The organism is Vibrio sp. SCSIO 43137 (assembly GCF_028201475.1).
In the GTDB taxonomy this organism is placed as follows: domain Bacteria; phylum Pseudomonadota; class Gammaproteobacteria; order Enterobacterales; family Vibrionaceae; genus Vibrio.
Genome location: NZ_CP116383.1, coordinates 1 through 57,671, shown reverse-complemented (window position 1 = coordinate 57,671; position 57,671 = coordinate 1). Strand labels below are relative to the sequence as shown.

The window sequence follows — 57,671 nt, the reverse complement described above, 5'->3', positions numbered from 1 at the left end:
ATATCACCGGCATTAGCCTGATCCGTTTCATGACGCTCAAGGCCAAGGTAGCCCAGTACGGTACCAACTTTACCATTACGGCTTGAACCGTCAGCGCTTACTACTGTGACCTGCTGGTTAGGCTTAACGGTACCGCGGGTTACACGCGCCACACCGATAACACCCACATATGAGCTGTAATCCAGCTGAGAGATCTGCATCTGCAGGGCACCATCAACGTCAACGTCAGGCGCTTCTACATTGTCGACGATAGCCTGGAAAAGCGGTTCCATGTTTTCGCCGGTAGTGCCTTCTTCCATTGATGCCCAGCCGTTTAGTGCTGATGCGTAAACCACCTGAAAATCAAGTTGCTCATCGGTCGCGCCAAGGTTATCAAACAGGTCAAATACCTGATCCATTACCCAGTCAGGACGTGCGCCTGGACGGTCAATTTTGTTGATAACAACGATAGGCTTCAGGCCGTGAGCGAACGCTTTCTGAGTTACAAAGCGGGTCTGAGGCATTGGACCGTCTACAGCATCAACAATCAGCAGAACAGAATCTACCATAGACATAATACGCTCTACTTCACCACCGAAGTCGGCGTGTCCCGGAGTATCTACGATATTAATACGGTAATCGTTCCAGTTAATTGCTGTGTTTTTAGCAAGAATGGTAATGCCACGCTCTTTCTCGATATCGTTCGAGTCCATTACGCGCTCTTCTGCTTCCCCACGAGATTCAAGAGTACCAGACTGCTGAAGCAGCTTATCTACCAATGTTGTCTTACCGTGGTCAACGTGCGCGATGATCGCGATATTTCTTAATTTTTCAATCTGTGGAGTCGCCATGAATTTTGAGTCACTCAATTATCGGGCAGCGTCATTGCTGCTCTGGTTTAAAAATCGGCGCTAATGTAGCAGATTTTTACCTAAACAGCTAAGAAATGTGATCTTATACAGCAAAAATTGTTTAAATTATTATCAGTAGCTCACTTATTTGCTGCGAAATTGATTTACAGCAACTCTCTAAGCAAATGCTTTGCTTTCCGTTTAGCAACTGCTGCCATTTCATGCTTAACTGAATCAGGTAACAAAAACCAAATATTGCACCACACTAGTGCAAACAAAGATCATTTTGGTGCACCAGCTTGGTTCACCATAAAGGAAAGCAGTCTAAGCAACTGAATTTAAATGATTTAAATAAATGGCACGATTCTGGCTTTATTGAAACCGTCATCGGTTAATGCAAGTACCGAAAAGACATTAATCAATGACGATTAACCAAATCGAATCTGAAAGTATTAATAACACCGGAGGTTATCCAAGATGTCAGTAGAAAATGTTCTATCGCTGATCCAAGAAAACGAAGTTAAGTTTATCGACCTGCGCTTTACCGATACCAAAGGTAAAGAACAGCATATCTCTATCCCTGCTCACCAGATTGATGCGGACTTCTTCGAAGAAGGTAAGATGTTCGACGGTTCATCTGTTGCAGGCTGGAAAGGCATCAACGAATCAGACATGGTAATGATGCCGGATGCATCAAGTGCCGTTCTTGACCCGTTTACAGAAGATGCAACTCTAAACATCCGCTGTGACATTCTTGAACCAGCGACGATGCAGGGCTACGACCGTGACCCTCGTTCTATCGCTAAGCGTGCAGAAGACTATATGCGTGCTTCCGGTGTTGCTGACACAGTTCTTGTTGGTCCTGAGCCGGAATTCTTCCTGTTTGATGATGTTAAGTTCAGCACAGACATGTCAGGCTCTTTCTACAAAATTGATGATGTAGAAGCGTCCTGGAACACAGGTACTGATTTCGAAGAAGGCAACAAAGGCCACCGTCCTGGTGTTAAAGGCGGTTACTTCCCGGTTGCTCCGGTTGACTCTTCTCAGGATATCCGTAGCGCTATGTGTCTGGTTATGGAAGAGATGGGACTGGTTGTTGAAGCACACCACCACGAAGTGGCTACAGCAGGTCAGAACGAAATCGCTACCCGTTTCAACACTCTGACTACTAAAGCTGATGAAATTCAGATCTATAAGTATGTTGTGCATAACGTTGCTCACGCTTACGGCAAAACAGCCACCTTTATGCCTAAGCCACTTGTAGGTGATAACGGTAGCGGCATGCACGTTCACCAGTCTCTGGCTAAAGATGGTGTCAACCTGTTTGCCGGTGACAAGTACGGCGGTCTGTCTGAAATGGCGCTTTACTACATCGGTGGTATCATCAAACACGCTCGTGCGATCAACGCCTTTGCTAACGCATCGACTAACTCATACAAGCGTCTTGTACCTGGATTTGAAGCACCAGTTATGCTGGCTTACTCTGCCCGTAACCGTTCTGCATCTATCCGTATCCCTGTGGTACCAAGCCCTAAAGCACGTCGTATCGAAATCCGCTTTGGTGATCCGACAGCTAACCCATATCTTGCATTTGCTGCCATGCTGATGGCCGGCCTTGACGGAATCAAGAACAAGATTCACCCGGGTGAAGCAATGGATAAAGACCTGTACGACCTGCCTGCAGAAGAAGCAGCAGAGATCCCGACAGTAGCTGAGTCACTGCAGCAAGCGCTTGCTTGTCTTGATGAAGACCGTGAGTTCCTGACTGCCGGCGGCGTATTCTCTGACGACTTTATCGATTCTTATATCGCGCTTAAGTCTGAAGACGTTGAGAAAATCAACATGGCAACTCACCCACTTGAGTTTGAACTGTACTACTCTGTGTAACAGGCAGATGACAACAGTCAGATAGAGAGCTCGCCGCAAGGCGGGCTTTTTTTTACCTTTAATTTATCTACTTGAAAATTAAATAAAAACAGACTGAAAAACGGCAAGCTAATTGCATTATTTACCCTAGTAGCGGACAGAAATGAAACCAGTTGGAATGCCCCGTCCTTAAAGGGCTTTGTTTTATCATCTTGCACCGCAGAGACAGGGAAACTTTACTTCTGCACAATTTTGGTGCAACGTTCAAACAAAGAGCATAAACAAGGAAGAGATTGTGAGTAAAGAGCTATCAACAGCCATTTTAGACAATGTTGTTACCGCCACTTTGTTGCTGGATGAAGAGCTGGTCATCCGCTATGCCAACCCGGCGGCAGAACAACTTTTCTCACAAAGTACAAAGCGACTGCTCGATTCTCCGCTATCGAAGCTGATCCAGCACGCTTCTATGGATCTCGCCCTGCTCACCCAGCCTATGCAGAGCGGACAGAGTATTACCGATAGCGATGTTACCTTTGTTGTTGACGGAAAACCCCTGATGCTCGAAGTAACCGCCAGCCCGTTAACCTGGAATAAGCAGGTTATGTTGCTGATAGAGATGAGAAAAATCGGCCAGCAACGCCGGCTGAGTCAGGAGCTGAATCAACACGCACAACAGCAGGCCGCTAAACTTCTGGTTCGCGGACTTGCTCACGAGATAAAAAACCCTCTGGGCGGACTGCGCGGAGCCGCTCAGTTGCTGGAGAAGATGCTGTCAGACCCGTCCCTGAAAGAGTACACCCAAATCATTATTGAGCAGGCTGACCGGCTCAGGGCATTGGTTGATCGCCTGCTCGGCCCGCAGAAACCGGGTAAGAAACAATCGGAAAACCTGCATATTGTGCTGGAGAAGGTACGTCAGTTAGTGGAGCTGGAAGCGGGACCTTCCATTGTTATTAAGCGCGATTATGACCCGAGCCTGCCGGAAATTCTGATGGATTCCGATCAGATAGAGCAGGCATTGCTCAATATTGTCAGCAATGCGGCTCAGATTCTTCAGGGGCAGGAGAACGGCGAAATTACCCTTAAGACCCGCACCGTTCATCAGGCCAATATCCATGGACAGAGATATAAGCTCTCTGCCCGTATTGAAATTATTGATAACGGCCCGGGGATATCTGCCAGCCTGCAGGACACCCTGTTTTACCCTATGGTAAGCGGCAGAGAGGGCGGGACAGGGCTCGGGCTTTCTATCTCTCAGAACCTTATCGACCAGCATAAGGGGAAGATTGATGTTGAAAGCTGGCCGGGACAAACCACATTCACCATTTATCTGCCTATTTAGCAGGTTAAAGCAGAGACAGAACAGAAAGGATAGTTATGAGTAAAGGCTATGTATGGGTTGTAGACGATGACAACTCTATCCGCTGGGTGATGGAAAAGACGCTCTCATCGGCAGACATTCGCTGTGAAACTTTCGCAGACGCAGAAAGTGTACTTCTTGCTCTTGAAAGAGAGTGTCCGGACGTACTGGTTTCTGATATCCGCATGCCGGGTATCGATGGATTAGATCTGCTGGATCAAGTTCATGGCAAGTACCCGGATCTGCCGATCATCATTATGACCGCCCACTCTGATCTGGACGCAGCCGTTAATGCTTATCAGCTTGGTGCATTTGAGTACCTGCCAAAGCCTTTTGATATTGATGAAACCCTGACTCTGGTTGAGAGAGCCATTACTCATAGCTACGAACAGAAGCGCGGTAGTGAAACAGAAGAGAACTTTACCAGCGATACTCCGGAAATTATTGGTGAAGCGCCGGCCATGCAGGAGGTATTCCGTGCTATTGGCAGGCTGTCCCGCTCATCTATCTCTGTACTTATTAACGGCGAATCCGGTACGGGTAAAGAACTTGTTGCGCAGGCGCTGCATCGTCACAGCCCGCGCGCGCAAAAGCCCTTTATTGCCTTAAATATGGCGGCCATCCCTAAGGATTTGATTGAGTCAGAACTGTTTGGCCATGAAAAGGGCGCCTTTACCGGCGCTAACAGCGTCAGGCAGGGTCGCTTTGAGCAGGCCAATGGCGGCACCCTGTTTCTTGACGAAATAGGCGATATGCCACTGGATATCCAGACCCGCTTGTTACGGGTGCTGTCAGACGGCCAGTTTTACCGGGTCGGCGGACACTCTGCCATTAAGGTAGACGTAAGAATCGTTGCGGCAACCCACCAGAACCTTGAACAACTGGTGCACGAAGGTGAGTTCCGTGAAGACCTGTTCCACCGGCTGAATGTTATCAGGGTGCAGATCCCGGCACTGAGAAACCGCAAACAGGACATAGAGAAGCTGGCACAGCACTTTTTAGTCAGGGCGGCTGATGAGCTAGGGGTTGAAGTAAAAACCCTGCACAGCAACACCACAGAGACGCTGAAGCGGCTTCACTGGCCAGGTAACGTTCGTCAGTTAGAGAATATCTGTCGCTGGCTGACGGTGATGGCCAGCGGTAGCGAAGTGCTTCCTGCAGACCTTCCGCCTGAACTGGTGGAAGAAAAACCGGTCATCAACGCGTCTGCCGGAAACAACTGGCAGAGTGAACTTGAGAGCTGGGCACGTTCGGCACTCTCTTCCGGTGAAACAGAACTGCTCACTTACGCCCTGCCTGAATTTGAACGAATTCTGCTGAAAACCGCCCTTAATCATACTAATGGTCATAAACAGGAAGCGGCAAAAGTCCTTGGCTGGGGAAGAAATACCCTGACCCGCAAGCTAAAAGAGTTAAATATCGATTAAGGACAAAAAATCCGAATTTTAACGGTATCGATTACGTCATAAAAAGCACCAACAGCTATGGTTAACAAGTTTGAAAAACAGCGTATTTCGCTGTTTTTCTTCATTTTGGCTACAGACAAATACCCTAAGATCTTCTTATACTTATCTAAACCTGTATCTCGATAATGTAAATAATTCAGATTCCTGTTTAACAGGTTTTTCTATCATATCTATTTTAATTACAGAGCCAAGGACAATGACAATGATTAATAAAGACCTGCCGTTGACTGATATTCACCGTCATCTGGATGGAAATGTTCGTATTGAAACCATTTTAGATCTGGGTCAGAAGTTTGGCATCGCACTGCCTGCCAATGATATTGAATCCTTGCGTCCGCACGTACAAATTATCGAAGCTGAACCGACTTTGGTGGCCTTCTTGTCCAAACTGGACTGGGGTTGTGCTGTTCTGGGTGATCTGGATGCCTGCCGTAGAATCGCTTACGAGAATGTCGAAGATGCCCTTAAGGCGCAGATCGATTACGCTGAGCTACGTTTCTCGCCTTACTATATGGCCATGAAGCATAAACTTCCTGTCGCCGGTGTTGTTGAAGCGGTTGTTGATGGAGTTCAGGCCGGTGTACGTGATTTTGGTATTCAAGCCAACCTGATTGGTATCATGAGCCGCTCCTTCGGTGTAGACGCCTGTCAGCAGGAACTGGACGGTCTTCTGACTCAAAAAGAGAACCTTGTTGCTATCGATCTGGCCGGTGATGAACTGGGCCAGCCGGGTGAGCTGTTTGTTCCGCACTTTAAACAAGTTCGCGATGCCGGCCTGCGGGTAACGGTACACGCAGGTGAAGCTGCTGGTGCACCAAGCATGTGGCAGGCCATTCAGGAGTTAGGTGCTGAACGTATCGGCCACGGTGTTAAAGCTATCGATGACCCTAAACTGATGGACTATCTGGTTGAGCACAGAGTTGGCATCGAATCGTGCCTGACGTCTAACATTCAGACCAGTACTGTTGATTCTCTGGCAAACCATCCGTTGAAGCAGTTCCTTGAGCACGGTGTTCTTGCTTCCCTGAACACAGACGATCCTGCCGTTGAAGGTATTGAACTTCCTCATGAGTATGAAGTTGCCGCACCTCAGGCCGGACTGAGTGCTGAACAGATTCGTCAGGCGCAAATCAATGGTCTGGAAATCTCATTCCTGTCGGATGCAGAGAAAGCTGAACTGAAAGCAAAAGTTGCAGCAAGATAAGCGACGTTAAGCAGATAAAACAAAGCCCGGTTATTACCGGGCTTTCTGTTTAGAGCTTTATATCACCGCCTATGGCGGTGGCGATTATTAGATAACTCTTGAGAACTGCTGCTGACGTGCTTTGTCCCGCAGGTATTTATCAAAACACATACAGATATTACGGATCAGCAGGCGGCCACGCTTAGTCACCTGAATAGAAGTGTCATCCACTTCCACCAGCTCATCATTAACAAAGGTCTGAAGCAGTTTTAAATCTTCAGCAAAATAGTTTTCGAAGGTCAGGCCAAACTCAGACTCAATAGCGGTCTTGTCCAGCTTAAAGTTACAGATCAGCGCCTTAATCACTTCACGGCGGATCAGGTCATCTTTATCAAGCGTCACGCCTTTCCATAAAGCGTGGTTCATCTCTTCTACCTGACCATAGTACTTTTTAAGCTCTTTCTGGTTCTGAGCGTAGCAGTCGCCAATCATAGAGATAGCAGATACCCCGAAGCCGACTAAATCACAGTCGCCCTGAGTGGTGTAACCCTGAAAGTTTCTGTGCAGCACACCTTCACGCTGGGCAACGGCCAGCTCATCATCCGGCAGAGCAAAGTGGTCCATACCGATAAACTGATAACCGGCACCTGTCAGCGTTGCGATACTCTGCTGCAGAATGGCCATTTTGACTTCTGCTTTTGGCAGGTCATCGTCTTTAATCTTACGCTGGGCTGCAAACAACTGCGGCATATGAGCATAGTTAAACACTGACAGTCTGCCCGGCTTCATGGTCAGAACCTGAGACAGAGTTTCGGCAAAAGAGTCTTCGGTCTGCAAAGGCAGGCCGTAAATTAAATCCAGGTTGGTAGAACGGAACCCTAGCTCTTTAGCGCGCTCAACCATAGCAAAGATAAACTCTTCATCCTGCTCACGGTTAACTACCTTCTGAACCTCTTTATTGAAGTCCTGAACACCAACGCTCAGGCGGTTAAAACCTTCAGCTCTCAGGTGATCCAGCATATCCAGCTCGATTTCACGCGGATCTACTTCAATACTGATCTCTGCATCAGGCTCAAACTGGAACTCACCTCGCAAGATCGCCATTAAGCGGCTCATCTGCTCTTTTGACAGGAAGGTCGGAGTACCGCCACCAAAATGAAGCTGAGTGACCTTTCTTCCGTCCAGCAAAAAGGCTCTCTGACGAATCTCATGCTCAATGGCATCAAGATACTCGTCTGCCTTATGGGAGTGACGGGTAATCACCTTATTACAGCCACAGTAGTAACAAAGCTTGTGACAGAAAGGGATATGAATATAAAGAGACAGCGGACGGTCAGGGTACTGCTGGCACGCCATATCAAACTCAGACACGGTAAACGCTTCGTGGAACTCCAACGCAGTTGGGTAAGAAGTGTATCTCGGGCCTGAATAGTTGTATTTATCTAAAATAGCCTGATCCCAGACTATCTGCTCACTAGACATAATATTGCGTTCCGTAAAGTTCTTAATGCTTTGGTGGTACATTTTGCCATATCACATAGACTGACGATGCACGACCAGCATGATTTGTCGAAGAAATATTCAGAAGTGCTATAAGGATCACTCACCCTTCAGGGGTAGATCCTTATCTTGTAGCAGAAAGCGTCTCTTCGGGTGGCTTGCTAAGTGGCTGAATCTGCTGCTGAAGCTGTTTTAGTTCTTCAATAATGGCATCGTTCAGCCTTGCCTCTGCTTTCTGGCGGTCAAGGGTCTGCCTCATGCGATCTTTCTTCACCAGTTGCTGACGAGCCTCTCCCCGGGCCATATCTTTCACAATCAGATAGAGTTCGTATAAGGCGGGAAAGCTCTTTTCAACCTCAATCCGGTGATCACCCTGAACATAATCCAGAATACCGTTAATACGGATAGAGAGCTCAGACAGGTCGCACTGCCCCTGAATACCGGCCAGACAAAGGGTATTCACACTTTCAAAGATATTGGTGTTACGCTTGGCAACGGCAATATCCATCGCTTGCTGCTGAAGCTGTTTTTGCTGACGAACCTTTAGCAGTAAGTAACCCGCATAGGATGCCAGCCCCAGTATAATAATTGCGCCAACAACAGCCATTAAGGTTACGTACATACTTAGTTTCCTTTAAAGTCGTTCAGATCTAGGTCTTCAAACTGTGACAAAAGCTCATCATCGCTGGATGGTACTTTAGCGGCTTTTTTCACAACAACCGGCTCTTCAACGTCACCGGACTCTTCTTCCGCTTCAACCTCTTCAATCAGGCCAAGCTGGTTCATAAGAATTTCTATTCTGTCCAGTTTCTCATCAACATATTTCTGCAGACCGGCACCTAACTTCTCACCGTTTTCAATTCTGTCTAACAGAACATTCAGTTGTGCATCGTTTTCCAGCATTTCCAGCTCTTTCTCAGCCGAAAGACGACGCTCTTGTTTGCTCGGCTTCTTCTTCGCCTCAACAATCAGAGGGATCTTCTTTTTGCTTCCCAAACGCGGATCACGCTGTTTGCCGTGCGCTTTTTGAGCATTCTCAGCAGATTCAGAGTGACGGCTGCCTGTTTTTAATCCTTTACGCTTTTTCAGCCTTTTACGTAAACGCCCTTCAACATCCGCTTCAGTGCGGTTGCGGGTTACGATCAGATCTACATCTCCGGTAGATCCCGGTTTTCTCGATTTCTTTTTTCGACTCATTACTGGGGTTTCCTCAGTAAAATTACATCATTTCCAATAAATTCTAGTTCAAGCTTATCGCGCCCGGCCAGGTAGCGAAATGTCGCCTGACTATAGAAGCAAACATGGGTCTGGTCATTTTTATAATGCCAGCCTGAAAATGCTTCTACATCTTTAACCAGCTTGGTCATTATGCCCAGCCAGCCACCCGGTTTAACTAAATTTAACCATTGTTGCCACACTCTGTCCGGCGTATAGAGATGCTCTATAACCTCTGTGGCGGTAACAAAATCATATCGACTTTCTAATACCCCATTATCTGGGTAGTAGAACAGATCGTATAACTCTGTCCTGTGCCCCGCTTCCTCTAACATCAATGATAGCGTCGGTCCCGGGCCACATCCAAAATCCAGCCCTGTCGATTCAGGCTCCAGCCTCTCAAGCAGAGGAGAAGCAAACCGCGATAAAAACCGACGGTAGCCCTGATCATTCGGGTCGTTTTCATGTTGGTCGTAAATGGCTTTTTCCGCCTCTGCTGCTAAGCGCTCATCCTCAGGCACAAACACTAGTTCACAACGGGAACACTGCAGATAGTGCCTTCGTTTATCCTGATGGTATGGCCGGATATGGGAGTGCTTACATAAAGGGCAGACAAGCATAAATACATCCTCTAATAGGGATGCGAAACATACCAGAAAGCGGAATTGGAGTAAAACTGAACTCTCATATTCAGTGGTTACTAGTGCTGTATTAAAGGGGGAATTGAACAAATAAAAAAAGCGACAGAATATCTATCGCTTCCAATTTGCCATGAATGGCGAAAAAATTGTGTTGCTAATTATGAACAGTCACAAATTTCCGTATGTTTTTACTGCTTTCCGTGCCGGTTCTCGTTAGCCATCATCCTGATGAGTTTTGGCTATCCATTTCTAACATCCAGTTACAAAGCTCTCCCTGAGCCCGGTTCCTTTTCATGTCTCTTCCGCAAGACCAGACAACCATCCATGTTCAGCAAGCTCCCAGCTTACTCAAATTTTGTTACTTAAGGCATCCTGCCTTGAGACAATAATCTACACCTGTCAGATGAATCATCAACCAGCGCAGATCACACATTGCCAAATTTTCAGAGCAATTTTTTACTCTAGTTACAATTCATACAGTTAGGAAGATGGTTTGGTAGAAGAAATGGGCGATCTCTTACAAACGCAGAGGCAAAACAGACAGAGGTAGGAAATGCAGGCAGGTAATCAGACAGCAAAAATCACCGCAAAGTAGCATACTCTGCGGTGATAAGACTTAATCAGATAGGGGCTAGCTTAGTGCAGACCGCCAACGTACTTAGAAAGTGTATCGATCTCTTCTTCAGTAAGAAGTGCAGCGATATCTCGCATCATTGCATTCAAGTCATTATTTCTGCTGCCAGACTTAAATTTATCAAGCTGTATCTTGATGTAGTCTGCGTGCTGGCCGGAGATTTTCGGGAAACCAGATAATTCAGTACCGTTTCCGCGTGGGCCGTGACAAGCAACACATGCTGTAAGGCCTCTCTCAGCATCACCAGAGAGATAAAGCACTTTGCCTTGCTCTACAACATCTTCCGGTGTTGAGTTATCGGAAATCGGCAGAGAGGCGTAATATGCACCCAAATCTTTCATATCCTGCTCAGTAAGAGCCACAGCCATCGGGCTCATAACTGGGTCATAGCGACCTTTCTTACCACCAGAAGTGGCGCCCAGCTTCAGATCTTTAAGCTGTTTAGCCAGATAAGTAGCGTGCTGACCTGCAATTTTTGGATACTGTGTGATTAAACTGTTGCCTGTCGCTGTATGACATGCTGCACAGGTGATGGACTTCGCTTTACCAGCTTCAATATTACCTTGGGCCCAAACAGAGAAGCTGGCGAACAGCCCCAAGATTAGCGCTAATTTTTTCATGACATTCCATTATAATTATGAGGGTTTGAATCATATCTAAACCGGCTAAAATAGCCCGGCATAAATAAATAAACCTTTAAGCTTCCAGAACCACGTATTCTTGTTATAGCGTGATACAATAGGTGACTTTATTACCTTCCACGGTTATTTTACACAATTTAACAAAAAAGCAATCAACTGACTACATAAAGTCAGATGGAGTTAACATTGAGCGTCAAAATACATTATCAAAATACGCATTTCATCACCAGTGCACCAGATATTCGTCACTTACCAGAAGACCAAGGAATCGAAATTGCGTTTGCAGGACGCTCAAATGCGGGAAAATCCAGCGCACTTAACCGACTGACTAATCAGAGAAGTTTAGCCAAAACCAGTAAAACGCCCGGGCGTACTCAGCTTATCAACCTGTTCAAAGTTGATGAGAACTGTCACATAGTGGATCTACCGGGATACGGCTTTGCTCAGGTTCCTCTGGAGATGAAAAAGAAGTGGCAGAAATCTCTGGGAGAGTACCTGCAAAAACGCGAATGTCTGAAAGGTTTAGTGGTACTGATGGATATCCGTCACCCAATGAAAGATCTCGATCAGCAGCTTATTTACTGGGCGATAGAGTCTGATATTCCGGTACAGGTTCTGCTGACCAAAGCGGATAAGCTTAAAAGCGGGGCGAGAAAAGCTCAGTTATTGAAAATCCGTGAAGCTTCACTGGCCTTTGGCGGTGATGTGTCTGTTGATGTGTTCTCTTCCCTGAAAGGCATAGGCGTCGATCAATTAAGACGCAAACTGGATGGCTGGTTTGCTCCTGCCTTCACTATGGAAGCGGAAGAAGAAGTCTCAGATACTGATGACGAAGCCTAAAGCCTGACAGCAGATATAAAAATCCCCACCATTCCGGTGGGGTAAACGGGAGAGAATTTTAGTATTTATTATTATTGGTCGGATCATTCATGATTTACTGATAAAACTCAAGCTTGTTGACCCTTCCCTTTTGCCATAACTTCCTTTCACTCTTTACCTTCAAGTTTCAATAACCATACAAAACAACAGGTTGAATCCACTTCACCTTCTTATTTACGTCATTTTTTTCTTTTTAAAAAGAATCATATTTGTGAAGAATAAAAATTACAGATTGAAAATTTAATTACAGTTTTATTACCAGATTGTTTTCTAAAAAGCTGTGCTGAATTTTAGCTGAGCTTTTTCAGAAACCCTCAGCGGTTTGATAGATAAAACTGCAGTGGAACCTGTATTAGCAACCGGGAAGCAGACTGAGCTAGTTATGAACTAAAAGATAATTTAGATCTTGAATAACAATAAGTTACTTTAATTTATTGATATGAGAAACAAGAGAGGGAAAATTTTCTTTGCCACAAGAAAAAACGCCCCAGTCAAATACTGACTGGGGCGGCTGAATTAGCCTAATCCAATAACGTGAAACAAAAGGTCTGAAAGATAGAACATCTTACCTCTGTACCCTACGAGAGTTAATGTACAACAATTGATCGAAATTGGAAACCGTTTTTGTAGTTTTTTTTCACTTTATTTTCGATAAAGTACATAAGTGACTGAAGTCACATTACTTTATTAAGTTAAAAAAAAAGCCAGCTAGTGTGCGCTGGCTCATGAAATTTTCACATTTTTAATCGAAAAGTGTTTAGTGTGCCTGATCCCAGTTATCACCATGACCTGCATCAGCAACCAGAGGAACGGCAATTTCTGCTGCAGATTGCATTATTTCCTGTATTTTTATTTCAGTTTCGGCCAAACAGGACTCTTCAACTTCAAATACTAATTCATCGTGTACCTGCATCAGCAGACGGACTTTATCTCTACCTTCTTTCTGCACCCACTTATCCACCAGCAGCATGGCTTTCTTAATAATATCTGCCGCCGTTCCCTGCATAGGGGCGTTAATTGCTGCCCGTTCTGCTGCTTTCCGGCGCATACCATTTCTCGACTTAATCTCAGGAAGGTGCAGCTTACGGCCAAATAACGTCTCTACATAGCCTTTCTCTGACGCCTGTGCACGGGTGTCTTCCATGTACTGAAGTACGCCCGGATAACGCTCAAAATAGGTATCCATGTATGACTGAGCTTCATGACGCGGAATGCCCAGTTGCTTGGCGAGACCAAATGCGCTCATTCCGTAGATCAAACCAAAGTTAATTGCCTTAGCCCTGCGTCTTTGCTCACTACTGACACTCTCTATGTCCACACCCAAAATCTCAGCAGCTGTAGCAGCGTGAATATCTTTACCGTGTTTAAAGGCATCCAAAAGAGCCTGATCACCAGACAGGTGCGCCATAATTCTCAGCTCGATCTGAGAGTAGTCGACTGCCAGAATCTTCCATCCGTGAGGTGCAATAAATGCCTGACGTATTCTACGCCCTTCTTCATTACGGATCGGAATGTTCTGCAGGTTTGGATCGGTAGAAGACAAGCGGCCGGTCGCAGTGACTCCCTGATGATAAGAGGTATGAACACGGCCCGTTTCCGGGTTAATCATCTTAGGAAGTTTATCGGTATAGGTAGATTTAAGCTTCGCCAGTCCGCGATACTCAAGAATTCTCTTTGGCAGAGGGTAATCAAGAGCCAGTTCCTGCAGAACTTCTTCATTGGTTGAAGGAGCGCCTGAAGGGGTTTTCTTGATCACCGGTAGCTCCATTTTTTCGAACAAAATAGCCTGAAGCTGCTTAGGTGAACTCAGGTTAAATGTTTCCCCGGCGATTTCGTAGGCTTCCTGTTCCAGCTTATCCAGACGGGCTGCAATCTCCTGAGACTGAGCTGAGAGCAACATATCATCGATAAGTACCCCTGTTCTCTCAATTCTCGATAGTACCGGTACCAGAGGCATCTCTATCTCTTTGTAGACAGAGGTCAGCTTCTCATCACCTTCCAGATAAGACTGAATACGATTATGCAGCCTCAAGGTAACATCAGCGTCCTCAGCGGCATATGGCGACGCCTGCTCAAGGTCAATCTGGTTGAAAGTCAGCTGCTTTTTACCTTTGCCGGCCACACTTTCAAATGAGATGCAGCTATGTTGCAGGAAGCGTAACGCCAGACTGTCCATATCATGCTTACCGCCAACGCTGTTATAAACGTAAGAAGCCAGCATGGTATCGTGTTTAATACCTTTCATCTCAATGCCATAGCGGGCAAGCACACTGGCATCATACTTAAGGTTTTGTCCGACTTTGGCCTGATTCTCGTCTTCCAGTATCGGTTTTAGTTTATCTAGCACCCACTCTCTGCTTAACTGCTGAGGCGCATCAAGGTAGTCATGTGCGACAGGCACATAAGCAGCCACGCCTTCTTCTACGGCAAAGGAAACACCAACTAAGTTAGCTACCATATAGTCTAAATTGTCGGTTTCAGTATCGAAGGCAAATAGCTCAGAAGCTTTTAGCTTTTCAAGCCACTCATCAAATTGTGCTTCATCCAGAATGGTCTGATACTGGCTTCTGTCGATCGTCACTGCACTATGATCAGCTTCGGCTGGTTTTGCAGAAGCTCTGCCTGACTTTTCGTCAGCCTCAACTTCTCCGTTTCCGCCTTCCAGAAGCTCATTCAGCCAGGATTTAAATACCAGCTGACCATAGAGTTTAATCAACTCATCTTTGTCAGGAGTGCTCTTAATCAGGCTATCTGCCGACTGTTCCAGCTCAACATCCAGTTTAATGGTTGCCAGTTCATAAGAGAGGAATGCATTTTCTCTGTTTTCCACCAGCTTTTTAGACATGGTTTTTGAACCACGGAAGCCCAATGGAGCAATATCGTCCAGATTAGCGTAGATTTTCTCCAGGCTACCAATACCCTGAAGTAACGCCGTGGCGGTTTTATTACCCACTCCCGGTACACCCGGAATATTATCAACCTTATCTCCCATCAGAGCCAGATAGTCGATAATCAGCTCTGGAGGAATACCAAATTTTTCTACAACCCCTTCTCTGTCCATAACAACATCTGTCATGGTATTGATCAGGGTAATATTGTCATCAACCAGCTGTGCCATATCCTTATCACCAGTACTGATAAGCACCGGCATTCCTGCTTTAGATGCCTGAGCAGCGAGAGTTCCGATAACATCATCAGCCTCTACACCCGGAATAGAGATAAGTGGCAGCCCCATCGCCTTAATCACATTATGTAACGGCTCTATTTGACAACGCAGATCATCAGGCATCGGCGGGCGGTTAGCTTTGTACTCCGGATACATATCATCGCGGAAGGTTTTTCCCTTAGCATCAAAAATAACGGCAATGCGCTCACTGGAAAACTGCCTCATCATACTGCGAAGCATGTTAACTACTCCATAAACTGCATTGGTAGGAATGTCACCATTACTCATGGTTTCCGGGTAGGCGTGAAAAGCCCGGTATAGATAAGATGAGCCGTCAATTAATATAAGTGGATTTTCAGGGATGCTTGCCATGCGTTAATCAGTCCAAAGATGAGCAAAAATATCTGCTTAGAATGCCATGAACTGCCTTTAGAATCTATCAGGAGAGAATTTCATCATAGGTTAAAACCAGCAGATCATCTCACACCCTATCTGTGGATAAGTCTGTTTGTATTTTCTGATCAACCCCTTAAAACTTGTCAACAACTCAAGATCACAAAGAGACAAGCACAGTAAAAACAACAACTTAATCAAATGAAAACTGACTCTAAAAAGATCCTTAAATGATCAGGTAATGTGGAAAAATTCTTACTATGCTATCTATTAGTTACTTAATCTGGTGAGATTTACAGAAGAAATTTCTGAATTTCAGATAAAAGAAAGCGACACCTTTCGATGTCGCCTAGCCTGAATAGGTTAAGTGAAATGTCATTAGTTAAAAGTTCACTTACCCGAAAGCTTAATTACACTGGAAGCAATGTGAGCAATGTCGTGTCATTCAGAATGTGTTAGTGCAAGTGGTAAGAGATTAACGACTGTCATATCTAATCTCTTGTTACTTTTCACTTATCCCTCAAGACAAGGTAATAATAACCATTCTCATTTAGAATTCAACCCCTAATTGAGAAAAATTCTCATTAATTTTAAAAAACAATAAAAATCAATACATTAAAAAAGCTGACAATCTATTGCCAGCTTCTTGCTTCTCTGTTCAGGTGATCAGAGATCAGTCAGACAGAGTTTGTTTGGCTTTAGCATTATCTTCTGCAAGCCATAACGCGACATCTTTAGCAAAGTAGGTCAGGATGCCATCGGCTCCGGCACGCTTAAAGCACAACAGAGACTCTAATACTGTCTCTTTCTCTTTCAGCCAGCCATTCTGAATGGCAGCCTTATGCATGGCGTACTCTCCGGACACCTGATAGGCAAATGTCGGAACCTGTAGCTCGGCCTTAACACGGCGAACAATATCCAGATATGGCATACCCGGCTTCACCATCACCATGTCAGCACCTTCATTGATATCCATAGCCACTTCATGCAGTGCTTCATCACTGTTGGCAGGATCCATCTGGTAGTTCTTTTTGTCTCCGCCTTTCAGGTTTGATGCTGATCCGACCGCATCCCGGAACGGGCCATAATAGTTAGACGCATATTTAGCAGAGTAGGCCATTATCTGAGTGTGAATATGTCCGGCTTCTTCCAGCGCTTCACGAATTCTGCCAATACGACCATCCATCATATCCGATGGGGCAACCACATCAGCACCAGCCTCAGCATGAGACAGCGCCTGCTTGATCAAAACTTCTGTGGTTTCATCATTCTGAACATAGCCGGTTTCATCAATAATGCCGTCTTGTCCGTGTGTAGTGAACGGATCCAGCGCAACATCAGTAATCACGCCCATTTCCGGCACATGCTCTTTAAGAGAACGAACCGCACGCTGTACTAAACCTTCAGGATTATAAGCTTCAGCAGCACAAAGACTTTTCACGTCCTGATTTACAACCGGAAACAGTGCAATAGCAGGTACACCCAGCCCAGCTAACATCTGAGCTTCTTCCAGCATCAGATCAATAGAAAGACGTTCAACGCCCGGCATAGACTCAACCGTTTCACGACGGTTTTTGCCCATCAGGATAAACATTGGGTAGATAAGATCACTCGCAGAAATCTGGTTTTCTGCCATTAAACGACGACTAAAATCGTGTTTACGCATACGACGCATACGGCGTAGTGGAAATTGACCCTGAATAGAAACAGACACTTGATGCTCCTTGCCTAAATAAATTTTTCTGAATCATATCATCCAGAGTAAAACTGTTGAGGGAATTAAAGCAGAAATTCTCTCTAGAGCACAAAATCAGGATATACTCAGCCTATTAAATCTCCCTAATTCAAAGAAAAAGATGATTGATACTCACGCCCATATTTATGCCGAAGAGTTCGACAAAGATCGAGAAGAAGTGATTCAACGTGCATTGTCACAAGGCATAAACCAAATTCTGATGCCAAATATCGATCTGGATTCAATCGAACCTATGCTGAATACAGAAAAGCGCTATCCGGATGTCTGCCGTTCCATGATGGGGCTTCATCCCTGTTATGTGGATGCATCGGTTGATCAGAAGCTAGCGACGGTTTACAGCTGGTTTGATAAGCACAGCTTTATCGCCGTTGGTGAGATTGGTACCGACCTATACTGGGACAAAACTTTCCGCGCAGAGCAGGAGAAAGCCTTTGTCACTCAACTTAACTGGGCTAAAGAACTAAAGCTTCCGGTTGTTATCCATACCAGAGACTCTATAGAAGAGACATTAGCCTTGCTTAAGAATGAGCAAGACGGCTCTCTGGGCGGCGTTTTTCACTGTTTCGGTGGCACCCTTGATGAAGCTAAAGCCATTACCGATCTGGGCTTTCACTTAGGGTTAGGCGGCGTTTCTACTTTTAAGAATGGTGGCATGGACAAGGTAATCCCCTATCTGAACTTAGAGCAGGTGATACTTGAAACAGACTGCCCTTACCTTGCGCCGGTTCCTCACCGCGGTAAGCGCAATGAACCCGCTTATACAGAACTGGTCGCTGCCAGAGTGGCAGAGCTCAAACAACTTGAACTGGCAGAAGTCGATAAAATAACAACAGAAAATGCCCGCTCTCTTTTCAATCTATAGTCATCTAAAAAACTATAGCCATCAAAAAAGGAGTCTTTCGACTCCTTTTTCAATTTAGTTCTACTTATCTTCTGCTTCCGCTTTATCTGCTTCTTCCCTTGCTTCATCTCTGTTGGTATAGAAACGGGCAAAGAAGAGTCCGACTTCAAACAGTAAACACATCGGAATGGCCAGCAACGTCTGAGAAATCATATCCGGAGGCGTCAGCATCATACCCACGATAAAGGCAGCCACAACAATATAAGGCCGCTTTTCTGATAGCGATTTTGGATCCGTTGCACCAGTCCAGCAAAGCAGAATAATGGCTACCGGCACTTCAAAGGCAACGCCAAATGCCAAAAATAGCGCCAATACAAAATCCAGGTAGCTGGCGATATCGGTCGCAAACTCTACCCCGCCTAAGGAGATAGCGGTAAAGAAGCCAAATACCAGAGGAAATACGACAAAATAAGCAAATGCTACACCGCAATAAAACAGCAAAGAGCTGGAAAACAGCAGCGGCATAATTAGCTTACGTTCATGCTTATACAGCCCGGGAGCGACAAACGCCCACACCTGATAAAGAATAAACGGCACCGCTACAAAGATAGATGCGATCAAAGTCAGTTTTAACGGAGTAAAGAAAGGGGATGCAACATCGGTTGCAATCATTGTTGCCCCTTCAGGCAGACGCTCAACTAACGGAGACGAAATAAACTCATAGATATCGTTGGCAAAATAAATTAGTCCGATAAAAATAACTAAAACTGCCAGCATCGCCCTTAACAGACGATTGCGCAGTTCAAGAAGATGACTAATTAAAGGCTGCGTTTGCTCAACTGAAGACATACTTAACCTCGTGTAAAAACAAAAAGAGCTGCAGACACGGCAGCTCTATCGCAAATAGGCTGAACAGGTTCATTGCCTATAATTCTGGTTTTTTCTGTTCGGATTTACTTTCTGCTTTCGGCTCTTGATCTCCGGATTGACTCTCTCCGGAGATAGGCGACTGGCTAGCCTCTGCAAATGGTCTTTGCACATCAGCAGCAGCCTGCTTAAGCTCTTCGACGGAAGCTTTCAGGTCAGGAGCAAGCTCCTCCATTCCCATTTTTTCCGCCTTCTTCAGATTTTCCTGTAACTCCTGAACTTTAAGTTCATGAGCAAGTTCATCCTTCACACCATTTGCCATCGCTTTAGCGCCACTAATAAACTTAGAGACACTACGAATGGCGACAGGTAATCGCTCAGGTCCTAAAACAACCAAGCCTACAACAGAAATTAATACCAGTTCCCAAAAACCGATATCGAACACGGCTTATACCTGCTCTTTATCTTTTTTCACTTCTTCAGTTGAAGAAGCTTGTTCTTTTTGCTCAATATTCTTTGGCTCAAAGTCCGCATCTTTGGTTTCCGCAGTCTTAGCAGAGTCTTCATCATTCATAGCTTTCTTGAAGCCCTTCACTGCAGATCCTAAATCACCACCCATATTGCGCAGTTTTTTAGTTCCGAACAACAATACAACGATTACAGCAATAATGAGTAATTGCCAAATACTGATACCACCCATTCTATATACCTCGGGGATTTTTAGTGAAAATCGAAAACATAGTGACAAGTGTACAGATTATTTACTGTGTACTCGCCAACTAAGAAGCCAAAATGTGATGCCTGCGATACCACTACCTATTGTAGGGTAGATATTCTCTGCCGAGATAAGTATTGCAGAACAAATAACTAATGTGGAGCCAATACCAAACAACAACTTTCCTTTAGCATGTTGCTTCTTGGTTTCCCTGTACCCAGAGTATAGCTGATCCATCTTCTGGTTCATCGCTTTACCCTGTTTCAGGCTATCATAAAGTAGCTCCGGAAGTTCCGGAAGCCTTTCCGCCCAAAACGGTGCACGCTCTTTAACGGCATTAATCACAGCCTGAGGGCCAACCTGATTCGCCATCCACTGCTCAAGAAACGGTTTTGCCGTCTCCCATAGATCAAGCTGAGGGTAAAGCTGCCTGCCCAAGCCTTCAACGTAGAGCAGCGTTTTCTGCAACAGAACTAACTGAGGCTGAACCTCCATATTAAATCTTCTGGCCGTATTAAACAGGTTTAGCAGGACGTGTCCGAACGAGATTTCGCAAAGAGGCTTGGCAAATATCGGTTCGCATACGATACGGATAGCGAACTCAAATTCCTGAACATTGGTATCCGGTGGTACCCAGCCAGAGTCAACGTGCAACTCGGCCACTTTGCGGTAATCACGGTTAAAAAACGCCAGGAAGTTTTCTGCCAGATAGCGCTTATCATCACTGTTTAAAGTGCCGACAATGCCGCAGTCTAAACCTATCCACTGTGGGTTTTCCGGATGTTCAGGTTTAACAAAAACATTTCCGGGGTGCATATCTGCATGGAAAAAACTGTCACGGAACACCTGAGTAAAGAAGACGCTTACCCCTCGTTCCGCCAGCAGCTTCATATTGGTACCGTTGGCTTGCAGACCTTCAATATCTGACACCTGAATACCGTATATCCGCTCCGATACCATCAGGCTTTCACTGCTGAAATCAGGAAGGACTTCCGGCACATAAAGCTCTTCACTATCGATAAAGTTTCGTCTTAACTGAATAGCGTTTGCCGCTTCACGGCGTAAATCCAACTCATCGATCAGTGTTTTCTCATACTCACGCACCACTTCAACAGGCTTTAACCGGCGCGCATCCGGGGTTGCCTTGGCGACAATCTTTGCCATGCGGTACATAAGCCTGATATCAGCATCAATAACCGGCCGGATATCAGGTCGAATAACCTTAAGAACCACTTCCTGCCCGGTCTGTTTTACCTTTGCGGTATGTACCTGAGCAATGGACGCAGAGGCAAGAGGCTCAATATCAAAATCAGTAAACCACTCTTCCAGCGGACCGCCTAACGCCTGTTCCATCTGCTGCTTAGCCAGAGCGCCATCAAAAGGCTCAACTTTATCTTGTAGCAATGCCAGCTGATCAGCAAGGTGGGGAGGAAACAGGTCGCGACGGGTAGACATCATCTGGCCGAACTTAATCCATACCGGACCCAGTTCCTGCAATGCTAAGCGTAACCTTACACCTAACGGTTTCTCTGAGTGCTTGTTTTTTAGCCAAAACAGTGCTTTACGCGCAAGCAATGGCGCCTTAGTCAGATCATGTTCAGGAATCAGCTCGTCAAGTCCGTACTCTAGCTGAACCTTAGTAATTTGATAAAGCCGGCGAAGCTCTGCTGGTCTCATGAGCACTCCAATAACTTGTTCAATCTGGCTTCAAGCTGTTTATAGTGCTGCGTCACGTCATCCACCTGGTCACAAAAATAAGCCACTTCAAGCGGAGCTGGTGCAATTTTCCACTCTTCTGTCAAAACCTGAGCCAGATGATTCTGATGTTTTTCAGCGCGCTTCTTCGCCCAGCAGCCGATATCTTTTGCTCCCTGAACCAATGTGTGGGCAACAATATCTCCGGTGACCCGGGACAACCACTCTTCCAAGTCCGGCTTACACGCTTCCATCAGTTCAGAAAACTGCTGAGCCAGTTTGATATCACCCTCAAGTTCGATCTTTTCCTGTTTGATAAGGCGGGTGATATTGTTTTTATCCCGCAGTTCAGGCAACACAGAAAGGTGCAACGAAAGATAACAGTCTGGTTTGCCTTCGTACCCTGCAAGAACATCAACCTGCTGACTGAATACAAAAGTGAGATCTTTTTTCAGCTCAATCAGATGAAGCTGCAATACCTTTCCTTTCAGGCGGGATAAACGGCGTCCGAAATCAGGATTATCATTAATCAGAGTGTTAATTGCGCTTTCAATGGCCGCCGTTGCTAACTGGTCTACCGGCATCATTCCCAAAGACATGGTTCCCACTGACATAGTTTCCTCAGAATTTGTATCCGCGGTGGAGTGCAACAATACCGCCAGTCAGGTTATAAAAACTGGTTTGTTCAAAACCGGCTTCATCCATCATACCTTGCAATGTTTTCTGATCCGGGTGCATTCGAATAGACTCGGCAAGATACTGATAACTCTCAGCATCGTCCGCCACCAGCTTGCCCATTTTCGGCAACAGGTGGAAAGAGTAGGCATCATAAATCTTCGACAAAGGCTCAAATACTGGTTTAGAAAACTCCAGCACTAACAGACGGCCGCCCGGTTTAAGAACCCGGAACATGGAACGCAGAGCTTTATCTTTGTCGGTAACGTTTCTTAAACAGAAACTGATGGTGATGCAATCAAAGTAGTTATCGGGAAATGGCAGCTCTTCTGCATTGGCCTGAACATAGTGAACATTACCCACCACACCACTATCTCTGAGCTTGTCTCTGCCGACATTCAACATTGAGTTGTTGATATCCGCCAGTATTACATGGCCCTTCTCACCGACAATACGGGAAAACTTAGCGGTAAGGTCACCGGTACCACCGCCAAGATCTAAAATTTTCTGGCCGGGACGGGCACCACTACAATCAATGGTAAAACGCTTCCAGACTCTGTGAATTCCGCCTGACATCAAATCGTTCATGATGTCGTATTTTGCTGCTACTGAATGAAAAACTTCAGCAACCTTAGTAACTTTCTCTTCCTTTGCTACAGTGGTGAAGCCAAAATGTGTGGTCTCTTCCTCTGACACAGCTGAGTTTGTGTTTATGCTTATATCTGTCATTTTCTACCTCATTAGCAACACCTTGAACTGTCGAAGGAATTGCGAACGATTAGTTTACTTTATCCTCAGCCTGATGTCTTTCTAGTAAAACATCATTTTGCGCAATTTCAGTAATGCTATCCGGTATCGAACGTTTTACCTCTACTCCAAGCTCCTTAAAACTTTCAGCCTGCCGGATAACATTTCCCCGGCCGGTAGCCAGTTTATTCATGGCTCCCTGATAGGAACTGTTTGCTTTATCCAGTGACTGGCCAATCTGCTCCATATCAGTAAGAAACAGACGAAGCTTATCGTAGAGCCGGCTGGCTTTATCAGCGATCACTTTGGCATTCTGGTTCTGCCGTTCATTTCGCCACAAGTTATCTATGGTTCTTAATGCCACCAGCAGTGTAGTAGGGCTAACCAATATTATATTGTTCTCCATGGCATCTTTAACCAAACTTGCGTCCGCTTCGATGGCAATCTGAAACGCTGGTTCCACCGGGATAAACATCAATACGTAATCCAGGCTCTGTATTCCTTTCAGCTTTTGGTAGTCCTTTTGACTCAAACCACGAATATGTGCTTTCAAAGCCTGAATATGTTCTGCCAGCGCCTGACTTTTCTCCTGCTCCGTTTCAGCATTAAAGTATCGCTCATAGGCGACCAATGCCATTTTGGAGTCAATAACCACCTGCTTATCGTGAGGCAGGTGAACAATAACATCCGGCTGATACCTTTTACCGGCTTCGTTTTGCAGGCTAACCTGAGTCTGGTATTCGTGCCCTTCCCGCAATCCGGACTCAGCAAGAACCCGGGCAAGCACTACCTCTCCCCAGTTGCCTTGCTGCTTGTTATCCCCCTTTAGCGCCTGAGTCAGGTTTAGGGCATCTTTGGTCATCTGTTCATTAAGCTTCTGTAAGTGGCGGATTTCATGAACCAGGGTATGGCGCTCTTTGGCTTCATTGCCGAAACTGTCATTAACCTGTTTTTTAAAACCTTCTAACTGCTCCTTCAGCGGCGAAAGCAATCCATTCAGGCTCTGTCTGTTTTGCTCATCAACCTTGGCGGTTTTAGCTTCAAACAGTTGATTGGCAAGGTGCTCAAATTGTTGCTTCAGCCGCTGCTCCGCATTCTCCAGCAGTTGCAGCTTTTCCTGACTGGCTATGCTCTCCTGCTGGTATCTTGCTTCTTTTTCCCTAAGCGTACCTTGTAACTGAGAACACTCTGATTTCTGGAATTCAAGCTGCTCAGCTAACTGGCTACGTTCAAAACTGATCTGTTCAAAATGGCGAAGTTTCTCCATCGCCGCCATTAACTTGCCATGTAATTGCTGCTGCTCCATGACGGATTTGTCCCTTTCAATATCCAGCCGGTCTAGATCGTTATTCGCTTTAAGTAACTCTTTTTCTAACTGGCTATTTTTCTCAAGCAATAACTGATTCTCAGTAAGCCACTTCTGTTCAGCCATCATTGAACGGTATTTTGCCTTCTGCACAATCCACCAACCGGTAATCAATGAAAACAGTCCGCCACTAAACAGAGCCGTTACAACCAGTTGCTGATGTTCAATTATCCATTGCATATCTATACCTGAGTTCTTACTGATTATTGGATGTTATTTTGATACTGGATAAATGTCCAGTTCTGTTGCTCCAGCAGAAATGCTATACATGACGCCTCTTTTCTCAGCAGCAGAACAAACATGATTAATGAACGTCGCGCAATAGGTTACGGACTCGCAGCCGTTCTTCTCTGGTCAACAGTGGCTACCGCTTTTAAGCTGACACTGGCAGAGTTTAACCCTATCCAGATGCTGACCGTGACCAGTGTTGTTTCTGCTATCGCTCTCTATATGGTATGTAAGGTTCAAGGAAAGTCACATCAGATTGCTGCAACCTTCTTTGCAAACCCGTTTTACTTTTTACTGCTGGGCCTGATTAACCCGTTAGCTTATTACCTTACGTTATTTAAAGCGTACGATTTATTGCCAGCTTCTCAGGCTCAGCCGATTAACTACAGCTGGGCCATTACCTTAACCATAATGGCAGCGCTTTTCTTAGGACAGAAAATCCGAAAGCAGGATTGGCTGGCTTGCCTGCTGGGTTACTGCGGCGTGGTTGTTATTGCCACTAAAGGCGATGTCTTCGCCCTGCAATTTGACAGCCCGATGGGAGTCGGACTGGCTATACTTTCAACCCTGCTGTGGGCCGGATACTGGATCTTAAATACCAAAAACAAGGCAGACCCCATTATCGGACTACTGCTTGGCTTTTTAATTGCCCTGCCATTTGCTATTGCCATCTGCCTGTACGAACAAGCATCGTGGGATATCTCCTTCAATGGTTGGCTGGCAGTAACCTATGTCGGATTATTTGAGATGGGGATAACGTTTGTTTTATGGCTGTCCGCCCTGCGCTCAACAGAAAACACGTCGAGGATCAGTAACCTGATCTTTATTTCGCCGTTTATCTCTCTTTTTCTGCTGTCACACATTATCGGCGAACAGATACACCCTTCAACCTTTGTTGGTTTAGTGCTGATTGTTATCGGCCTTATCGTCCAGCAAATAAAAGGGAAAACAGCTAGCTAAACAAACGGTAAGCAAGCTCATACCCTTCCCCACGGATAATATCTATGGTTTCAGCGGTTTCTGGCGGAAAACCGAGTAATTTATTGCTGGGGTGCTGAGAAACAAAGCGCCTTTTTTCCTCATCGGAAAAAAGAGAGTCCCAGGCTTTGTGTACATCAATAGCAAAGCGAATTAAGTGAGCCAGTTTTGGTGATTGTTCTGCCTTGGCTGGCTGATGAGAGTATGCAATCGCTTCGACCATTTGTGGCGGGAAGTTCCACGACTCGGCCAGTTTTGCTCCCAGAGTCGGAACATCTGTATTCAGTAGTTCACGCTGAACCTTTAATGGAGACTCACCCTCAGCAGTCCGCTTCATTATCTCCTGAGCCAGATCGGGAAGGTTAGCGTGTATCATCAGCTCCCCGATATCATGCAGGGTACCTGTGGTAAAAACCTCATCCCGGTTTAAGCCCGCTTTAGAGCCTAACCGACTGGCAATCATAGATACTTCAAAAGTATTCGCCCAGTAATCTTTCAGGCTGATGGTTTCAAGGTTAGAAAACACCTGTGATAAGACAGAAGAGCGCACCATGCTCCTGACTGCATTACTGCCTACCCGGATAATCGCCTCATTAATGGAGGATATTTCTCGCTGGCCGCCAAACTGTGCAGAGTTAGCCATTCTTAGCATCCGCGTACTGAGCATTTGATCCATAGAGAGTTTCAATGCCAACTCACTAAAGTCAAACTCTTCATGATTAACCATATCCAGCAACTCGTGGAGAACCTTTTCTATCCGGGGTAGCTCATCTACTTTTGCTAATAACGTTTGACGATCCATGCACAGTCTCCTCATTTTTATCGCTATATTCACTATAGGTCAGATAACAGATTGGCATCGGAAAAATTCTGAATAATGTGCTTTACAGGTGCAGGATTTACAACAGAAACGGATATCGGTTTTTAACGCTAAGGTTACACGATATTTGTGAGCAAAATGGATAATCCTAAACGTCCACTAAAACGGGTTCGTAAATTTGATTCTAATCAAAATATCATAGGTAAAAATGTTTTCTTATATATATAAAGAAAACAAAAATGGGATATTTTGATCTAGCACTCATTATTTTTTCTTAATTGACATTAAGTTACATTAAAAATAGCTAATCTTATAAATTGCATCGCTATTCACATGCCATTTCAGACTGCTTTATTTTAATTAGCTTTCCTTACTGAGTCAGGAATATTAAGGCAATACAATTAAAGCCATTTATCTTTGTGTTTTTAAATTGCCAGTCCTAGTACCTATTCCAGATCTATAAACTTGAATTCAAGTCACATTAATTAATCGTTATTTATATTCTTATACGCCAACTATAAATAACGCGATGAATAAGGGGTTTACTATGAACAAGCCAATATTAGTTGTTGCTGTAGGCGGTAATGCATTATTGCAACGTGGTGAAGTGATGAGCTGTGATAATCAGAAGAAGAGTATTGCAGCAACTTCGGATGCTTTGGCAAAGCTGCATGAAAAGTACCGTCTGGTTATCGTACACGGCAATGGCCCACAAGTTGGTTTGCTCGCCCTTCAGAACCTTGCCTATAAAGATTGCCCTGCATACCCGTTTGATGTTCTTGGTTCTGAAACTCAGGGCATGGTTGGCTACCTTATGCAGCAAAGCCTGAAGAACAGGCTACCGAAAAAGAACATTACTACGGTACTGACTCAGGTAGCCGTTGATGAAAATGATCCGGCTATTGCAGATCCAAGCAAATTTATCGGCCCTGTTTATGACAAAGAAACGGCTGTAAACCTCGCAGAAGAGAATAACTGGGTAATTAAGCCTGACGGCGATAAATGGCGTCGTGTTGTTCCTTCTCCTGCGCCGAAACGCATTGTCGAATCTGATGCAATCAAGTGCCTTCTGGAACAAGATCATATTGTTATCTGCGGTGGCGGTGGCGGTGCTCCTGTTATCGACAATAACAATGAGCTTGCAGGGTTCGAAGCCGTAATCGATAAAGACATGACAGCTTCATTGATTGCAAAAGAGATTGGCGCCTCTGATCTGCTTATTCTGACAGATGGAAGTCACGCTTGTGTCGACTGGGGTCAGCCGACAGAACGAAAACTGGAAGCCGTAACCATTGAAGAGATTAGACAGTATCATTTTGCTGCTGGTTCTATGGGGCCAAAAGTGGATGCTTGCTGTAATTTCGCTGAAACAGGTGGTACCGGCCATATTGGTGATTTGTATCAGGCCATTGATGTTATGTCTGGTACAACAGGAACACATATCAGTAAATAATTAAAGCTATCATCAGAATAATATAATCCACAATTATCAGGCTGGTTTATTATTCAATAGCTAGTAGTTACCATATAATTAAAAACTTAACTTACACGGCCTCTATAAGAAAATATAGAGGCCATTTTTTTTGTTAAATAACCCCATTTAAATATAACCAAATGAAATTAAAATCACTTTATATAGATTTATAACAGTTAATTATATAACCATTACTGTTGTTTTCTTGACTAAACACCCGTTCTACTTTTTTATCCGGATATCTAGTCATTATTATTAAACTTTAAACTGAGCAACTAATTCCTGAAGTTTGGCAGACAACTGAGCCAACTCTCCCGATGAAACAGCGCTCTGCTCAGAGCTGGCTGCTGTCTGCACAGCAATCTCACTGATATTAACCACGCTCTTATTCATCTGTTCTGCTGTTGCACTCTGCTCTTCCGCTGCACTGGCTATCTGAGCGTTATAATCGCTAATTGTTGTTGATGATAAAGCGATCGCTTCAAGAGAGTCAGCCGCTTCATTTGCCAGTTCAACACCATGTTCAGCGTGTTTTCGGCTAACCTCCATAGCTTCAACAGCTTCTACGGTACCATGCCTTAGTCGTTCTACAGTCTCTTCAATCTCATGAATCGAGTCCTGCGTCCTTTGAGCCAGTGTCCTTACTTCATCAGCAACAACGGCAAAACCACGCCCCTGCTCACCAGCTCTGGCAGCCTCAATGGCCGCATTTAGCGCCAACAGGTTGGTCTGCTCCGAGATGTTTTTAATTACATCCGTCACAGAGTCAATGTTTTCTCCCTCTTTAGCCAACTCCTCAACCACTTTCGCAGCCTGAAGAATGTTCGAAGATAAGGTCTGAATTGCATCAGAGGTTTTCTTCACCACTGCTTTACCTTGTTCAGCCTGCTGAGTGGAAGTGTTCGCTGCACTAGCAGCTTCTGTTGTACTGCTGGCAACCTCTTGCACTGTTATGGTCATCTCATGCATGGCGGTGGCGATCTGTTCGGTTTCCACTTTCTGAGTTTCCACACCCTGTACATTCTCATTAGCAGCAATCGTCAGCTGTTCGGAAGCGGTCGCAACCATATGGGTTGAGTTAGACACTTCCCCTAACAAAGAGGCGAATTTCTCCAGCATGCTGTTAAACGAACCCGCCATCTCCCCGAGTTCATCTTTTGTCTCGATATCACTGCGATAGGTGAGATCATTCTCTTTTTCCACTTTACTCATCAAACTGCTAAAGCCAATAATTGGCAAAGTGATACTTCTGGAAACCCAGACCCCAATAGCAACAGAGAATAGTGAAATGACAACAACAGTAATGGTTGAATCGAAGACGATCTTACTCTCCAGCTCTTTTGCCCCTGAAAACGCCTCATCGGCATCAATCTCACTCATAAGTACCCAGTTTAATCCTGAGATATTTAAAGGCGTATAAGCGGACAATACAGGTACATTCCTGTAATCAGGAAAAATTGAAAAACCGGTCCGGCCGTTAATCGCCTGTTGTACTCCTTCTGTGCGTATTTCCTGCAAACCAATATTGCTCTCTTTTGTCTCAATCTGCTTCAATACCTGACTACTGGTTCCGGCCTCTTGCATAACATCAAGATACCCCTGAGCATCTTCCAACAGGAAACGGCTAAGGCTCCTCGCTTTATAGTCACTACCAACCAGATAGGTTTCACCAGATAATCCTAAGCCATTTTGCTCCCAGCGCCCGGCACTGGTCATAATGCTGTTTATCTTTCCTATCGGCATCTGAAAAACCAGAACACCTATAACCGCGTTGTTCTCATCAACGATCTGGGATGCCATAAATGAAGCTTGTGCCTGATAAGAAGGGTAATAAGGTTTAAAGTCGACGATGGCCACTGAGCCTTTAGAAGAGAGGTTTATCGCTTGTCTGTACGCTTCTGCCAGCCCTGAATTAGCATAAGGACCGGTTTTTAGGGATGTCGCATAGTCCAGCTCTTTAAAAACAGAGTAGACAACCTCTCCACCCTGAGCATCAATAAGAAAGATATCGTAGTACTCAAACCTCTCCAGAAACTCTGTAAATCTGGGGTGATACTTTGCGTGCGCCTCGTTATAGCGGTTATCTCCTTTGGCCCTATCTAACAAATGTTTTGAACCCATAGCATTAGAATTGTCCTGAATATAGCTCCACTGCCAATAGACGGATTCTCTGCTCAATTTAGACAGTAATCCGCTAACACCGGCGGAAAGGCCATTATTCTGACGCTGAAACTCGGGATCAAACTGACGGGTATAGTATTGAGACAACTCACTTTTTAGCTGTTCTTCATCAATATCAGGTAGGTCACGAAAATGCTGGTTAAACGCTTTCATAGCATCAACAGTCATTATATTGTTGGAGAGAGTCAGGATTTGGTTTTCTATGGTAAGAAAGTAGTCTTCTATCTGAGTCTTTCTTGCATCCCTGATAGAGACCAACTGCTTTTGCGCTGCATCTTTTAAGGCTTCACTGGAAACATCAGAGGAAGTAGAACTTAGTAGTACTGAGGCGATCAAAACTGGAACAATACCTACCCCAACCATCCAAAGTGTAATTTTCTGCCTAATCTTCATGGAGCCTCCCAGTAAATCGCCACAAAGCCAACAAAAGCTCTGCTCAGATAAATTACCTAGCCCGGTTAGTAAGATTAAGAATTAATAATATTATTATTAATAGAGTGTAGACGAAAAAACTTAGGGATCGGAAATGATAAAGCCCCAATCCTAAGATTGGGGCTCGAATAGTGGCGGAGAGATAGGGATTTATGCTCGCAAGCTCGCCCCCTTCGGGCCGTTGTCTTAAAACACCTTCGGCTGACAACGTCTTTTCGCTTCGCTCTAATGAACCCTTGCTAGGGTTCTGCATCCCTATCTTCAGAGGTAATAAATAGCAAAAAACCCGCCAATCACTTAGCGGGTTTCTTAAATGTGGCGGAGAGATAGGGATTTGAACCCTAGATACGCTACAAACGTATGCCGGTTTTCAAGACCGGTGCTTTCAACCACTCAGCCATCTCTCCACAAATTGTTACTAAAACTTAGTCTTACACTAATGATGCTAATTTCTAGTTTTACCTTCAGATTTTCTGAAAGTTTAATTAAAGCCTGGCGATGTCCTACTCTCACATGGGGAAGCCCCACACTACCATCGGCGCTATTGCGTTTCACTTCTGAGTTCGGCATGGAATCAGGTGGGTCCACAACGCTATGGTCGCCAAGCAAAATTCTGTTTTTGATTTCACTTTTTCTAAAAAAGTGAAAACCAACAAATCGGAAAGCTGTTTAAAAGTCTTATTTACACATTCAATGTTCTATTTGAGTCCAAAACAAAACCCCTTGGGTGTTGTATGGTTAAGCCTCACGGGCAATTAGTACAGGTTAGCTCAACGCCTCACAACGCTTACACACCCTGCCTATCAACGTCGTAGTCTACGACAACCCTTTAGGATACTTAAAGTATCAGGGAGAACTCATCTCAAGGCTCGCTTCCCGCTTAGATGCTTTCAGCGGTTATCGATTCCGAACTTAGCTACCGGGCAATGCGTCTGGCGACACAACCCGAACACCAGAGGTTCGTCCACTCCGGTCCTCTCGTACTAGGAGCAGCCCCTTTCAATTCTCCAACGCCCACGGCAGATAGGGACCGAACTGTCTCACGACGTTCTAAACCCAGCTCGCGTACCACTTTAAATGGCGAACAGCCATACCCTTGGGACCGACTTCAGCCCCAGGATGTGATGAGCCGACATCGAGGTGCCAAACACCGCCGTCGATATGAACTCTTGGGCGGTATCAGCCTGTTATCCCCGGAGTACCTTTTATCCGTTGAGCGATGGCCCTTCCATTCAGAACCACCGGATCACTATGACCTGCTTTCGCACCTGCTCGAATTGTCATTCTCGCAGTCAAGCGGGCTTATGCCATTGCACTAACCACACGATGTCCAACCGTGTTTAGCCCACCTTCGTGCTCCTCCGTTACTCTTTGGGAGGAGACCGCCCCAGTCAAACTACCCACCAGGCACTGTCCTCACCCCGGATAACGGGGCTAAGTTAGAACATCAAACATACAAGGGTGGTATTTCAAGGATGGCTCCACTGTATCTGGCGACACAGTTTCAAAGCCTCCCACCTATCCTACACATGTAGGCTCAATGTTCAGTGCCAAGCTGTAGTAAAGGTTCACGGGGTCTTTCCGTCTAGCCGCGGGTACACTGCATCTTCACAGCGATTTCAATTTCACTGAGTCTCGGGTGGAGACAGCGTGGCCATCATTACGCCATTCGTGCAGGTCGGAACTTACCCGACAAGGAATTTCGCTACCTTAGGACCGTTATAGTTACGGCCGCCGTTTACCGGGGCTTCGATCAAGAGCTTCGACCTAAGTCTAACCCCATCAATTAACCTTCCGGCACCGGGCAGGCGTCACACCGTATACGTCATCTTACGATTTTGCACAGTGCTGTGTTTTTAATAAACAGTTGCAGCCACCTGGTATCTGCGACTTCCGATAGCTCCATCCGCAAGGGACTTCACCGTCAGAAGCGTACCTTCTCCCGAAGTTACGGTACCATTTTGCCTAGTTCCTTCACCCGAGTTCTCTCAAGCGCCTTGGTATTCTCTACCCGACCACCTGTGTCGGTTTGGGGTACGATTCCTTACAATCTGAAGCTTAGAGGCTTTTCCTGGAAGCATGGCATCAATGACTTCACGCCCTTGGGCGCTCGACATCGTGTCTCGGCCTTAAGATTTCCCGGATTTACCTAAGAAATCAGCCTACGCACTTGAACCTGGACAACCGTCGCCAGGCCCACCTAGCCTTCTCCGTCCCCCCATCGCAATTGTAAGAAGTACGGGAATATTAACCCGTTTCCCATCGACTACGCCTTTCGGCCTCGCCTTAGGGGTCGACTTACCCTGCCCCGATTAACGTTGGACAGGAACCCTTGGTCTTCCGGCGAGGGGGTTTTTCACCCCCTTTATCGTTACTCATGTCAGCATTCGCACTTCTGATACCTCCAGCAAACCTTACAGTTCACCTTCAACGGCTTACAGAACGCTCCCCTACCCAATATCTAAAAGATATTGCCGCAGCTTCGGTGTATAGCTTAGCCCCGTTACATCTTCCGCGCAGGCCGACTCGACCAGTGAGCTATTACGCTTTCTTTAAATGATGGCTGCTTCTAAGCCAACATCCTGGCTGTCTGAGCCTTCCCACATCGTTTCCCACTTAGCTATACTTTGGGACCTTAGCTGGCGGTCTGGGTTGTTTCCCTCTCCACGACGGACGTTAGCACCCGCCGTGTGTCTCCCGGATAGTACTTACTGGTATTCGGAGTTTGCAAAGGGTTGGTAAGTCGGGATGACCCCCTAGCCTTAACAGTGCTCTACCCCCAGTAGTATTCGTCCGAGGCGCTACCTAAATAGCTTTCGGGGAGAACCAGCTATCTCCAGGTTTGATTGGCCTTTCACCCCTAGCCACAAGTCATCCGCTAATTTTTCAACATTAGTCGGTTCGGTCCTCCAGTTGATGTTACTCAACCTTCAACCTGCCCATGGCTAGATCACCTGGTTTCGGGTCTATACCTAGCAACTCGACGCCCAGTTAAGACTCGGTTTCCCTACGGCTCCCCTAATCGGTTAACCTTGCTACTAAATATAAGTCGCTGACCCATTATACAAAAGGTACGCAGTCACACCACGAAGGTGCTCCTACTGCTTGTACGTACACGGTTTCAGGTTCTATTTCACTCCCCTCACAGGGGTTCTTTTCGCCTTTCCCTCACGGTACTGGTTCACTATCGGTCAGTCAGTAGTATTTAGCCTTGGAGGATGGTCCCCCCATATTCAGACAGGATATCACGTGTCCCGCCTTACTCGATTTCACTAATAATGACGTGTCGGTTACGGGGCTATCACCCTGTATCGCTGGACTTTCCAGACCATTCACCTGCATCATTAAAAGCTTAAGGGCTAATCCAATTTCGCTCGCCGCTACTTTCGGAATCTCGGTTGATTTCTACTCCTCCGGGTACTTAGATGTTTCAGTTCCCCGGGTTTGCCCTGTTAACCTATGTATTCAGTTAACAGTAACTGCTTATGCAGTTGGGTTTCCCCATTCGGAAATCGTAGACTCAAGTGGCTTTTACTGCCTAATCTACGCTTATCGCAAGTTAATACGTCCTTCATCGCCTCTGACTGCCAAGGCATCCACCGTGTACGCTTAGTCACTTAACCATACAACCCCAAGAGGTTTCTATGTATGGCAAACAACCAAGGTTTGTGTCTCTCATTATTTGAATGAGCGAGAGACATTTCGATTTTGCCGGACTCAAATATAAGCATCATTACTCAGTAATGTTGCTTCCAAGAACACTTGAATGTGTGTTGGTACCTAAATCTAAAAAAGACTTAGGATTTGAGAACTTTTAATTAGATAACAATCAATCAAATTGTTATCTGTCAGCTTTCCAAATTGTTAAAGAGCAATATCTGTAATAGACATTTTCTAAAGATTCTCAGCGACGAAAAACAAACCAACAATTAACAACCATTGGTTTGGAGTCTATCCAAAAACATTTAGAGAATGGTGGGCGATACCGGGCTCGAACCAGTGACCCCCTCCTTGTAAGGGAGGTGCTCTCCCAACTGAGCTAATCGCCCACTGTAGTTTTAATTCTTCGTGGAGGAAGAATGGTGGGTCGTGCAGGATTCGAACCTGCGACCAATTGATTAAAAGTCAACTGCTCTACCAACTGAGCTAACGACCCAATGGTATCCCGTAGGGGAGTCGAACCCCTGTTACCGCCGTGAAAGGGCGGTGTCCTAGGCCTCTAGACGAACGGGACATAGGTTTGTAAAAGTGTTGGGCACTTTCACAACAATACCCGCTATCAAGCAGGTATCTTTACTCTCTTTACTTTCTAAACCTAATCAATCTGTGTGAACACTCATCAATGCACAATCATCGTTTAAGGAGGTGATCCAGCCCCAGGTTCCCCTAGGGCTACCTTGTTACGACTTCACCCCAGTCATGAACCACAAAGTGGTAAGCGTCCCCCCGAAGGTTAAACTACCTACTTCTTTTGCAGCCCACTCCCATGGTGTGACGGGCGGTGTGTACAAGGCCCGGGAACGTATTCACCGTGGCATTCTGATCCACGATTACTAGCGATTCCGACTTCATGGAGTCGAGTTGCAGACTCCAATCCGGACTACGACGCACTTTTTGGGATTCGCTTACTCTCGCGAGTTCGCCGCCCTCTGTATACGCCATTGTAGCACGTGTGTAGCCCTACTCGTAAGGGCCATGATGACTTGACGTCGTCCCCACCTTCCTCCGGTTTATCACCGGCAGTCTCCCTGAAGTTCCCACCCGAAGTGCTGGCAATCAAGGATAAGGGTTGCGCTCGTTGCGGGACTTAACCCAACATTTCACAACACGAGCTGACGACAGCCATGCAGCACCTGTCTCAGAGTTCCCGAAGGCACTAATCCATCTCTGGAAAATTCTCTGGATGTCAAGAGTAGGTAAGGTTCTTCGCGTTGCATCGAATTAAACCACATGCTCCACCGCTTGTGCGGGCCCCCGTCAATTCATTTGAGTTTTAATCTTGCGACCGTACTCCCCAGGCGGTCTACTTAACGCGTTAGCTCCGAAAGCCACTCCTCAAGGGAACAACCTCCAAGTAGACATCGTTTACGGCGTGGACTACCAGGGTATCTAATCCTGTTTGCTCCCCACGCTTTCGCATCTGAGTGTCAGTATCTGTCCAGGGGGCCGCCTTCGCCACCGGTATTCCTTCAGATCTCTACGCATTTCACCGCTACACCTGAAATTCTACCCCCCTCTACAGTACTCTAGCTTGCCAGTTTCAAATGACCTTCCCGGGTTGAGCCCAGGGCTTTCACATCTGACTTAACAAACCACCTGCATGCGCTTTACGCCCAGTAATTCCGATTAACGCTCGCACCCTCCGTATTACCGCGGCTGCTGGCACGGAGTTAGCCGGTGCTTCTTCTGCAGCTAACGTCAAATGATAGTGCTATTAACACTACCACCTTCCTCACTGCTGAAAGTGCTTTACAACCCGAAGGCCTTCTTCACACACGCGGCATGGCTGCATCAGGCTTGCGCCCATTGTGCAATATTCCCCACTGCTGCCTCCCGTAGGAGTCTGGACCGTGTCTCAGTTCCAGTGTGGCTGATCATCCTCTCAGACCAGCTAGAGATCGTCGCCTTGGTGAGCCATTACCTCACCAACTAGCTAATCTCACTTAGGCTTATCCAATCGCAGAAGGCCCGAAGGTCCCCTCTTTTCCCCCGTAGGGCGTATGCGGTATTAGCTATCGTTTCCAATAGTTATCCCCCTCGACTGGGCAAATTCCTAAGCATTACTCACCCGTCCGCCGCTCGACGTCCAACAAATCATCCGAAGAGTCAATGTTGCCGTTTCCGCTCGACTTGCATGTGTTAGGCCTGCCGCCAGCGTTCAATCTGAGCCATGATCAAACTCTTCAATTTAAGTTTTTGTGGCTCAATGAATACTGAACATTACATAAGTAATGTTTGAATTGACTGTGCTCTTGTTGGTTTTCACTTTTGAAAAAGTGAAACAAAACAGCTCAAGGCTGCTTTCCAACTCGAATGGTCACTTCGTATCATTGAAACCGAATCGAAACCGAAGTTTCTAATTTGATTATCATCAACGAGTGCCCACACAGATTGATAGGTTTAAATTGTTAAAGAGCATCGCTTCCGTGAAGCGAGGCGGCCATTCTAGCGATTTAATGTGAAGTGTCAAACACTTTTTTACTTTTTTTATCTTCGCTTTAAAAGCGTAAGAAAAAGTCACATTGCCAGGCTGGTGCCTTAACTGATTTGGCTGACTAACCCTTGTGGTGTCTGCCGTGTCAGTGAGGGCGCATTATAGAGATCGAAATCACATTGGCAACCCCTTTTTTGTATTTTTCTTAAATTAATTTCTTTTCGGGCAAATAAGCAGCAATAACGGCCAAAACCATAAGTTTTGTTTACATTTTTTTAATAGATTCAGCAAATAGGGATACTTTTTTCCAGTTGGTGTATTCCACTTCTTTGCTGGCATCTGTCTCACCGCCGGTAATTTTCATTATTAGTTGAATCATAATTCGATCAAAGAATTTGTACTTAGGGTATCTCAATGCTCCGGCAAACACCCCCAGCAGCGCAGGCTGCCAAGGTGACTTCTTCAGAAAGGTCTTCATATAAGCACTGCCTTCCGGAGTATCTTTTCCCTGATCTTCTTTTCTGGCCGTCAGGTTGACTAAGAAAAACGCCACTTGATTGTTGTTTAATGCAGTAAGGTTACTTTCAATAAACTTATATAGCTTTTTGTTTAGGTGGCCGTAACGGATGGATGCGCCAATAACCACTCTTTCATATAGCGAGAAGTCTACCGTTTCTGCTTCATGAAGATTTACCAGCTCGCAATCAAACTCATTCATCTCTTCTTGAATATGCTTAAAGATTTTTATGGTCTGACCGTCCTGAGTCGAATAGAGAAAAAGTGCTTTTTTCAAAATAAGTCCTTAACTACGCCAAAATGTAGGAGTAAGTAATATAAGAAGGGTAAATATCTCTAACCGGCCAAACAGCATGGAGACCACTAGTACCCATTTTGCATTGTCATTTATGTCACCATAATGGAGCGCAACATCGCCAAGCCCCGGTCCTAAGTTGTTTAGTGTAGAAGCAACGGCAGAAAACGCACTGAGCTCATCGATACCAGTCGCAATAAGTGCCAGCATGCAAACAACAAAAACCAGAGCATATGCTGAAAAGAAGCCCCAGACGGCATCAACTACTCTTTGCGGTAGTGCGCTATCTCCCAACTTAATGGTAAACACAGCTCTTGGGTGTATCAGACGCTTAATTTCACGTGCACCCTGCAGAGTCAGAAGCAGTATACGTATCACCTTCATTCCGCCACCAGTCGATCCCGCACAACCACCTATAAAAGAAGAGAACAGCAGTAATACAGGCAGAAACAGCGGCCACTCAGCAAAACCTGTAGTGGTAAAACCTGCAGTGGTAGATATTGAGACGGTCTGAAACAGTGCCTGATCAAAAGCGTCATAAACCGAGGTATAGGAATGATGCTTCAGCAAAAGCAGGAAACAGACCACAAACAGCAGTGCCTGAATAAAGAAGAAGGCTCTAAATTCTGGATCTTTTAGATAGTACTTAGGATGAACACCACCGGATGCAAACGCGGCAAAGTGAAGTGAGTAGTTACAACCAGAGATAAGCAGGAAGACCACCGTAATCATATTAATAGTTGAGCTATTAAAGTAGCCCATACTGGCATCGTGGGTAGAGAAGCCGCCGATAGCGATAGTTGAGAAACTATGACATATAGCGTCAAACATACTCATACCCGCCAGCCAAAACGCTCCGGCACAGGCAAGGGTCAGGCTGAGATAGATATACCAGAGCGCTTTTGCTGTTTCCGCTATCCGTGGGGTCATTTTACTGTCTTTTACCGGCCCCGGAATTTCTGCACGATATAACTGCATACCACCGATACCCAGAACCGGCAGTATCGCAACAGCTAATACAATGATTCCCATACCACCAAACCACTGCAGAAACTGACGGTAAAACAGTATCGCTTTAGGCAGGTCATCTAATCCGACAATCACTGTCGCACCCGTTGTCGTCAGAGCAGAAAAGGATTCAAAAAAAGCATCGGTAACAGATATGGCAGGGTTTTCCGAGATCAGAAAGGGGAGCGCACCGGCACTGCCGATAACCGTCCAGAACAGGACCACAATAAGAAAACCATCGCGGGATTTAAGATCCTTCTTGTGATGACGGTTAGGAAACCAGCATAGCCCACCGCAAAACAGCAACACAAAAAAGGTAGTAACAAATGGAACACCCGCACCATCTCTGTACACCAGTGCAACAAAAGCAGGTGCCAGCATAGATACGCTAAACAAGGCTAAGAGTAACCCGACAATACGGATGATTGAACGAAACTGCATGGATATTAGCTGAAGCTAAGCTTCTGACTTCCTAGTTATCTTTTAATTCAGAAGCCTGTACCTTGGCTCCAGTTTTATTAATCAGGGCTTGTATAAACTCAGCAGACACAAGCTGCTCAATTTCTACCACCATCTCTATCTGCTCAGAAAATTCAGACCTGACTTCAACAGCATCATATTGACTGATTAGCGACTGAACGAGAGATATAAAAGAGTAGTCTAACCTTAGTTTCAAGTGAGTGGTGATTTTTTTCTCAATTGTTTGAACCATCTTAAGTGCACTTTGCACCCCGCCACCGTAAGCCTTCACTAAACCGCCTGTTCCCAGTTTAATTCCGCCGGAATAGCGAACCACTACGGCAGTGATTTCACCAATACCTGAGCCACTTAACTGAGCCAGTATCGGCTTACCTGCTGTACCTGAAGGTTCTCCGTCATCACTGAAGCCCCACTGCATTGAGTCCTCCGGACGACCTGCAACAACCCCCCAACAATGATGCCTTGCCGCCGGGTGTTCCTTCCTTATTTGGTCAACAAATGCTTTTGCAGCTTCTGTCCCATGAGTATGAGCCAGAAAGGTAATAAAGAGGCTTTTTTTAATCTCTTCTTCAAAAACAACAGCTTCCGCAGGAATAAGATAGGGTTGAATGTTCATATAGTTAAGCGTCCGTGGTAAGGCCGCCAGTGTAACACCCCGTTAATCGAATTCAATTTATTCTACCCGCCCACAAATTTGTTAAACACTTGTTTGAATTTTGTTGAATTTAGGTTTAGATTGATTCAATATCATACAACTGGTCGTACCAAGCAATACAACTTCAGCTTGGCGTAATAAGAACCAAGATGATGACAAATAGATGGACTCTAGCAAGCAACACTTATGTTGCTCTTTATGGAGAAAGAGAATGATCTACCAATCCGATACCCTACAAGTAAAAGAACTGGATAACGGTATTGCCGAACTCAGTTTCTGTGCGCCAGCCTCAGTAAATAAGCTGGATCTGGCCACCCTTGATGCATTAGACAACGCACTGAACGCTATGCAACAGCACTCAGGCATTACTGGTCTGCTGCTCACAACCGATAAAAGCACATTTATCGTAGGTGCAGATATCACCGAGTTTTTAAACCTGTTTTCCAAACCAGAAAAAGAACTCGATCACTGGCTGATTTACGCCAACAACATCTTTAATAAACTGGAAGACCTGCCGTTTCCGACCATCTCAGTACTAAAAGGTCATACGCTGGGCGGTGGATGTGAGTGTGTACTCGCTACTGATTTCCGTATTGGCGACTCAACCACCAGCATAGGGCTGCCAGAAACCAAACTAGGTATCATGCCCGGCTTTGGCGGCTCTGTAAGAATGCCGAGACTTATCGGCGCGGATAACGCTATGGAGCTAATCACTGCCGGCAAAGCCTGCCGTGCAGAAGAGGCGCTTAAGCTGGGGCTGCTTGATGCTGTGGTTGACAGCGAAGCTCTGCAGCAGTCAGCAATAAATACCCTTGTTCAGGCCGGTAAGGAGCAAATTGACTGGCAGGCGAGAAGAAAGCAGAAAACCTCGCCTCTCAGCCTGAGTAAACTTGAATCCATGATGAGTTTCACGACGGCTAAAGGTCTGGTTATGCAGAAAGCAGGGCCACATTATCCGGCACCTATTACCTCTGTAGTTGCCATAGAAGAAGCCGCAACCCTATCCAGAAACGGTGCACTGGACATTGAAAGAAAGCACTTTATTAAACTGGCGAAATCAGATGAAGCTAAGTCTCTGGTTGGGCTGTTCCTTAATGATCAATATATTAAAGGGTTGGCAAAACAATCAGCCAAAGAGGCAGAAAAGCAGACAGAAAGAGCTGCTGTGCTTGGTGCCGGCATAATGGGTGGTGGTATTGCGTACCAGTCTGCCCTGAAAGGGGTTCCTGTCATAATGAAGGATATCGCTCAGGCGTCTCTTGATCTGGGAATGAACGAAGCATCAAAACTGCTCAACAAGAGGTTAGAGAGAGGCAGAATTGATGGTTTTAAAATGGCAGGTATTCTCTCCTCCATTACACCAAGCCTTCATTACGCAGGCATTGAGCAGTCCGATATTATTGTTGAAGCCGTTGTTGAAAATCCGAAAATCAAAGCGGCTGTACTTAGTGAAGTTGAGCAGCAAGTTGATGAAAGCACAGTTATAACCTCAAATACATCAACCATCCCGATTAACCTGCTGGCAAAGTCACTGCAACGCCCGGAAAACTTCTGTGGAATGCACTTCTTTAATCCTGTACACCGTATGCCTCTGGTAGAGATTATCCGTGGAGAAAAAACATCAGATGAAACCATCAATCGCGTGGTGGCTTATGCCGCCAAGATGGGTAAGTCTCCTATCGTTGTTAATGATTGCCCCGGCTTCTTTGTAAACCGGGTATTGTTCCCCTATTTCGGTGGCTTCAGTGCCCTGCTGTCCGACGGTGCAGACTTTACTCAGGTAGATAAAGTGATGGAGAAAACATTTGGCTGGCCAATGGGCCCTGCTTACTTGCTTGATGTTGTCGGTATCGATACCGCCCATCATGCACAGGAAGTTATGGCTCAGGGTTTCCCGCAAAGAATGGCTAAGCAAAATAGAGATGCCATTGATGCTCTGTTCGAAGCAGAAAAATATGGTCAGAAAAATGGCTCCGGATTCTATCAATACACTAAAGACAAAAAAGGCCGGCCGAAAAAAGTCTATTCTGATGAAATCCTTTCGATTCTGCAGGATACATGTAAAACCCGTCAGGAGTTTGATGCCCAGACCATTATTCACAGAATGATGATTCCGATGATCAATGAAGTGGTGCTCTGTTTAGAGGAAGGCATTATCGCCTCACCTCAGGAAGCAGATATGGCGCTGGTTTACGGATTAGGATTCCCTCCATTCAGGGGCGGAGTTTTCCGCTACCTGGACAGTATGGGAATCAAACAGTATGTGGAGATGGCCAAAGAGTATGCCGAATTAGGTCCGCTCTATCAGGTACCTCAACTGTTGTCTGATATGGCTGAGAATGGCAAAAGCTTCTACCAGTCACAGCTGACCGGCTCTGTATAACCACTTTTTGGAAAAGGAACATACCAATGAATAATGTAGTAATTGTCGACTGTATCCGTACACCTATGGGCCGTTCCAAAGGTGGGGCTTTTCGTCATACTCGTGCTGAAGACCTTTCTGCTCATCTGATGAAAGGCATACTTAAGCGCAACCCGAAAGTTGACCCGGCTCAGATAGAAGATATCTACTGGGGCTGTGTGCAACAAACCTTAGAACAGGGTTTTAACATTGCCCGTAATGCGGCTTTACTGGCTGATCTGCCAAAGAACATAGCTGCTGTTACTGTTAACCGTTTATGTGGATCTTCAATGCAGGCTCTCCACGATGCATCCCGCGCTATTATGGTTGGTGATGCAGATATCTGCCTGATAGGCGGAGTAGAACATATGGGGCATGTTCCCATGAATCATGGCGTCGATTTTCATCCCGGTCTGGCAAAAAGCGTTGCTAAAGCGGCAGGTATGATGGGGCTGACAGCAGAGATGCTGGGTAAATTGCACGGTATCTCCCGTCAGCAACAGGATGAGTTTGCCGCCCGCTCCCATGCAAGGGCACATGCTGCAACATTAGAAGGGCGCTTTAGCAATGAAATACTGGCGACAGAAGGACACGCTGCAGATGGCTCTCTTATCCGGCTTGATTATGATGAAGTTATCCGGCCGGAAACATCAGTAGAAGGTTTATCTCAGCTACGTCCGGTATTTGATCCTGTAAATGGTACTGTCACAGCCGGCAGTTCCTCTGCTCTTTCTGACGGAGCCTCAGCCATGCTGATTATGAGTGAAAGTAAAGCCAAAGAATTAGGGGTAACTATCCGCGCAAGAATTCGCTCAATGGCGGTATCCGGCTGCGATCCGTCCATTATGGGTTACGGGCCTGTTCCGGCCTCACAAAAAGCGCTGCAGCGGGCAGGATTAACGGTACAAGACCTTGGTGTTATTGAGCTAAATGAAGCCTTTGCCGCCCAATCTCTGCCTTGTGTAAAAGATTTAGGCTTAACGGATATGGTTGAAGACAAAGTAAACCTGAACGGTGGTGCTATTGCATTGGGTCATCCGCTGGGTTGTTCCGGTGCACGGATTTCTACCACCCTGATCAACCTGATGGAAACCAAAGATGCACAGTTTGGCTTAGCCACAATGTGTATCGGTCTGGGACAAGGTATCGCAACTGTCTTTGAACGCACCTGATAAGTATAAGCGCTGTCTATGTAAAGAGCGGCAACTGCCGCTCTTTGTTTATGCCTGGAATACATATATATAATGCTAAAGTTTCATTTTAGTCATACCCTAATTGCATCTACACTTAGTCAAAACGAAAAAACCAACATCACTCTAGTGGAGAGACACAATGTTTAACGCTCTGATCCTTAATCAAGAAGATAAACGTACACTGGCTAACATCGAACAGATAGATGAAAACCAACTGCCGGAAGGCGATGTACTGGTATCTGTCGATTACTCATCACTTAACTACAAAGATGGTCTGGCAATCACAGGTAAGGGAAAGATCATCCGTAACTTCCCTATGGTTCCGGGTATCGACTTTGCCGGTAAAGTTATCAGCTCTGATAACCCTTTATATAAGGAAGGAGATGAAGTTGTACTCACTGGCTGGGGTGTAGGCGAAAACCACTGGGGTGGCATGGCAGAAAAAGCCAGACTAAAAGCTGACTGGCTGGTACCTCTTCCACAAGGTCTGGACGGTAAAAAAGCCATGATGGTTGGTACGGCCGGATTAACGGCAATGTTATGTGTACAAGCCATTGTTGATTCAGGCGTTAAACCGGAAGACGGAGAGATATTGGTAACCGGAGCCAGTGGTGGCGTAGGTTCAGTATCTGTGACCCTTCTTTCACAGCTGGGCTATAAAGTTGCGGCTTTAACGGGCCGTTCAGAAAAAAATGGTGACTTACTCACTGCTCTTGGTGCCAGCCGCATTATTGAACGTGCAGAGTTTGAAGAACCAGCCCGTCCGCTGGAAAAACAGATCTGGGCAGGAGCTATCGATACGGTAGGCAGTAAAGTACTGGCAAAACTGCTGGCGCAGATGGATTACAACAGCACAGTGGCTGCTTGCGGCCTTGCTGGTGGCTTCGACCTGCCGACAACAGTAATGCCGTTTATTCTGCGTAACGTCCGCCTGCAGGGCATTGATTCAGTATCTTGTCCGAAGGAAAAACGAATTGCAGCATGGAACAAACTGTCTGAGTTACTTCCTCAAAGCTACTTCGATCAGGCCTGCACAGAGGTTTCTCTAAGTGAAGCTGCAAAATACGCCGAAGATATTACTAACGGTGATGTAACCGGGCGTGTAGTTATAAAGCTGTAATCAGATATTGAATTAAGAAAACGGACAGAGTGTTATAACCTGTCCGTTTTTTGTCGTTTCAGCAAGCTAACCTTCTAAGCCTAAATCTTCTACTCGTTTGGCAATTAACCGGCCACACTCCTCTTTCAGAAGGCTTCTTAACCACTCCTGAGATGGTGAGTGCTCACATCTGGGATGCCAGATCATAGAATAGTCAAAAGGTGTAAAAGGGAACGGCAGTGGCTTAATCACCAGATCATAGCGATCAGCAACCAGATAAGCTAAATCAGCCGGCACGGTAATAATCAAGGGGATGCTATCCACCACAGCTAACGCAGCTTCAAGATGATAAGCCCTGATAATGGTTTTTCGTTCCGGCTTACCTTCCAGCGCATTATCAATCAGCGCCTTAACACCATCACTAATAGCGATCATGGCGTGGGGATAACTCAGGTAATCATTAAGGGTCATCTGTTCGAACGCCAGAGGGTGCTTTTTAGATAACAAACAGAACACTCCCACTTTACCCAGCACGTCACTCAATAACGGCTCAACAGAACTGGTCGGCCTACAAATAGCTAGGTCTGCACCCTGGGAAGTAAGCTGATAGAGTAACTGGTCATGCTGAAGAGGCAGGAACTCAATAGAAACATTAGGTGCTTCCTGATACAGACGAGGCAGGGCAAAAGGTAAAATGGTCTGCATGGCATAATCGGTTGTCGCAATGGTGAAGGATTGAGTGCAGTTTGCTGCATCAAAATTTTTATCTGACAACAACTGGCGTACAGACTCAAGAGGGTCATTCAGTGCCTGTGCAACTTCCAGAGCTTTATCTGTCGGGAGTAGCTGCTGCCCGTGGCGGGTTAATAATGGATCATTAAGCAAAACCCTTAACCGTCCTAACACCCGGCTCATTGCCGACTGGCTAAGGTTGAGGCGCTCTGCAGCAAGGCTGACGCTCCTCTCTTCCACCAGCACTTTCAAAGCAACCAACAGGTTTAAATCTTTGCGATAAATATCTTCAAGCTCCACAGGCAACTCTTTTTATCTGTTCAGGTTCTTAATATACTAACCTACAGGCAAAAAAAATCCCGCCTTTCAGCGGGGAAGCCCAAGAAAATTGGAATAGTGCTGGAACACGCCCTTAACATGTTACGCGTTTGTTAATTAAATGTAGCGATCTTTTTTACATTTGCCAAGCTTTAATTGAAATTTTTTTTCTTGTTAGTAATATCAACAACGAAACTTTGACAGAGAGCACAAAATGACACTCAACCCTGAACAGGCAAATAAGGTACTTGAAGCGGAAGGACTACGCTGCCCGGAGCCGGTGATGATGGTCAGGAAGACAATCAGAAATATGCAAGATGGCGAGATTTTACTGATTAAAGCGGATGATCCGTCAACAACCAGAGATATACCAAGCTTTTGTCGCTTTATGGATCACCAACTGATTGCTGCTGAAACAGAACAACTGCCTTATCAGTATCTGATCAAAAAGGGGCTGGATTAATATCCGGCTCTTTTTTTGTTTAGCTGACTCAGCTCATTCTCTGTTTAAGAAAACCAAATCAAATTATCAAAAACAGCGCCGCAAACCTTAACAACACCTTGTCTTTTCTCGCGTAGAGACAAAAACTGATAAAAATCGGCGATTTCTTCACTATGGAGAAGAAATAAGCAGCAATACCCCTACTCCCAACCTCAATATATCGCTATACTCTGTTGTTATTTTTTATTACTAATACAGAAGATTCGCGCGAACCTACTATGCAAAAATACGATATCAAAACCTTTCAGGGTATGATCCTCGCGCTGCAGGATTATTGGGCACAACAGGGTTGTACAATTGTTCAGCCTCTAGATATGGAAGTGGGTGCGGGTACTTCTCACCCGATGACCTGTCTGCGTGCTATCGGTCCGGAGCCAATGGCTACCGCTTACGTACAGCCTTCCCGTCGTCCGACAGATGGCCGTTACGGTGAAAACCCTAACCGTCTGCAGCACTACTATCAGTTTCAGGTAATGATTAAGCCTTCTCCTGATAACATTCAGGAACTGTATCTGGGATCTCTGGAAGTACTGGGCATTGACCCGCTAGTACACGATATCCGTTTTGTAGAAGATAACTGGGAAAACCCGACTCTTGGTGCATGGGGTCTTGGCTGGGAAGTGTGGCTAAACGGAATGGAAGTCACTCAGTTTACTTACTTCCAGCAGGTTGGCGGCCTTGAGTGTAAGCCGGTAACCGGTGAGATCACCTATGGTATAGAACGACTCGCTATGTATATTCAGGGTGTAGATTCTGTGTACGATCTGGTGTGGGCTGACGGCCCGCTGGGTAAAACCACATACGGCGATATCTTCCACCAGAACGAAGTTGAGCAGTCTACCTACAACTTTGAACACGCTGATGTCGACTTCCTGTTCGGCTTCTTTGATCAGTGCGAAAAAGAGTGTAAAGAGCTGCTTGAACTGGAAAATCCTCTTCCGCTTCCTGCCTACGAACGTATTTTGAAAGCAGGTCACGCATTTAACTTGCTGGATGCCCGTAAAGCTATCTCTGTTACTGAGCGTCAGCGTTATATCCTGCGTATCCGCAACCTGACCAAGTCTGTCGCGCAAGCCTACTATGCCTCCCGTGAAGCACTAGGTTTCCCAATGTGTCAATCTAAGGGTGAGGAGAAGTAATCATGGCGAAGAATTTTTTAATTGAGCTTGGTACTGAAGAACTACCACCAACGCAACTTCGCACTCTTGCAGAAGCATTTGCGGCAAACTTTGAAGCAGAACTAAAGGGTGCTGACTTAGGCCATAACGGTGTTAAGTGGTACGCAGCTCCTCGTCGTCTGGCACTAAAAGTGGCAGATCTGGCAGAGAGTCAGGCAGACAAAGTAGTTGAAAAACGTGGCCCGGCTATCTCTGTAGCATTTGATGACGATGGTAATGCAACTAAAGCGGCTCAGGGCTGGGCTCGTGGTAACGGCATTACTGTTGAACAAGCTGACCGTCTGAAAACAGACAAAGGCGAATGGCTGCTGTTTAAGCAGGAAGTAAAAGGTAAAGCGGTACAAGAGCTGGTTGTTGAACTGGCTGCTAAAGCGCTGGCTAACCTTCCTATCGCTAAACCGATGCGTTGGGGCGACAAAGAGACTCAGTTTATCCGTCCGGTTAAAACACTGACCATTCTGCTGGGTGATGAGCTTATTCAGGGTGAGATCCTTGGTGTCGCATCTGACAGAACCATTCGCGGTCACCGCTTTATGGGTGAAGCAGAGTTCACTATTGATAGTGCTGATCAGTACCCTGAGGTTCTGGAGCAGCGCGGTAAAGTGATGGCAGATTACGAGGCACGTAAAGCCATTATTCTTGCTGACTCTCAGAAAGCTGCCGAAGCTGTAGGTGGTATTGCTGATCTGGAAGATGACTTAGTTGAAGAAGTAACTTCTCTGGTTGAGTGGCCGGTAGTTCTTACTGCTTCTTTTGAAGAAGAGTTCCTGAAGGTTCCTTCTGAAGCGCTGGTTTACACCATGAAGGGTGACCAGAAGTACTTCCCGGTATACGATGAAAACAAAAAGCTTCTGCCTAAGTTTATCTTCGTTTCTAATATCGAATCTAAAGAGCCACGCCACGTAATTGAAGGTAACGAAAAAGTCGTCCGCCCTCGTCTGGCTGATGCTGAGTTCTTCTTCAACACTGACCGTAAGCGTCCTCTGATTGACCGTCTGCCTGAGCTGGAAAGTGCTATTTTCCAGAAGCAATTAGGTACGATTAAAGATAAGACCGATCGTATTGCAGTACTGGCTGGCTTTATCGCTAAGAAGATTGATGCTGACGTAGATAAAGCAACCCGTGCCGGTCTGCTGGCTAAATGTGACCTGATGACCTCAATGGTATTTGAGTTCACCGATACTCAGGGTGTTATGGGTATGCACTACGCCACTCATGACGGTGAAGATGAGCAGGTAGCCCTTGCACTATACGAACAGTATATGCCGCGTTTTGCCGGTGATGACCTGCCTAGCACTGCTATTTCATCTGCTCTGGCTATGGCTGACAAGCTGGATACTATTGTTGGTATCTTCGGTATCGGTCAGGCTCCAAAAGGCTCAGATCCATTTGCACTTCGTCGTGCATCACTGGGTGTGCTACGTATTATCGTTGAAAACGGCTATAGCCTTGATCTGGTTGAGCTGGTTGAAGAAGCGAAATCTCTGTTCGCAGACAAGCTGACTAACGACAAAGTGGTCGATGATGTTATCGACTTTATGCTTGGCCGTTTCCGCGCCTGGTATCAGGATGAAGGCTTTAGCGTCGATATTATTCAGGCTGTTCTGGCCCGCCGCCCGACTAAGCCGGCTGACTTTGATCAGCGAGTTAAAGCCGTATCTCACTTCCGTGGTCTGGAAGCGGCAGAGTCCCTTGCAGCCGCTAACAAGCGTGTAGGTAATATTCTTGCTAAGTTTGGCGGCGAACTGGCTGAAGAGATCGATCTTGCCCTTCTTCAGGAAGCCGCTGAAAAAGCACTAGCTGAAAACGTAGAAGTGATGGCAGAAGCGCTGGAACCGGCATTTGCAACCGGTGACTATCAGGCAGCCCTAAGTAAGCTGGCCGATCTACGTGAGCCTGTTGATACTTTCTTCGACTCAGTAATGGTTATGGCCGATGACGAAGCTCTGAAGAAGAACCGTCTGACCCTTCTTAACAAACTGCGTAACCTCTTCCTGCAAATTGCAGATATTTCGCTGTTGCAGAAATAACGGGGTTAGCCCAGGAACTCAAAGCCCCGTTCTGAGAACGGGGCTTTTTTGTATACAAAACAATCCGTTTTAGGCGCATACTAAAACAATACAAGTTGCTTTAAGCAGACACAACATAACGACTGTCAGGGAAAAATAATGCAATTTTCTAATTTTGGTGAAAAATTTAATCGCTATTCAGGCATCACTCAGTTGATGGATGATTTAAATGAAGGTTTACGTACTCCGGGCGCCATCATGCTCGGCGGAGGCAATCCGGCCGCAATACCGGAAATGCTCGACTATTTTCATCAGGCCAGTTCAGATATGCTCAACAGCGGCAAGCTGGTAGAAGCAATGGCCAACTACGACGGTCCGCAGGGAAAAGACGCCTTTGTAAAATCTCTGGCAAAACTGCTGCGTGATACCTACGGCTGGGATATTTCAGAAAAAAACATCAGCCTGACTAATGGCAGCCAAAGCGCTTTTTTCTATCTGTTTAACCTGCTGGCAGGGAAACAGCCCGACGGCAGCCATAAAAGAATTCTTCTTCCTCTGGCGCCTGAATATATCGGCTACAGTGATTCAGGGGTCGATGACAGTATTTTTGTCTCATACCAGCCGGAAATAGAGCAGCTGGATAACCGCATGTTTAAGTACCATGTCGATTTTGAACAGCTACAGGTTGATGACTCTATTGCTGCTATTTGTGCTTCCCGGCCGACCAATCCAACGGGTAATGTACTGACAGATGCTGAAGTTGAAAAGCTTGATGCTCTGGCCCGCAAGAACAATATCCCACTTATTATCGATAATGCCTATGGCACTCCGTTCCCGAATATCATTTTTGAAGAGGTAAAACCCTTCTGGAATGAGAACACCATTCTCTGTATGAGCCTCTCCAAGCTTGGCCTGCCGGGTGTACGCTGCGGAATAGTCATTGCCAATGAGCGTATAACTCAGGCTATGACCAATATGAACGGTATTATCAGTCTGGCCCCCGGCAGTATCGGTCCGGCGATTGGACATCATATGATTGAATCAGGTGACCTGCTAAACCTGAGCCAGAATGTGATTAAGCCCTTTTATCAGCAGAAAGCACAGCGCGCTGTTGAGCTGCTTCAGGACGCTATCAGTGATGAAAGGTTTAAGATTCACAAGCCGGAAGGTGCCATCTTTCTCTGGCTCTGGTTTGATGAACTGCCTATTAGTACCAAAGAACTTTATGCCCGCCTGAAAGCGCGGGGGGTTCTGGTTATTCCGGGAGAGTATTTCTTCTTCGGTCAGGATAAGCAGGAGGACTGGCCGCATACCCGTCAATGTATCCGCATGAACTATGTTCAGGACGAACAGAGTATGCAAAAAGGCATAGAAGCCATTGCTGAAGAAGTGATTAAAGCCTATCAACAGTAGCTTTTATCAGCTTCTATTGATAAAAACTGAAAAGAGCGCCGGTGGCGCTCTTTCTGTTACAAATAACCCGTTATTGGTTACTTATTACCTTCAATCAGGTTACTGCCGTTAATGGCAATTTTACGTGGTTTCATTGCTTCAGGAATTTCACGTTCCAAATCAACGTGCAGCAGACCATTTTCCATGGTTGCACCTGTTACTTTAACGTAGTCCGCCAGTTGGAACTTACGCTCAAAGTCTCTCTCAGCAATGCCCTGATAAACGTATTTTTTGCTTTCATCAGGTTTACGCTCACCACGAACAATCAGCATGTTCTCTTTCTGAGTCAGGTCAATCTGGTCTTCAGCGAAACCAGCCACCGCCATAGTAATACGGTAGTTATTCTCATCCTGTTGCTCGATATTGTATGGTGGGTAACCATTTGATGAATTTTTAGCGGCACCAGCTTCCATCATATCAAACAGACGATCAAAGCCGATTGCGTTGCGGTATAGGGGTGTGAAATCTACAGTTCTCATGATTCTATCCTCATAAATAAGCAATAGCCTTAGGCTCACTCAACAAAGTGGCTAAGGAAGTTAGATCGGAATATTCCTGTTTGGACATACCCGTCTAATTTGCGGTTTAAGTTGTGTGCTCCCCGTTATGGGCAAGCGGTTCAGAGACCCTTTTGGCATCTCTTCTACTATAAATATAGGTCCGCAAAAATCAGTTTCAAGGGTGAATATAAGAATTTTCTAAAAATAATTTTCACTTCAATTTCAATAACTAACGTTATCCAGTTTTATTAAGCATAAAAAACACCGCCCGAGGGCAGTGTTTACAAAAGCTTTAAGCACAATTAGATGCAGTTGGATAAGCTTAGTTCAAGGATAAGGCGCGCAGCTTATAAGTATAAGTGAGCACCTTAGACGCAGAAATCAGTTTATCCAGCAAATGTAATGGGCTTAAACGTCTAGGTTGGCAACCTTTAGTGCATTCTCTTCAATAAAGTGTCTGCGCGGCTCAACCTGATCACCCATCAGAGTCGTAAACAGCTGGTCAGCGCCTACAGCATCTTCAATGGTTACCTGCATCATACGGCGGGTATCCGGATCCATGGTGGTTTCCCATAGCTGATCCGGGTTCATCTCTCCCAGACCTTTGTATCGCTGCAGGCTCAGGCCACGACGAGACTCTTTCACCAGCCAGTTCAGGGCTTCAACAAAGTCTGCTACAGGCTGAGTACGCTCACCACGCTTAATGAAAGCGCCTTCCTCAATCAGGCCGTCTAATGCTTCTGATAGATCCGCCAGCTTGCCATATTCTCTTGAACCAAGAAGGTCAATACTGATGACATACTCATGAGTAACACCGTGGGTACGAACAATAATCTTAGCCAGATTAACATTCATCTCTTCATGTTTTTCAACTTCCAGACTGTACTGACTTGCTCCGACTTCTTTGGCAGTCAGTTGATCCACCAGTTGTTTGCCCCAGGCTTCTACAGCAGCAGAGTCCTGACACATTTCAGCGGTCAGTCTAGGCATGTAAGCCAGTTCATGAACCAGAGGTTTAGGGTAACGACGAGTCATGCGCTCAACAATCTTCATACCGGCATTGTACTGCTGAACCAATTGCTCCAGCGCTTCTCCCGCGATTGCAGGAGCATTAGGGTTAACGTGCAGCTCAGCATTGTCCAGTGCCAGTGAAACCTGATACTGCTCCATCGCATCTTCATCTTTGATGTACTGCTCTTGTTTACCCTTCTTAACTTTATACAGAGGTGGCTGAGCAATATAGATATAACCACGCTCGATTAGCTCAGGCATCTGACGATAGAAGAAGGTCAGCAGCAGAGTACGGATGTGCGAACCATCCACATCGGCATCGGTCATGATGATGATGTTGTGATAACGAAGCTTATCCGGGTTGTATTCGTCACGGCCGATACCACAACCAAGCGCGGTGATCAGAGTCGCGACTTCCTGAGAAGAGAGCATCTTATCGAAGCGGGCTTTTTCTACGTTCAGGATCTTACCTTTTAGTGGCAGAATGGCTTGATTCTTACGGTTACGACCCTGCTTGGCACTACCGCCCGCAGAGTCACCCTCCACAATATAGAGTTCAGAAAGTGCAGGGTCTTTTTCCTGACAATCTGCCAGCTTACCCGGCAGACCGGCTAAGTCCAGCGCACCTTTACGGCGGGTCATTTCACGGGCTTTACGCGCTGCATCACGGGCACGTGCCGCATCAATAATCTTGGTACAAACGATCTTAGCTTCACCCGGGTTCTCAATCAGGAACTCAGCCAGTTTTTCGCCCATAGCAGACTCAACCGCTGATTTCACTTCTGAAGAAACCAGCTTATCTTTGGTCTGGCTTGAGAATTTAGGATCCGGCACCTTAACAGAAACAATCGCCGTCAGACCTTCACGGGCATCATCACCAGAAGTGGCTGTTTTGGCTTTTTTCGAGAAGCCTTCTTTATCCATAAAGCTGTTCAGGGTACGGGTCAGTGCAGCACGGAAGCCTGCAAGGTGAGTACCACCATCACGCTGAGGAATGTTGTTGGTAAAGCAGTAAATATTTTCCTGATAACCGTCATTCCACTGCATTGCTACTTCAACTGCAATGCCATCTTCTCTTTCGAAATCAAAGTGGAATACTTTCTGGATAATTGGAGTCTTGTTGGTGTTGAGATAATCAACAAACGCCTGAGTACCACCTTCATACATAAAGTGGTCCATCTTATCTTCCACACGCTCATCAATAAGCTTGATAGAAACACCAGAGTTCAGGAATGAAAGCTCGCGAAGACGCTTAGCCAGAATATCGTAATGGAATTCGATATTGCTGAAGGTCTCTTCACTTGGCCAGAAACGGATGGTTGTACCGGTTTTTTCTGTCTGACCAATAACGGAAAGCGGAGCTTTAGGCTCACCGTGAGCGTACTGTTGCTCATGAATTTCACCGCCACGGCAGATAGTCAGTTCAACCTGCTTAGACAGGGCGTTCACCACGGAAACACCTACGCCGTGCAGACCACCGGAAACCTTATAAGAGTTATCGTCAAACTTACCACCGGCGTGCAGAACCGTCATAATAACTTCCGCTGCAGAAACACCTTCTTCAGGGTGCATCTCTGTCGGAATACCACGACCGTCATCACTCACAGAGACAGAGTTATCTTCATGAATGGTCACAATAATATCATTACAGTGTCCAGCTAACGCTTCATCGATAGAGTTATCCACTACCTCGAATACCATATGATGAAGACCTGTGCCGTCATCTGTGTCGCCGATGTACATCCCCGGACGCTTACGTACTGCATCCAAACCTTTCAGTACTTTAATACTCGATGAATCGTAATTTTCTGCCATGAGTTACTCTCTCATTAATTATCATTTCTTTTATATTGTTCTATCCGGCCGTGTTCCACATGAAACACACTTCCGCTCTCTTCCTGCATATCTGCTATCTGAGCAGCGGTAATAGAACTAACAAAAACCTGAGCCCCCGTCTCTTTTAAGCAGTCCGCTAACCGCTTACGACGTTGGCTGTCTAATTCTGATGCAAAGTCATCAATCAAATAGATGCTCTGCTTACCTGTCTTTTCCGTTAAGTGCTGCCCCTGAGCGACTCTCAGGGCACACATCATCAACTTCAGTTGCCCGCGGGACAACACATCTTCAACAGGTGTATTGTTTACCTTAATGCGGAGATCAGCTTTATTGGGACCACTATAGGTATAGCCAAGCTGCTGATCCCGCTCAAAATTTCGCTGCAGAATCTCGCCGTACGGCGTCTCTTTTTCCCAACCCCGATAATACGTTAACTGAATTTCAAATTCCGGTAAAAAACGCCGGCAGATAACCTCTGCCACACTTTTTAATTCAGCAATATAGTCAGCGCGCCAGTTATCTATCTTTTCAGCCAATTGAGTCAGTTCCTGATCCCAGTAACTGAGTTCCTGATAGCTTTTGGCACTCTTTAATAAGGCATTTCTCTGCTTAGAAAGGCGCTTAAAACGTCCCCATGCATCATAAAATCCGGACTGAGTATAAAATACCCCCCAGTCAATAAACGCCCTTCGGTATTTAGGCCCGCTGGTTATCAACTCAAACCCTTCCGGATGAATCAATTGCAGGGGAAGCACCTGCGCCAGTTGTGCCAGTTTTTGTCCGGATTGACCGCCTATTTTAACCTCAGTTGCGCCATCGCGCTGCTTATTTATTCCAATTGGTAACTCAAATCCATCCGAGTTCAAATAACGACCATGAACAAACAGTTCTTCACTGTCGTTATTAATAATTCTGCCAGTCAGGGAGCTCTTAAAAGAGCGGCCGTGTCCAAGCAGATAAATGGCTTCAAGCAAGCTGGTTTTACCGCTGCCATTGGCACCAATAAGAAAATTAAAGCCTGCAGATAAGGTAATATCACAGGCTTCAATATTGCGAAACTGTTTAATAATCAGACGAGTTAACGGCATTGTTGCTGCTACACCATTTTACAGGCGAATCGGCATAACCACATACATTGCACTATCGTCTTCAGCATTTTCGATCAGCGCACTGGCGTTAGCGTCTGTCATCGATATGCGCACTTTATCGCATCTCAGGGTATTAAGAACATCCAGCACATAACTGACGTTAAAGCCGATTTCCAGATCTTCACCCTGAAAATCAACATCTAATACCTCTTCCGCCTCTTCCTGTTCCGGGTTATTTGCCGTAATACGCATTTCCGCACCGGACAGGTTCACCCTGACACCACGGAACTTCTCATTAGACAGAATCGCAGCACGGGAGAAACACTGGCGTAGCTCATCACAACCCGCTTCCAGAGTCTTATTACTGCTCTGAGGCATTACCCTGCGGTAATCAGGAAAACGTCCGTCAACCAATTTTGAGGTAAAGGTAAAGTTATTCACCTCAGCCCTGACATTCGACTGACCAATCTGTAGGGTCACCATCTCTTCCGGTGCATCCAGCAAACGAACTAGCTCCTGTACCCCTTTACGAGGCACAATTACCTGCTGATTATTAAACTCAGCATTGAGTGACGCTTGCGAAACCGCCATTCGGTGGCCGTCAGTAGCAACGGAACGTAAAGTAGAACCATCGATCTCAAACAGCATACCGTTCAGATAATATCTGACATCCTGATTTGCCATAGAAAACTGAGTCTTTTCGATCAGGGAGCGAAGCTCAACCTGAGGAAGGGAAACTTCCAGTTCGCTCTGCCAGTCTTCAATATTCGGGAAATCTGCGGCAGGCAGAGTAGCCAGAGAAAAGCGGCTGCGTCCGGACTTTAGCTGAACTCTGTCACCGTCAAGTAGCAAGGTAATAACAGCATCATCAGGTAAGCCACGACAGATATCCAAAAACTTACGCGAAGGGACAGTAATGCTACCCGCTTCAAACTCACCTTCAAGAGCGACACGGGCAACAAGTTCGACTTCCAGATCCGTTGCCGTCATATAAAGTGCATTATCTTCGACTTTTAGCAGCAGATTACCAAGAATAGGCAGGGTTGGACGTCCACCCAATGCGCCGGATACTTGCTGCAAAGGTTTAATCAGGTGATTACGCTCAATGGTAAATTTCATATCTGTCTCTTAATTATCAAATCAGCACGATTAGGATGAAAGTGTTCTGATCAGGTTAGAGTAGTCTTCTTTAATATCATGACTCTCTTCACGCAACTGCTCTATTTTACGACAGGCGTGCAGTACCGTTGTATGGTCTCTTCCGCCAAAGGCATCGCCGATTTCCGGCAGGCTGTGGTTAGTCAGCTCTTTTGCCAGTGCCATCGCAAGCTGGCGCGGGCGGGCAACAGATCGGGAACGTCTCTTAGAGAGTAGATCTGCCACTTTAATCTTGTAGTACTCGGCTACCGTCTTCTGGATATTATCAATGGTGACCAGCTTCTCTTGCAGCGCCAGTAAGTCACGCAAAGCTTCACGGACAAAATCGATGGTAATCGGGCGGCCGGTAAAGTTAGCATTAGCAATAACCCGGTTTAATGCCCCTTCCAGTTCACGGACATTAGAACGTAACCGCTTAGCAATAAAGAAGGCAACCTCATCAGCAAGATGGATCTGATGGTCTTCCGCTTTCTTCATCAGAATAGCAACACGAGTTTCCAGTTCCGGTGGTTCAATAGCGACGGTCAGGCCCCAGCCAAAGCGGGACTTAAGTCTATCTTCCACCCCATTGATCTCTTTAGGATAGCGATCAGACGTCAGAATGATCTGCTGGTTACCTTCCAGCAGGGCATTAAAGGTGTGGAAGAACTCTTCCTGAGAACGCTCTTTATTGGCAAAAAACTGAATGTCATCAATAAGAAGGGCGTCTACGCTACGGTAATAGCGCTTAAATTCTTCAATGGCGTTATTTTGCAGGGCTTTAACCATATCCTGAACAAAACGCTCAGAGTGCATATAAACCACTTTGGCATTTGGCTTATTATCCACAATGGCATTGCCAACGGCGTGCAGAAGGTGTGTTTTACCCAGACCAGTACCGCCATATAAGAACAGCGGATTATACGCAGCGCCCGGATTGTCGGCTACTTGTCTTGCTGCTGCCAGACCAAGCTGGTTCGATTTACCTTCAACAAAGTTATTAAACTTATGTTTGTAGTTTACGTTTGATCTGTGATTAATTTCGACAACTTCGGATTCATCATCCCAGGTTTTATGTACAGGCTTTCTGGCCTGAAGCTGAGCAGGTGCTGATGATTCGGCAGCAACATCAGCAGCGGTTTTTTTAACTGCCGGAGGTGCTGAAACGGGTTTGTTTCCAACTTCAAACCTAAGATTCGGTATGTCTGAACCACAAAACTCTTTTAGCATGCGGTTAATACTGTTCAGGTAGCGATCCCGTACCCAGTCAAGAACAAATCGGTTTGGCGCAAATAGAGTCAGGGTGTTATCACTAAGCTCCGCTTGTAACGGTCTTACCCACATACTGAATTCTGTCGCTGAAAGTTCTTCTTGAAGCTGTTGCATGCACTGCAACCATAGCGAAGATGACACTGGGACCCCACTATTGTTTTTTTGAGTTGGAAAAAGAGGGCTAATTTTACTCTTTGTCGAAGCAGATCACCAGCAAATGATCGATGATCCGGTGAATAAGATCAAAGTTATTCACATTTATCCTGATCCTATACCTAAGATCTCA

42 protein-coding genes, 4 tRNA genes, 3 rRNA genes and 1 other RNA gene (1 of these 50 running past the window's edge) are annotated in these 57,671 nt (G+C 45.8%); 15 read left to right on the top strand and 35 right to left on the bottom strand.

Annotated features, from left to right (window positions below):
- A protein-coding gene (typA, locus tag PK654_RS00240) for a translational GTPase TypA (protein WP_271696939.1) crosses the window boundary here: on the bottom strand, positions 1 to 830 show its beginning. Its footprint begins 1,000 nt before the window's first position; the window shows 830 of its 1,830 coding nt (coding positions 1–830); its start codon is at positions 828 to 830; the stop codon falls past the left edge of the window.
- A 477-nt stretch (positions 831 to 1,307) separates the two neighbouring features.
- Between typA and glnA the strand changes: the two genes are divergently transcribed.
- From glnA to add, 4 genes are all read left to right on the top strand, one after another.
- On the top strand, positions 1,308 to 2,717 hold the full coding sequence (gene glnA, locus PK654_RS00235) for a glutamate--ammonia ligase (RefSeq protein ID WP_271696938.1): 1,410 nt from the start codon (positions 1,308 to 1,310) through the stop codon (positions 2,715 to 2,717).
- A gap of 274 nt (positions 2,718 to 2,991) precedes the next feature.
- Entirely contained in the window at positions 2,992 to 4,038 is a 1,047-nt protein-coding gene (gene glnL / locus PK654_RS00230) for a nitrogen regulation protein NR(II) (RefSeq protein ID WP_271696937.1), read from the top strand.
- 35 nt (positions 4,039 to 4,073) lie between these two features.
- Positions 4,074 to 5,483: a nitrogen regulation protein NR(I) gene (glnG, locus tag PK654_RS00225; RefSeq protein WP_271696936.1), complete on the top strand. Its 1,410-nt coding sequence runs from the start codon at positions 4,074 to 4,076 to the stop codon at positions 5,481 to 5,483.
- 241 nt (positions 5,484 to 5,724) lie between these two features.
- Positions 5,725 to 6,726: an adenosine deaminase gene (gene add / locus PK654_RS00220; RefSeq protein ID WP_271696935.1), complete on the top strand. Its 1,002-nt coding sequence runs from the start codon at positions 5,725 to 5,727 to the stop codon at positions 6,724 to 6,726.
- An 87-nt stretch (positions 6,727 to 6,813) separates the two neighbouring features.
- On the opposite strand, the gene hemN is transcribed toward add, so the two are convergent.
- The 5 genes from hemN to PK654_RS00195 all read right to left on the bottom strand — a co-directional run bounded on the left by hemN (position 6,814) and on the right by PK654_RS00195 (position 11,315).
- The gene (hemN, locus tag PK654_RS00215) at positions 6,814 to 8,187 is read right to left on the bottom strand and encodes an oxygen-independent coproporphyrinogen III oxidase (protein WP_271696934.1); all 1,374 of its coding nucleotides are present in this window, start codon (positions 8,185 to 8,187) and stop codon (positions 6,814 to 6,816) included.
- 142 nt (positions 8,188 to 8,329) lie between these two features.
- The gene (locus PK654_RS00210; protein WP_271696933.1) at positions 8,330 to 8,827 is read right to left on the bottom strand and encodes a DUF2489 domain-containing protein; all 498 of its coding nucleotides are present in this window, start codon (positions 8,825 to 8,827) and stop codon (positions 8,330 to 8,332) included.
- A gap of 2 nt (positions 8,828 to 8,829) precedes the next feature.
- Positions 8,830 to 9,402: a Der GTPase-activating protein YihI gene (yihI, locus tag PK654_RS00205; protein WP_271696932.1), complete on the bottom strand. Its 573-nt coding sequence runs from the start codon at positions 9,400 to 9,402 to the stop codon at positions 8,830 to 8,832.
- Positions 9,402 to 10,040 carry a class I SAM-dependent methyltransferase gene (locus tag PK654_RS00200; RefSeq protein ID WP_271696931.1) on the bottom strand — a complete coding sequence of 213 codons (639 nt, stop codon included), beginning with the start codon at positions 10,038 to 10,040 and terminating at the stop codon, positions 9,402 to 9,404. The genes yihI and PK654_RS00200 overlap by 1 nt, the downstream gene beginning before the upstream one ends.
- 657 nt (positions 10,041 to 10,697) lie before the next feature.
- A complete protein-coding gene (locus PK654_RS00195; protein ID WP_271696930.1) occupies positions 10,698 to 11,315 on the bottom strand; it encodes a c-type cytochrome in 618 nt (205 codons plus the stop codon).
- Between the two features lie 195 nt (positions 11,316 to 11,510).
- On the opposite strand from PK654_RS00195, the gene yihA reads away from it, so the two are divergent.
- On the top strand, positions 11,511 to 12,176 hold the full coding sequence (yihA, locus tag PK654_RS00190) for a ribosome biogenesis GTP-binding protein YihA/YsxC (RefSeq protein WP_271696929.1): 666 nt from the start codon (positions 11,511 to 11,513) through the stop codon (positions 12,174 to 12,176).
- A 555-nt stretch (positions 12,177 to 12,731) separates the two neighbouring features.
- On the opposite strand, the gene PK654_RS22980 is transcribed toward yihA, so the two are convergent.
- The 3 genes from PK654_RS22980 to hemB all read right to left on the bottom strand — a co-directional run bounded on the left by PK654_RS22980 (position 12,732) and on the right by hemB (position 17,488).
- Positions 12,732 to 12,779 carry a hypothetical protein gene (locus PK654_RS22980; RefSeq protein ID WP_438356636.1) on the bottom strand — a complete coding sequence of 16 codons (48 nt, stop codon included), beginning with the start codon at positions 12,777 to 12,779 and terminating at the stop codon, positions 12,732 to 12,734.
- Between the two features lie 193 nt (positions 12,780 to 12,972).
- On the bottom strand, positions 12,973 to 15,753 hold the full coding sequence (gene polA, locus PK654_RS00185; RefSeq protein WP_271696928.1) for a DNA polymerase I: 2,781 nt from the start codon (positions 15,751 to 15,753) through the stop codon (positions 12,973 to 12,975).
- Positions 15,754 to 16,447: 694 nt separating this feature from the next.
- On the bottom strand, positions 16,448 to 17,488 hold the full coding sequence (gene hemB / locus PK654_RS00180) for a porphobilinogen synthase (protein WP_271696927.1): 1,041 nt from the start codon (positions 17,486 to 17,488) through the stop codon (positions 16,448 to 16,450).
- 142 nt (positions 17,489 to 17,630) lie between these two features.
- On the opposite strand from hemB, the gene PK654_RS00175 reads away from it, so the two are divergent.
- Positions 17,631 to 18,392, top strand: a complete 762-nt coding sequence (locus PK654_RS00175) for a TatD family hydrolase (protein WP_271696926.1) — start codon at positions 17,631 to 17,633, stop codon at positions 18,390 to 18,392.
- Between the two features lie 60 nt (positions 18,393 to 18,452).
- Here PK654_RS00175 and tatC read toward each other — a convergent pair whose 3' ends face one another.
- The 7 genes from tatC to rmuC form a co-directional block, all read right to left on the bottom strand.
- Positions 18,453 to 19,220 carry a twin-arginine translocase subunit TatC gene (gene tatC / locus PK654_RS00170; RefSeq protein WP_271696925.1) on the bottom strand — a complete coding sequence of 256 codons (768 nt, stop codon included), beginning with the start codon at positions 19,218 to 19,220 and terminating at the stop codon, positions 18,453 to 18,455.
- Positions 19,221 to 19,296: 76 nt separating this feature from the next.
- The gene (gene tatB / locus PK654_RS00165) at positions 19,297 to 19,683 is read right to left on the bottom strand and encodes a Sec-independent protein translocase protein TatB (protein WP_271696924.1); all 387 of its coding nucleotides are present in this window, start codon (positions 19,681 to 19,683) and stop codon (positions 19,297 to 19,299) included.
- A 3-nt stretch (positions 19,684 to 19,686) separates the two neighbouring features.
- Positions 19,687 to 19,938 (bottom strand): Sec-independent protein translocase subunit TatA, encoded by a 252-nt coding sequence (tatA, locus tag PK654_RS00160; protein ID WP_271696923.1) that lies wholly within the window; start codon positions 19,936 to 19,938, stop codon positions 19,687 to 19,689.
- Between the two features lie 57 nt (positions 19,939 to 19,995).
- Positions 19,996 to 21,630 carry a ubiquinone biosynthesis regulatory protein kinase UbiB gene (ubiB, locus tag PK654_RS00155; RefSeq protein ID WP_271696922.1) on the bottom strand — a complete coding sequence of 545 codons (1,635 nt, stop codon included), beginning with the start codon at positions 21,628 to 21,630 and terminating at the stop codon, positions 19,996 to 19,998.
- Positions 21,627 to 22,232: a ubiquinone biosynthesis accessory factor UbiJ gene (locus PK654_RS00150; protein ID WP_271698737.1), complete on the bottom strand. Its 606-nt coding sequence runs from the start codon at positions 22,230 to 22,232 to the stop codon at positions 21,627 to 21,629. The genes ubiB and PK654_RS00150 overlap by 4 nt, the downstream gene beginning before the upstream one ends.
- 37 nt (positions 22,233 to 22,269) lie before the next feature.
- A complete protein-coding gene (ubiE, locus tag PK654_RS00145) occupies positions 22,270 to 23,052 on the bottom strand; it encodes a bifunctional demethylmenaquinone methyltransferase/2-methoxy-6-polyprenyl-1,4-benzoquinol methylase UbiE (protein WP_271696921.1) in 783 nt (260 codons plus the stop codon).
- 49 nt (positions 23,053 to 23,101) lie between these two features.
- Positions 23,102 to 24,616: a DNA recombination protein RmuC gene (gene rmuC, locus PK654_RS00140; RefSeq protein WP_271696920.1), complete on the bottom strand. Its 1,515-nt coding sequence runs from the start codon at positions 24,614 to 24,616 to the stop codon at positions 23,102 to 23,104.
- A gap of 123 nt (positions 24,617 to 24,739) precedes the next feature.
- Between rmuC and PK654_RS00135 the strand changes: the two genes are divergently transcribed.
- A complete protein-coding gene (locus tag PK654_RS00135) occupies positions 24,740 to 25,624 on the top strand; it encodes a DMT family transporter (protein ID WP_271698736.1) in 885 nt (294 codons plus the stop codon).
- On the opposite strand, the gene PK654_RS00130 is transcribed toward PK654_RS00135, so the two are convergent.
- Positions 25,617 to 26,444 carry an HDOD domain-containing protein gene (locus PK654_RS00130; RefSeq protein ID WP_271696919.1) on the bottom strand — a complete coding sequence of 276 codons (828 nt, stop codon included), beginning with the start codon at positions 26,442 to 26,444 and terminating at the stop codon, positions 25,617 to 25,619. The two genes, PK654_RS00135 and PK654_RS00130, sit on opposite strands and share 8 nt — an antisense overlap.
- 565 nt (positions 26,445 to 27,009) lie before the next feature.
- Here PK654_RS00130 and arcC point away from each other — a divergent pair.
- On the top strand, positions 27,010 to 27,915 hold the full coding sequence (gene arcC / locus PK654_RS00125; RefSeq protein WP_271696918.1) for a carbamate kinase: 906 nt from the start codon (positions 27,010 to 27,012) through the stop codon (positions 27,913 to 27,915).
- Positions 27,916 to 28,191: 276 nt separating this feature from the next.
- Here arcC and PK654_RS00120 read toward each other — a convergent pair whose 3' ends face one another.
- The 12 genes from PK654_RS00120 to PK654_RS00070 form a co-directional block, all read right to left on the bottom strand.
- The gene (locus tag PK654_RS00120; RefSeq protein ID WP_271696917.1) at positions 28,192 to 30,510 is read right to left on the bottom strand and encodes a methyl-accepting chemotaxis protein; all 2,319 of its coding nucleotides are present in this window, start codon (positions 30,508 to 30,510) and stop codon (positions 28,192 to 28,194) included.
- Between the two features lie 171 nt (positions 30,511 to 30,681).
- A non-coding RNA gene (locus tag PK654_RS22975) (RtT sRNA) lies at positions 30,682 to 30,823 on the bottom strand.
- A 42-nt stretch (positions 30,824 to 30,865) separates the two neighbouring features.
- Positions 30,866 to 30,956, bottom strand: a tRNA-Ser gene (locus PK654_RS00115).
- A gap of 83 nt (positions 30,957 to 31,039) precedes the next feature.
- Positions 31,040 to 31,155 (bottom strand): 5S ribosomal RNA (gene rrf, locus PK654_RS00110).
- A gap of 128 nt (positions 31,156 to 31,283) precedes the next feature.
- Positions 31,284 to 34,172 (bottom strand): 23S ribosomal RNA (locus tag PK654_RS00105).
- Positions 34,173 to 34,522: 350 nt separating this feature from the next.
- A tRNA-Val gene (locus PK654_RS00100) sits at positions 34,523 to 34,598 on the bottom strand.
- Positions 34,599 to 34,629: 31 nt separating this feature from the next.
- Positions 34,630 to 34,705 (bottom strand) — tRNA-Lys (locus tag PK654_RS00095).
- A gap of 2 nt (positions 34,706 to 34,707) precedes the next feature.
- A tRNA-Glu gene (locus PK654_RS00090) sits at positions 34,708 to 34,783 on the bottom strand.
- Between the two features lie 124 nt (positions 34,784 to 34,907).
- Positions 34,908 to 36,459 (bottom strand): 16S ribosomal RNA (locus tag PK654_RS00085).
- Together the 16S, 23S and 5S rRNA genes with 4 tRNA genes alongside form the textbook arrangement of a ribosomal RNA operon.
- Positions 36,460 to 36,968: 509 nt before the next feature.
- Positions 36,969 to 37,496 carry a menaquinone-dependent protoporphyrinogen IX dehydrogenase gene (hemG, locus tag PK654_RS00080; RefSeq protein ID WP_271696916.1) on the bottom strand — a complete coding sequence of 176 codons (528 nt, stop codon included), beginning with the start codon at positions 37,494 to 37,496 and terminating at the stop codon, positions 36,969 to 36,971.
- Positions 37,497 to 37,505: 9 nt separating this feature from the next.
- Entirely contained in the window at positions 37,506 to 38,963 is a 1,458-nt protein-coding gene (locus PK654_RS00075; RefSeq protein ID WP_271696915.1) for a TrkH family potassium uptake protein, read from the bottom strand.
- Positions 38,964 to 38,994: 31 nt separating this feature from the next.
- On the bottom strand, positions 38,995 to 39,618 hold the full coding sequence (locus PK654_RS00070; RefSeq protein ID WP_271696914.1) for a YigZ family protein: 624 nt from the start codon (positions 39,616 to 39,618) through the stop codon (positions 38,995 to 38,997).
- Between the two features lie 250 nt (positions 39,619 to 39,868).
- On the opposite strand from PK654_RS00070, the gene fadB reads away from it, so the two are divergent.
- From fadB to acuI, 3 genes are all read left to right on the top strand, one after another.
- Complete coding sequence (gene fadB / locus PK654_RS00065) at positions 39,869 to 42,040, top strand: fatty acid oxidation complex subunit alpha FadB (protein WP_271696913.1); 2,172 nt, start codon at positions 39,869 to 39,871, stop codon at positions 42,038 to 42,040.
- Positions 42,041 to 42,066: 26 nt separating this feature from the next.
- Complete coding sequence (gene fadA / locus PK654_RS00060; protein ID WP_271696912.1) at positions 42,067 to 43,230, top strand: acetyl-CoA C-acyltransferase FadA; 1,164 nt, start codon at positions 42,067 to 42,069, stop codon at positions 43,228 to 43,230.
- Positions 43,231 to 43,390: 160 nt separating this feature from the next.
- Entirely contained in the window at positions 43,391 to 44,371 is a 981-nt protein-coding gene (gene acuI / locus PK654_RS00055; protein ID WP_271696911.1) for an acrylyl-CoA reductase (NADPH), read from the top strand.
- A gap of 66 nt (positions 44,372 to 44,437) precedes the next feature.
- Here acuI and PK654_RS00050 read toward each other — a convergent pair whose 3' ends face one another.
- Complete coding sequence (locus tag PK654_RS00050; protein WP_271696910.1) at positions 44,438 to 45,382, bottom strand: LysR family transcriptional regulator; 945 nt, start codon at positions 45,380 to 45,382, stop codon at positions 44,438 to 44,440.
- Positions 45,383 to 45,614: 232 nt separating this feature from the next.
- Between PK654_RS00050 and tusA the strand changes: the two genes are divergently transcribed.
- The 4 genes from tusA (at position 45,615) to PK654_RS00030 (ending at position 50,502) form a co-directional block, all read left to right on the top strand.
- Positions 45,615 to 45,863: a sulfurtransferase TusA gene (gene tusA / locus PK654_RS00045; protein WP_271696909.1), complete on the top strand. Its 249-nt coding sequence runs from the start codon at positions 45,615 to 45,617 to the stop codon at positions 45,861 to 45,863.
- 257 nt (positions 45,864 to 46,120) lie between these two features.
- The gene (gene glyQ, locus PK654_RS00040) at positions 46,121 to 47,041 is read left to right on the top strand and encodes a glycine--tRNA ligase subunit alpha (RefSeq protein WP_271696908.1); all 921 of its coding nucleotides are present in this window, start codon (positions 46,121 to 46,123) and stop codon (positions 47,039 to 47,041) included.
- Positions 47,042 to 47,043: 2 nt separating this feature from the next.
- Positions 47,044 to 49,110 carry a glycine--tRNA ligase subunit beta gene (gene glyS, locus PK654_RS00035; RefSeq protein WP_271696907.1) on the top strand — a complete coding sequence of 689 codons (2,067 nt, stop codon included), beginning with the start codon at positions 47,044 to 47,046 and terminating at the stop codon, positions 49,108 to 49,110.
- A gap of 138 nt (positions 49,111 to 49,248) precedes the next feature.
- Entirely contained in the window at positions 49,249 to 50,502 is a 1,254-nt protein-coding gene (locus PK654_RS00030) for a valine--pyruvate transaminase (protein WP_271696906.1), read from the top strand.
- 77 nt (positions 50,503 to 50,579) lie between these two features.
- On the opposite strand, the gene PK654_RS00025 is transcribed toward PK654_RS00030, so the two are convergent.
- From PK654_RS00025 to dnaA, 5 genes are all read right to left on the bottom strand, one after another.
- Positions 50,580 to 51,020, bottom strand: a complete 441-nt coding sequence (locus PK654_RS00025; RefSeq protein WP_271696905.1) for an Hsp20 family protein — start codon at positions 51,018 to 51,020, stop codon at positions 50,580 to 50,582.
- 429 nt (positions 51,021 to 51,449) lie between these two features.
- Positions 51,450 to 53,867: a DNA topoisomerase (ATP-hydrolyzing) subunit B gene (gyrB, locus tag PK654_RS00020; protein ID WP_271696904.1), complete on the bottom strand. Its 2,418-nt coding sequence runs from the start codon at positions 53,865 to 53,867 to the stop codon at positions 51,450 to 51,452.
- 14 nt (positions 53,868 to 53,881) lie between these two features.
- Complete coding sequence (gene recF / locus PK654_RS00015; RefSeq protein ID WP_271696903.1) at positions 53,882 to 54,976, bottom strand: DNA replication/repair protein RecF; 1,095 nt, start codon at positions 54,974 to 54,976, stop codon at positions 53,882 to 53,884.
- An 18-nt stretch (positions 54,977 to 54,994) separates the two neighbouring features.
- Positions 54,995 to 56,095, bottom strand: a complete 1,101-nt coding sequence (gene dnaN / locus PK654_RS00010) for a DNA polymerase III subunit beta (RefSeq protein ID WP_271696902.1) — start codon at positions 56,093 to 56,095, stop codon at positions 54,995 to 54,997.
- 30 nt (positions 56,096 to 56,125) lie between these two features.
- A complete protein-coding gene (gene dnaA / locus PK654_RS00005) occupies positions 56,126 to 57,526 on the bottom strand; it encodes a chromosomal replication initiator protein DnaA (RefSeq protein WP_271696901.1) in 1,401 nt (466 codons plus the stop codon).
- Positions 57,527 to 57,671 lie beyond the last annotated feature (145 nt).

Coding starts and splice junctions, on each gene's coding strand:
- glnG (WP_271696936.1), top strand. CDS start 4,074: ATGAGTAAAGGCTATGTATGGGTTGTAGACGATGACAACTCTATCCGC.
- PK654_RS00175 (WP_271696926.1), top strand. CDS start 17,631: ATGATTGATACTCACGCCCATATTTATGCCGAAGAGTTCGACAAAGAT.
- ubiE (WP_271696921.1), bottom strand. CDS start 23,052: ATGACAGATATAAGCATAAACACAAACTCAGCTGTGTCAGAGGAAGAG.
- PK654_RS00150 (WP_271698737.1), bottom strand. CDS start 22,232: ATGCCGGTAGACCAGTTAGCAACGGCGGCCATTGAAAGCGCAATTAAC.
- glyS (WP_271696907.1), top strand. CDS start 47,044: ATGGCGAAGAATTTTTTAATTGAGCTTGGTACTGAAGAACTACCACCA.
- fadA (WP_271696912.1), top strand. CDS start 42,067: ATGAATAATGTAGTAATTGTCGACTGTATCCGTACACCTATGGGCCGT.
- yihA (WP_271696929.1), top strand. CDS start 11,511: ATGGAGTTAACATTGAGCGTCAAAATACATTATCAAAATACGCATTTC.
- PK654_RS00075 (WP_271696915.1), bottom strand. CDS start 38,963: ATGCAGTTTCGTTCAATCATCCGTATTGTCGGGTTACTCTTAGCCTTG.
- PK654_RS00120 (WP_271696917.1), bottom strand. CDS start 30,510: ATGAAGATTAGGCAGAAAATTACACTTTGGATGGTTGGGGTAGGTATT.
- polA (WP_271696928.1), bottom strand. CDS start 15,753: ATGGCAAGCATCCCTGAAAATCCACTTATATTAATTGACGGCTCATCT.
- yihI (WP_271696932.1), bottom strand. CDS start 9,402: ATGAGTCGAAAAAAGAAATCGAGAAAACCGGGATCTACCGGAGATGTA.
- add (WP_271696935.1), top strand. CDS start 5,725: ATGATTAATAAAGACCTGCCGTTGACTGATATTCACCGTCATCTGGAT.
- recF (WP_271696903.1), bottom strand. CDS start 54,976: ATGCCGTTAACTCGTCTGATTATTAAACAGTTTCGCAATATTGAAGCC.
- tusA (WP_271696909.1), top strand. CDS start 45,615: ATGACACTCAACCCTGAACAGGCAAATAAGGTACTTGAAGCGGAAGGA.
- PK654_RS00200 (WP_271696931.1), bottom strand. CDS start 10,040: ATGCTTGTCTGCCCTTTATGTAAGCACTCCCATATCCGGCCATACCAT.
- PK654_RS00030 (WP_271696906.1), top strand. CDS start 49,249: ATGCAATTTTCTAATTTTGGTGAAAAATTTAATCGCTATTCAGGCATC.
- tatC (WP_271696925.1), bottom strand. CDS start 19,220: ATGTCTTCAGTTGAGCAAACGCAGCCTTTAATTAGTCATCTTCTTGAA.
- fadB (WP_271696913.1), top strand. CDS start 39,869: ATGATCTACCAATCCGATACCCTACAAGTAAAAGAACTGGATAACGGT.
- PK654_RS00210 (WP_271696933.1), bottom strand. CDS start 8,827: ATGTACGTAACCTTAATGGCTGTTGTTGGCGCAATTATTATACTGGGG.
- gyrB (WP_271696904.1), bottom strand. CDS start 53,867: ATGGCAGAAAATTACGATTCATCGAGTATTAAAGTACTGAAAGGTTTG.
- rmuC (WP_271696920.1), bottom strand. CDS start 24,616: ATGCAATGGATAATTGAACATCAGCAACTGGTTGTAACGGCTCTGTTT.
- PK654_RS00195 (WP_271696930.1), bottom strand. CDS start 11,315: ATGAAAAAATTAGCGCTAATCTTGGGGCTGTTCGCCAGCTTCTCTGTT.
- acuI (WP_271696911.1), top strand. CDS start 43,391: ATGTTTAACGCTCTGATCCTTAATCAAGAAGATAAACGTACACTGGCT.
- ubiB (WP_271696922.1), bottom strand. CDS start 21,630: ATGAGACCAGCAGAGCTTCGCCGGCTTTATCAAATTACTAAGGTTCAG.
- PK654_RS00130 (WP_271696919.1), bottom strand. CDS start 26,444: ATGGATCGTCAAACGTTATTAGCAAAAGTAGATGAGCTACCCCGGATA.
- hemN (WP_271696934.1), bottom strand. CDS start 8,187: ATGTCTAGTGAGCAGATAGTCTGGGATCAGGCTATTTTAGATAAATAC.
- PK654_RS00070 (WP_271696914.1), bottom strand. CDS start 39,618: ATGAACATTCAACCCTATCTTATTCCTGCGGAAGCTGTTGTTTTTGAA.
- PK654_RS00025 (WP_271696905.1), bottom strand. CDS start 51,020: ATGAGAACTGTAGATTTCACACCCCTATACCGCAACGCAATCGGCTTT.
- arcC (WP_271696918.1), top strand. CDS start 27,010: ATGAACAAGCCAATATTAGTTGTTGCTGTAGGCGGTAATGCATTATTG.
- dnaN (WP_271696902.1), bottom strand. CDS start 56,095: ATGAAATTTACCATTGAGCGTAATCACCTGATTAAACCTTTGCAGCAA.
- tatA (WP_271696923.1), bottom strand. CDS start 19,938: ATGGGTGGTATCAGTATTTGGCAATTACTCATTATTGCTGTAATCGTT.
- glnA (WP_271696938.1), top strand. CDS start 1,308: ATGTCAGTAGAAAATGTTCTATCGCTGATCCAAGAAAACGAAGTTAAG.
- glyQ (WP_271696908.1), top strand. CDS start 46,121: ATGCAAAAATACGATATCAAAACCTTTCAGGGTATGATCCTCGCGCTG.